The organism is Roseibium sp. AWQ4_290 (genome assembly GCF_056160985.1).
On record NZ_JBSWYG010000022.1, the window covers coordinates 57,672 to 101,905 of the forward strand.

Sequence of the window (44,234 nt, forward strand, 5' to 3'; positions counted from 1 at the left end):
CAAAGGCCACGACATGAGAGCCTTCCCCCGTGTTGCACGTCCTAGACGATGCCCCATATCGCCCTGTGGCATACTCCTTGCTGAACGCTCTCAAGTCACGGTCCAATAGGGTCTTATTTACTCAGGTTGGAATAAATCGCCCGAGTCTTAACCGCAATCTTGTCAATCTCCAGTGCTTATCGTGCAAACAGTCCTTCGCTTCACGGCAAGCGAAAACCTAAACGGGCGGAAAGTGTGAATTTGCGGCAGGCGCGAGCCGGTCAGCCTCTTGGGCAAAAAGCTGACATTCGTGAAGTGGTCCAAGAGGTGTTCATGCTGCGCCACCGCTTGGCGGTAGAGAGCCCAATCTGCATTTTTCTGCACTTGGCACGGACGTCCGAGCTTTAGGAACTGACCCCGTTTCGTTGGTCCCATCAGAAACATAAACGGCGCCCCAAAAAACTCACTAACCCACCATTCTGAGTACCAGATGCTACAGCGAACACGCCAGCGTTTGTCATGGAAAAGAGTTTTCATCCGACCAGCCCGGAGCAGGGGCCATCGTCAATTCTGTTGCGGCACTTGAATCAGGGTCCAAATAAACTGCCTTTCAACAGGAAAGCCGCTGACGACGTCGTCGTCCTTGAGCAATAGGTAATTTTCGAGTCCTGGAAGTCCGTCGGCGATATCCTCGGTTTTGAAGCCAGGCTTAATTCTCTTCGAGATTTCCCACAGCAAAGCCCACAATTGGTTTCGGTTTTGGCGGTCCCCACCCCGACTGATCTTTCCTAGAGCCCCCCTCGCGGACCTAAGCCAATTCCAAGCTGATGCGGGAACGCGTTGATCCCGACTGCGGAATTGAAGGATTAGGAACAGAAGCGCAGCGCCGGCGCGAGCCTGAACAATGGTGCGGATGTCCTTCCCGGTAAAATCGTTTATCCGGCGACCCCTTCGTGGGTCCGAGAAATCAAAGCACTTGCCAATTTCGACTATGATCTTGTCGCTTGTGCTTTCATCAATCCTTTTATTCGGCTCGCGAAACGCTTCAAATAGATAAGTCCACGCGATTTCGGCATGGGCAATAGACGCTTCAAGGTCGTATTCGAGGCGTTTAAGGTCGTCGGCGACGCGCCTCAGCGACACTCGCAACCTCTCGTCACTGACCGCCGATTGGGAAATCTCTTCATTCGTTGAGCTCATGACCAATGCCCGCTTGGCCAAGGCATAAATCAGGTTTGCACGGCAATGAATCAATGTTTCGGTTGGTCCAGGGTCTCGGCCCTTTTCATTGACCACCAGATCGGCCAATTCGATGGCGACATTCCAAAGGCCGCACTGCAAAGCAATGGCCGCGGACGCGAGGATTACCTGCTGTGGATCTTGGGGGTTCTTGGTCAGCTTGCTGAGTTGTTTGCCAATATCGCGTTCCTGGCCAGAGGCCAGGGCGCCTATTACCCTCTTGGCGATGGCATGCGGGCCGGATTGCTGGTTGCCGGTATCCAGCCGCACCCCTAGACCGAGTCTGGACCAGGTTCTGGCAGATTCGAGGTTGGAAAATATCTGATAACTCAATGTGATATAGATGTGAGCACAGGCCAGCTTTCCTGCGGCGTCAAGCTGTGTTTGCTCATAGTATTTGCCGACGGAGCGTTGCCTGTCCAGGCTCACCTTTTGCAGGATGTCCTGCACACCTTCCATCCAGAGCTGATAATGGTCGAGAATCAGGTTCTTGTTCAGGTTGACCGAGTTTTCGATCAGCTGCGTCCAGACTGAGCGGATCCGGTCCATCGTGGTCTCCGTGTCCGGCAAGTCGAAATAGTACTTAAGCAACACTCTGTTCCGGCGTTGGAATTCAGGATCGACGTCCTTTTCGCGGAATCGTTTGGCAAGAGCGGTCGCGATTTCATGCAGCCAATCCAGTCGCCTGTCACGGTCGCGAGGGTGGACTTCTTCCAAGGCAAAATGTGAATCGATGGCCTGCTCGATGGCATCAGTTCCGCGCGTCGTGCCAATGAAATTGTCCATGTCGTGAATATTGCCAAGCGGGATGTATTGCCGCGCCGAGCGGACGATTGGTCCTTGAGGGCCATCAGGGTCGTCCGGTTGCCTGCGTCTCGCGGCACGCAGGATTTTGGTGTCGGTGGTCAAAAGCACGTAGCGTGCGCTCGTGCCATGATCCCTGAGATAATTATTGATGGTTTCGATCCGCGCAAGGCAAACGGCATCGGTCATCAGGTTGCGGGATTTATGCAGATCCGGTCCGACCTCGTTCTCAAGAGCCTTTGACCAAACTTCCACAAGCGCGGGATCGGGGTTGCTGACATCCAGTCCGCGGAAATACGGGCCAAGCGGCAGAGGATACATTTGATCACGCTTGTAGATGAGATCATGCAACAGGCGGTAAGCCCCCAGACCTTCGATACCGTAGGTCTCGAATATCTTTCGAAACCAAGTATCGGCTGTTTTTGCCAGCTTGCGATCGTCCAATTTGGCTAGACTTATGGCTCGATCGAACCTGACGAGATCCTTCCTCAGCCTAGTCGCGGTTTCCTTGGATAGTGCTGCCGACCCTTCGTGCAACTCGTCGCGTGCGCGCTGAATCTGCGCAGTGAACTCTTCAATATGTCCGGCGTCCATGAAAGTTTTGATCCTGCCTCTCCCGGGCAATGCGCCTTCAAAAATGAAATGCGCCGAGATAATGGCAATGAAATTGTCGACCGAGGATTTGAGCGACTTTGGCAATGCGCGGGTGGATGCGACCTCCTTGGTCGGCTGGAAATAAAGGTGTGCGACGTTGGAATCGAGCACGTAAAGCAGCCTGCGCGACGGGTGTGCGGGGTCTTCGACCCATTCGCAGTCCAACCGACTTTGCCGGATCGCACTTCGAAATTCGATCAGCTCGATAAAATAATCGAGTTCCCGGACCCTGGAGGTATCTTGGGAAGTTATGGTCACCGTGCAAAGACCGCGATATCGGGCAACGGAAGTTTTCTCACCAATGCCTTCAAGGGCGCGCGGAAAGCCTCTTCCATCGCGCGATCACGGCTTTCCGGTATCCGCGCCCGGGGCATGTTTTCCAAGGCGGCGATGTCCTCAATGACCGCCTCTGGCACCGGACCTTCGGAATCCCGTGACGCAATCCCGTCATGCGAGAAGTCCACTAAATCCGGGTTATCCTCAGCCGCACGGTCTTCAATTGCTTTTTGCATCTGAAGCAATTCAGGCAAATCGCGTATCGGCGTACAGCGATCTGCCCCCTCCCACAGTCGATCGACGATACCCGTCCAATTGGAATCGATCTTTTCCAGCTCCAAAGACTCTTTCAGCACATGAACAAATCCGGTGCGCAGCCGCCCTCCCGGCAAGAATTCCGGCATACTAGGTTTAAGATAGTCGTCAATGGCGTTGCAAAGTTTGTGTTTCATGCGCGCGCTCAGCATACCACCGAAGCCGCTGACAGATCGATCTGGGATTTCGGCAAAGTAGTAGGCCATACGGGCTGGGCCTTCTCCCTCATTTTTCTTGGCATACCAAAAGGCTCGATCTTCCTTTTCATTGATCTGCTCTGGCTTGCTCGCGATCTGCGTCAAAACGGATTTCATCAGCATCTCGGCGCTTACCTTCTGGCCAATGAGATTTTGTTTCAGTGTATTGCTAACATGGAAGCCTAGCTCTTCCGAGCTGCGACCAGCTATTGTCGACTCGACCCTATTCAGGCGCTCGAGCGCCCGCGTTGCAGTGTGAAACATCTCTGATAAATCAAGCTCTCTGCCGCTCATCGCGCGCAAAAGGGAGGCTTCGGCTGACTTGATATCAGGCAGGCTGTCGCGTTTGGGGAACTCCGGACACTGATGGTGTATTTTTTCCAACGCGCGTTCGACATCGTCGCGCAGGCGCGGGTTCAGCTGGAACAGCCGTGGGTTTCGTCCAGGCCCGTCTTCGGTAACCGTCCCGCATTGTTCCAACAGGGTCAGGCCAAGGGATTCCCACCGATGAAACTGAACGCGCAGTGATGCGGCAGACCTGCGAGTCTGCCGTGCAAGATCTTCGTAACCGAATTTGTCCGCAACAAGTAAGGCGTTCAAGAGGTCTCGATTCCTTAGTTGAGCGAGCTTTTCAAAATGGGTGTTTGTGAGGGGCATCGGCTCTGCCTTTCGATACCTATTTTATATTACGTTACAACTTAAGGTAATGTAATATAATTGTCAAGAGTCTTGCAACCTCGAGACTTTTCTAGAAATGCAAAGATGAAAAGGGCCGCGAGTTTGTAAGACAGTCCCGAATGCAAGCTGCGGCATCGTCGAGTGTCTCGGCCACCCGCATTTCGTCGAGAAATTCGGCCAACTCGCGCTGTTGGCGCACCCTCATCTGTTGACCAGCTTCATCATTGGTCACATCAAAGATGATCTGGAGGCCGGATATAAATTTCGCGCGCTCCTCCTTTACTAAATCCAGCAGATTAAGTTTCAGCGCGACGCGTCGGGCCCAGATCTTGGATTCAAGCCCACCTCGGTCCTGAACATTCAAGTTATCGGCAAGCTCTATGAGATGCTCCCAGCAACGGAATCCACGAGGCACTTCATCACGCCAGAGGACCTTGCGCTCAGAGCTCATGTCGCTGGGAAGATCCTGCGACAGGCGGGCATCAGTGCGAAGCTGAGCCCCTTTGGCGATATCAGCTCCCACAAGGTTGGGCACATCCTTGGCGTTCCGCGAGCTGTCCTTAATAACATCCAAAATAGCGGCATCCATGAAACCTTCGGAAAAGGCCAGATAATCTCCATCATTCAGGGGACCTTTCTCGTTGGCCAGTTGCGAAAACAAATGCACCCCGATTTCGTGGGCAATAACCCATTCGTAGGCAAAGGCCGTCGCTCGATCACAGGGGTAAGGAATCTCTACGATGATCCTGCGCGAACGTTGAAAATCCCCATAGGGAGAGGGGTTGAATTCGGGGTGCTCCCTCTTTTCGGACGTCACTTTGCCCTTGACCCGCGGCATAGACGCAAAGTCGTACCCCATCTGACTGGGCGCGTTGGAGGCGATGGTTTCAATCTCGATGTTCGCATGCACGCGCGGAAACTCGCCGACGACGTCCTCGTAGACATGCTCCAGAACCCGCACCACCCCTTTAGATTCTTCAACGAAAGTTCTCAAGACCGGCCCGGGTTCCGCCCGCTCACCACCATCACTATACCATTCATCGTGTTTGAGGCGCTCGGAACGCCCAAACAAGTAGTAATTATCCACGATGCCAAAGATTTCCTTCCAGACCAGAACGAACTTGAGCCATTCGACCCCGGGTCCAGCATTCTTCTTGGAAACTTCATGGGCTTCGCGCAGCTTTTCCATGAAAGCCAATCGAGTTTCATTCGGTTTGGGTTTCTTCGCGTTCTTTGCGTAGAATTCCATCTGGGCAGCCAGGGATTTGAGATATCGCCTGGTGTCGGGGTGAAGATGTGGGGCATTCACATCAACGATGTGGTCTCGCCAGATGGCACGCGCAATACCAAGACACAGCCGCGCAATAGCCAGCCCGTCGGGATCGCATCGTCTGAAATAAGTCGTCAGTCCCATGGAGTGAAGGAGTTCTGAGCCGTAAGGGTGGGTACAGATTCACGAATGATCGTCATCTTTGACGTCAATTCGCGCGGTACGGGAATTGCGCAATCTACAGGCCACAAGCTCCCAGATTGCGTCCACGGTCTTCTTGCCGAAATGGGCGCCACCGGCCGTCGCCGCGCTTGTCAGGAAAATAATTAAAAGCGTTTCGGCGCCTGTGGGGTGCTCTTCCCTTAGTTCAAAATCCTTGGCGCTGGGGACAGCTTCCCCAGGCTCTGGTTCATATTCTTCCAACGCCGCTTCGACAGCAATTTTCAGTTCCTGTTCAGCGTCCGGTTTTTCGGCATCCGCTGACTTTGCCCTCAAGGTAAAACTGCCAAGCTTAATTTCTTTGGTCATGGAAATATCCTCCCCCGGAAAGCAAAAGATTGTAGTGAATTTCGGACGCAATTCAACCTTTTGGAGAAAAAATCACGTTTTAAGGGCATTGACAGAGATTTGCTAAAGAGGGGTAGCGGCTTTTTTTGAGAGGCCGTTTCTTCTGGTGCACGTTGCCGAGGCGTACGCTTCGCCGACGACCCATGCGTTGGACTGTTCTACCCCGACGTTCCATGAATTCCTGATCCGGCAAGCTACTCATTGTTAAGCGAGCCCTTCCTGGCACCCTAGAACGTCGTCATGCTCAATTGGTTTTTCCCGGATTTGTGCCGCATTTTGGCGGTCTTCAGCAAACTAGACCTAGGGTTGAAGGAAACTAAAGTCCGCTTTGTCCGCTGAGCTGATTTTGGATCGGTTCAGCACCGAGTAAATGCGGCGAACGTCCTAATTCGATAGGTGCGTCGCGGCATCCAGCTCGTTCGTCAAGGTCGCCTTTGGGCCGGAAGCGACGGCGAGCCTGCCAGGCGCGAATGGCAGTTTCGCGAAATGCCGGAGCCTAAACATGCATGGCAACAAATAGCTGCCCTGGATCAATGCTCTCGCTTTTTCTAAAGGCACGTGAGCCGATCTGCTTGTGACCAGATTCAGGGTATGGGCCCGGCCGTTTGGCCGGGCTTTCTGTTTTTAAAAAAAATGCTTCAGCGTTGCGGCAGGTGTTGCAGCGGATCGACGGGCTTGTTGCCCTTGCGCAGCTCGAAATGCACTTGCGGCTGGCTCACGGATCCGGTCGCCCCAGCCAGACTGATCACATCCCCACGGCGGATCTTGTCGCCGCGCTTGACCTTCAGCTCGCTGTTATGGGCATAGGCGGACACCCAGCCATCGCTGTGGCGCAGCAGAACCAGATTGCCATAGCCCTTCAGCTCGTTGCCGGAATAGATAACCGTGCCATCTCCGGCCGCCTTCACCGGCGTCCCCTCTGGCACCGCCAGGTTTACGCCTTCGTTCTTGCCACCGCCCGGCTTCGTGCCGAAATCCGAAATGATGCGCCCGCGCACCGGCCAGCGGAACATCTCGGTCGACACATCCGCATCCCGTTGGATGCTGGCCACAACCGGTGTCTTGATCGGCTCGGTCGGTTTGGCTTCCTTGGTCACAGCAGGGGCCGGCAGGGCTGCCTTTTTCACCGGCTGAGACGGAGCTGCAACGGGCGCACTGGACTTAGCGGATGTCTTGGCCGGGGTCACAGTCGCGATCGACGCAGTGGTCACAGGCCGGGTATCATAGGCAGGTTTGCGCTTGGGAAGGGCACTCACCTTCAGAACCGCAGGCTCAGCGGCAACCGTCTTTGTTGTGCTGATCTGTGCAAAGGTTGGCTGACGTGCAGGTTTACGCTCCGGATGGGGAGCGATCCCGGTCGTTTTCGTGATGGTTCCCGTGACAACCTGCTCATTGCGGGCAACAGCAGGAAGTTTCACCTTGCCGGTTTCGCCTTCCGTCGTGCTGGCGAGCCCGTTCCGGTCCGAATAGACATAGGTCGGGACGACGAGCGATTGCCCTGCCCGAACCTGACTCGGATCGCTGATACCATTTACGGATGCGAGCGCCTGGACAGGAACACCATAGCGGCGGGCAATAGAATTCAGATTATCGCCCTGGCGGGCCTGGACCCGCGTCCCTCCAGTGGCCGTCCAGCCTTTCCAGTCTTTCCCAGGTGCGGTGGCAGCCACTTCAGGTGCAGGCTGTGCGGCAACGGGCGCTGCGGCAGGTGTTGACTTGGCGATCACAGGCGCTGGCAGAGGCGCTGACTGGATACTCGCGGAGGAGCTGGAGATGGAGCCCGTCGTTACCGGCCCCGACCCGGCCGGTGGCAACCCGGCACTGGTTCCACCGGGCCCGTTGGCGATATCCTGGTAACTCGGCTGATCGGGTGCCTTGCCGGCCAATATTTCGCGCTGATTGTCCGTATTGCCCGTATAGAAGGGCGGCTCACCGAACCGCTCAACGGAGCCGGAGCATCCTGCAAGAAAGGCCGCAACCAGAGAAACTGTTGCCGCTTTACCAAGTAGATCCCCGCGGAGGGTACGCATCCGCTTCATCATCGCCTTACTCATACCGCTAACAATGGCTGTTATGGTTAAGAGTAAACGCCAGTAAGGTTTATAAAGACTGAAGAGCGGACATGTTTGCCGCAAAAACCTGCCTGATTTCAGTCCTTTTCACCTCAAGCAACCGGAAAAAGGCTGGCTTCATAGTAAACAAGGCCGCAAATGGCCGGAGCGCGATTCATTTTTTTGGTCTCGATTCGCCCACCGGTAGTCTCTTGAAAAGAAGACCCGTCACAGGGTCTTGGCAAGTCCGCTCTGGAGCATGACCGTCCGCAACGGAAGCAGGGTTTCCGCTGTCATGACATTTTCGGATTTTGTGAACCGGATCAAGGATTGCAGCTGGTTTTTCTTGCCCACGGGCGCAACAAGCAAACCGCCGGGTTTGAGCTGCTGCACCCAGGTATCAGGAATGCTGTCTACCGCAGCCGTTACCACGATCCGGTCAAAAGGGCCTTTCTGTTTCAGGCCTTCGAACCCGTCCGCCTGAAGCGGCGTAACATTGCCCAGCTTCAAGGCAGCGAAACGGCGTTTTGCCAGGTCGCTCAAGGTGCCATAGCGGTCGATCGTGTACACCTGCCCGGCCAGATGCGCCATCACGGCAGCCTGATAGCCGGAGCCTGTCCCGATTTCGAGCACGGTTTGGCCGGGGTCAATCTTCAGCGCCTGCACGGTCTGGGCCACCATGGAGGGAGATGCCATGGTCTGACCGCATTCAATCGGCAACGCCGCATCCTCATAGGCAAGGCTGTGATGGCGGGCGGACAGGAACAGGCGTCTTGGCACCCGTTCAATGGCGGCAAGCACGTTGCGGGCCCCAATGCCCCGCCGCCGCAAGGCCAGAACCAGGGCGGCGCGGGTCTCCGCCTCATCCGGCAAAGCGTTTGAGAGCGGTGTCCGGTGCGTGCCGGGCGGAAGGCCGGCCATATGGAACTCTCCTGTCCTAGGACTGGGTCAACGCATCCGTAAGGTTCGTGACCAGATCATGTGCCGTCAAATCTATGCGTAACGGCGAAACGGAGACATATCCATCCGCAATTGCCTGAAGGTCAGAATTATCAAACACAGATTTGCCGCGCTCCCGGAAGCGCAGCCAGTAGTAAGGATAGCCGCGTCCGTCATGGCGCTCGTCCAGCAACAGGCCGCTTTGTTCGTAGTGGCCTTGAACGGTCACTTTCACACCTTTGACCGCCTTCGGCGCGCAGGCAGGAAAGTTGACATTCAGAAGGCTGTAAGGCGGCAAATCAAACTCAACGAGCTTTCTGAACAGGTCCGGCGCATGGGTCTCGGCCACTGCGAAATTCGGTTCCGCCTTCACGTCCCAGTCATAGGACTGGGAGACGGCAATTGAGCGGATGCCGAGAATCGCCCCTTCCATTGCTCCGGCCACCGTGCCTGAGTAAGTTACGTCTTCAGCCAGGTTCTGCCCACGGTTGATGCCGGACAGAACCAGATCCGGGCGCCCGGGCAAAACCTTGTGCAGCCCCATGATCACACAGTCCGTCGGTGTGCCCTTGACTGCAAAATGCCGGTCATCAAGGGACCTGAGCCGAAGGGGATCACCAAGGGTCAGAGAATGGGCCACCCCGCTCTGGTCGGTTTCAGGCGCCACAACCCAGACATCGTCGGACAGGGTCCGGGCGATCCTTTCCAGCGCGTCGAGACCGGGGGAATGGATACCGTCATCATTCGTAATCAGAATACGCATGGCTGTGCTGTCCTGGAAGCTGAACACACTGCGCCCAACCGGCGCAGCAGAAAGAGTTCGAAAAGCGGCGGGCATACACCCGCCGCCTCGGAAGTCGCCCGGACGGGCTTAGCCGATCCTGTCCAGCCCGCCCATATAGGGCCGTAGAACGTCGGGAACCGTAACCGACCCGTCGCCATTCTGGTAATTCTCCAGAACCGCGATCAGGGCCCGGCCAACGGCAATCCCGGACCCGTTGAGTGTGTGCACATGCACCGTCTGCTTGCTGCCGGCGGGCCGGTAGCGGGCATTCATGCGACGGGCCTGGAAGTCCCCACAGACCGAACACGAGGAGATCTCCCGGTAGGTGTCCTGCCCCGGCAGCCAGACCTCAATGTCATAGGTCTTGCGCGCGCCAAAGCCCATGTCTCCGGTGCAAAGCGTCATAACCCGGTAATGCAGACCGAGTTTTTGAAGCACGGTCTCCGCACATCCGAGCATACGCTCCAGTTCGCTCAAAGAATCCTCCGGCCGTGTGACCGAGACCAGCTCGCATTTCTGGAACTGGTGCTGGCGCAGCATGCCCCGCGTGTCTCTGCCGGCAGACCCGGCTTCGGAGCGGAAACAATAGGTCAGCGCGCTCACGCGGAGCGGCAAGGCCTCTTCGGCAAGGATTTCTCCGGCCACCAGATTGGTCAGCGGCACTTCGGCGGTCGGAATCAGATAGTGATCCGTCGTAGCCTTGAAGAGGTCTTCCTCGAATTTCGGCAGCTGGCCGGTGCCAAAAAGCGGGTCGGCATGCACCAGCAGCGGCGGCGAAACTTCCGTATAGCCGTTTTCCTGGGTGTGCAGGTCGATCATGAACTGGCCAAGCGCCCGTTCCAGCCGGGCGATCTGCCCTTTCAGAACGACAAAGCGCGATCCGGAGAGTTTGGCCGCCGTCGCAAAATCCATGGCTCCAAGCGACTCGCCAAGCTCGAAATGCTCCTTCGGCTTTTCGTTGAACGTGAAGACGGGCTTTTCCCCATGGGTCTTCAAAAGCACGTTGCCCGCTTCATCCGCCCCCTCCGGCACATCGTCATGGGGAAGATTGGGGATCACGGCCATGGCCGCCTCCAAGGCGGCATTGAGCGCGCGCTCCTCCTCCTCGCCTTCCTGGATGAACGCCTTGATCTTGGCGACTTCGTCGATCAGTTCCTGGGCACGGGAATCGTCGCCAGTCCCTTTCGCCTTGCCGATTTCTTTCGAAGCGGCGTTGCGGCGCTCTTGCGCATCCTGGAGCTTGGTGATGTGTGACCGGCGGGAATCGTCCAGAGCAATCAGTTTGGCGGCAGAAGCTTCATAGCCCCGTTTTGCCAAGGCTTCGTCAAATGCGTCTGGGTTTTCCCGAATCCATCTAATATCAAACATCTTCGCTTTCCGAACGACGGTCGTTGTCAACACATCCGTCCGCCCGGCTGGCGTTCCCGCATGAGATGCAGCCTATTGGGATCAGGCGGCTGCGTCTTCCGCCTCACGCTCTGCTTCCCGCTGCGCGCGCTGGCGCTCCACAAACCTGACGGACAGGATGGAGACTTCGTAGAGAAGCAGTGTCGGGAGTGCAAGGCCGATCTGAGAGATCGGGTCCGGAGGTGTCAGAATTGCGGCGGCGGCAAAAGCGCCGACAATGGCATATTTGCGCTTCTTCTTCAGATCTTCTGACGACACCAGCCCCGCGCGTCCCAGAAGCGTGAGAACCACCGGCAGTTGAAATACAAGACCAAAAGCAAAGATCAGCAGCATGATCAGGCCAAGATATTCGCTGACCTTGGCCAGATGCTGAATGGCGACCTGTCCATCCGTTGCCAGCTGTTCCTGAGACAGAAAAAAGCCCATTGCCATGGGCATGACCAGAAAATAGACGAGGCTGGCACCAATCAGGAAGAGGATCGGCGTTGCGACCAGAAACGGCAGAAAAGCGCCTCTCTCATGCTTGTAGAGCCCGGGAGCCACAAACATGTAGATCTGGCTGGCGATCACTGGGAAAGCCAGAAACAGCGCGCCAAACAGCGCCAGTTTGAGCTGGGTGAAAAACCATTCCTGGGGGGCGGTGAAGATCATTTCCACCGGATGCCCTTCCCCGACAGCGCGCAGATAGGGAAGTGTCAGAATGTTGTAGATGTCTGTGGCGAAATAGAAGCAGATGACGAACATCACCAAAATCGCCGCAATGGACCAGATCAGCCGCTGGCGCAGTTCGATCAGATGTTCGATCAGGGGCGCCTTTGAGGCGTCGATGTCATCCTGGCTCATGCCTTAACGTCTTCCGTCACCGGCGGCTGGGCCGGACTGTCCATTGATGCAGGGGGCGGCGCTGGCTCCGGCGATGTTGCGGCCACCTGAACAGGGCCATCAGCTGCCGCATCTGAGCCGTCTGCTGCAGGAGAAGCGGCGCTCCCGCCGACAGTCGGATTGCCGGTTGCGGACGCCGGTTTGCTTGTCATTGGCCGGGAAGCCTTTTGCGCGGCGTCTCCCTCAATGGATTTCTTCAGATCTCCCAGAGGATTGAAATTCGCGGCATCCTCGACCTGTTTTTTCATGTCGGCAATGTCGGCCTGCTGCTCCGCCTCGCGCAAGGCATCATTGAACGTGGACTGGAACTCCCGCGACATGCGCCGCATCTTTCCAACCGTCTGTCCAAGAGTGCGCAACATGCGCGGCAGGTCTTTCGGACCTACGACGATGATCGCCACACAGGCAATCACCATGAGTTCGGTCCAGCCGATATCAAACATGAGAACCTTCGTCCCTTAGGGAGACGCGATGCAGATCAGGATCAGCTCGCTTTGGTCTGATCTTCCGCTTTCGCAGACGGAGCTGTGTCAGCGGCCTGATGATCGATTGTCTTCGGCGCTTCAGCAGTGTCGTCTTCGGCCATTCCTTTTTTGAAGCTTTTGATTCCCTTCGCGACATCGCCCATCAATTCGGAAATCTTGCCACGTCCAAACAGCAAAACCACCACAACCGCGATGATCAAGATCTGCCAGATACTAATGCCCATACGCCAAACTCCTGATAATTGGCTTTAAAGCCCTTCGGCCCTTGTACAAAAACGGATGAGACCGCGCAACATACACTCGAACAACATTTTTCGCCGTCAGACGAAGTGATGATGGTCCCGGCAATCCGTTTGCCAGCCTTGCGTGCAATCACCTTACCACACAACACTCAGTACCTGTTTCGACACCGGTCATCTGTCCGGGGTCTGGCCCGGGCCAGGCCGTGCCGCGTGGACTAGACTTGGGGCTCCTGACGGGAAAAAACAAGCACGTCCTTGGGGTCGGCCTCAACAGAAACATCCATTCCTGGCTCCCAGGGACAGCCTGCCTTGACCCGCGCCTTGAGGGATTGATCCAGCCCTTCAACAGCAACAGACAAAAGGTCCACCTCACCAACGAAACGTTTTGAGGTGATGCGGCCTCTCGTTCCCGGCTGCGTGGCCCCGCTCAGGCACAGGCCCTGCGGCCGGATGCAAACGTCAACAGCCACTCCCGGGTCAAGATCCTTCGCAGGCATCACCCCCAGCACTGTTTCGACACCTTCTGAGGTTGCCCGGCCCTCAATCTGGTTCAATTCGGAAAAGAACCGCGCCGCGAAAAGATCCACCGGGTTGTTATAGAGTTCAGCGGCGGAGCCATGCTGCACAAGGCGCCCTCGGCGCATCAGGGCAATCCTGTCGCCCATACGCATTGCCTCTTCCGGATCATGTGTCACGATGATGCAGGTGGCCCGGGTTTCGCGGATCACGGTCAGAGTTTCTTCGCGCACACTGTCACGCAGGCGTTTGTCCAGACCGGAAAAAGGCTCGTCCATGAGCAGTATCCCGGGCCGGGGAGCCAACGCACGGGCAAGCGCCACACGCTGCTGTTCGCCACCAGACAACGCATGGGGATAATCGGGTGCATAGTCCGCCAGCCCGACCCGGCCAAGGGCTGCCAGCGCCGCTGCGCGTGCCTCCTGTTTCGGCAGCTTCGAAAGCCCAAATGTGACATTGTCCAGGATGCTCATATGGGGAAACAGGGCATAATCCTGAAACATCAGGCCGACGCCGCGTCTTTCCGGCGGCAGAAACACCGTTTCCCCGGCGATCTCCCGGCCATTGATGATCACCTTGCCCCGGGTTTGACGCTCAACCCCAGCCGCAATCCGCATCAAGGTGGTCTTGCCGCAGCCTGAATGGCCTAATAGGCACAGAATCTCCCCCGGCGCGACCGACAGGCTTACCTCGTGGATCGAAGGAATGCCGTCATAATCATGAGAAATCGCGTCAAAGACCAGCCCTGCCGCGATGGTAGCGCCCGCGGTTCCAGGCGCGCCCCAACTCAGTGTATGTCCATTGCCATTGGAATATGGCGCCTTGTTTTCCTGTGGCATCAGGCCCCGGCAGTTTCATCCGCTGTCTCGTCAAACAGAGATCCGTCTTCTAATGGATCTTCGTCTTCCGTCAAAGTGACTTCGTCACTTGGCGAGGGCACGACGAAGGAGGCCGGCACGGCGCTGTCCAGCAGCCCCGCGCCTTTGAGTTCTTCCAGACCCGGCAGATCCTTGACAGTTTCCAGCCCGAAGTGGACCAGAAACTGCTCCGTCGTGCCATAGGTGACCGGCCGGCCGGGTGTCCGCCGCCGTCCACGCATGCGGATCCAGGTGGTTTCCAGCAGCACGTCGAGCGTGCCTTTGGAGGTCGAGACGCCCCGGATTTCTTCGATTTCGGCGCGGGTGACCGGCTGGTGATAAGCGATAATGGCCAATGTCTCCAGCGCCGCGCGTGACAGTTTCCGCTGTTCTTCGACATTGCGGTGCATCAGATAGGCCAGATCTTCGGCCGTGCGGAAACACCATTTTCCGGCGACCTTGACCAGATTGACCCCGCGCGGAGCGTAAAGTTTCTGCAGCTTGCCAAGAAGGCCGAGTACATCCGTTCCTTCCGGAACGCGCAAAGTCAGTTCTTCAAGCGACAAAGGTTCATTGGAGGCAAAAAGCAGCGCCTCGATCATCCGCTGGCCGCTCAGGTCGGCTTTAGAGGAGACCTTGCTGCCTTTTTCCGAGGCCAGGTCGAGTTCCCGGTTGTCAGCCATCCGTCTCCGCCTCCCCGTTGATGGAGCGGATATAGACAGGTGAAAACGGCTCTCCCTGGCGGATTTCTACCTGGCCTTCCCTCACCATTTCCAGGCTGGCGGAAAAGGTGCTGGCAACAATCGTGGCCCAGTCCTTGTTGTCGTAAAGATAGTCGCGGAGATAGGCATTCAGGGGAGCCCATTCGCTGACCCGTCCGACCAGTTTGGTCAGAAGATCCCGCGCTTCCTGAAGCGACCAGACGTTTCTTTTGAGCACCCGTACAGAGGTGACCGATTGTCTTTGCCTCTGGGTCGCATAGGCCGACAGAAGATCGTAGATCGACGCATCCCAGATGCTCTTGTGCTGAACGGACATGGTCTCCGGGGCGCCGCGGTGAAAAACATCCCGCCCCTGCCGGCTGCGGTTCATGAGCTTTTCCGACGTCTCGCGCATCGCTTCCAGGCGGCGCAGACGGAAGGCAAGGGCCGCGGCCAGTTCTTCGCCGGTTGGCTCGTCCTCATCCTTTTGCTCCGGAAGCAACAATTTCGATTTCAAAAACGCCAGCCAGGCGGCCATCACCAGGTAATCGGCGGCGAGTTCCAGACGCATCCGGCGGGCCTCGGTGACAAAGTCCAAATATTGTTCCACAAGCTGCAGGATCGAGATCCGGGCCAGATCCACCTTCTGGGTCCGGGCTAGCCCCAGCAAAAGATCAAGCGGACCTTCAAATCCGTCCACATCGACCACAAGCTGCGGATCGGACAGGGCCCGGTCCTCCGCCGCGCTGACATTGGTCAGCAAATCGAAGGAACCGTCTTCCGGCAAAGAGGTCTGGGTATCCGCGTCGGCCATTCAAGCTCCGGTTAAGCGCCCTGCCACCCGGTCAGGGCGGTAAACGCGTCCCGGGCTGCATTCCTGTCAAATCCGGCGGCCGGTTCCCTCCAGCCTGCCAGGGCTTCGCGGCAGCGCCGTTCGGAAGCCCCTTCAAGAGCCGGCACTGCATCGGCCACGGCGGCCATCTCGCTCATATCACCGTTGCAATGCAGCACAATGTCACAACCCGCTGCGATGATTTTTTGCGACCGGTCGAACAGATTTCCGCCCAGAGCTTTCATCGAAATATCATCGCTCATCAAACAGCCCTCAAAACCGATGTGGGAGCGGATGATCTCCTGAACAATCCTGCTGCTTTGCGTGCCCGCTATTCCCGGATCTATCTCTTCATAGACAATATGGGCTGTCATGCCCAAAGACACGCTGGAAAGTGCCTTGAACGGTACGAAATCCACGGCTTTCAGCGTATCAGAATCCGCTGACACCCTTGGCAGCTCCAGATGGCTGTCGACGGTGGCCCGCCCGTGCCCCGGAATGTGCTTGATCACCGGCAATACGCCTCCGGCAAGCGCCCCTTCCACCATGGCTGCTCCAAGGGTGGCCACGACGTCCGGGTCATCCGACAAGGACCGGTCGCCGATGGCATCAACGGTCTGCGGAAAACGCACATCCAAGCAGGGCAGGCAATCAACTGTGATGCCGATGTCATAAAGATCTCTGGCGATCAGCTGCGCTCCCAGGCGGGCGGCTTGCAGGCCCCGCGCCTTGTCCTGGGCATAAAGATCCCCATAAAGTTTGGGGGCCGGATATCTCATCCAGTGCGGCGCTTTGAGACGCTGCACCCTGCCGCCTTCCTGGTCCACCAGAACCGGAGCGTCTTTGCGGCCCACGGCCTGCCTGAAGTCAGCGGTCAGTGCCGCCACCTGGGCAGGGGTCTCGATATTGCGGGCAAACAGAATCAGGCCCCACGGGTCGGCTTGCCGGAAGAAGGCGGTTTCAGTTTCGGAAAGCGACGTTCCGGCGCAGCCGGAAATAAAGGCTTTGGTCATGCTTCTTCGATTACCCGGCTGCCCCTGCCCCGTCAAGAAACCGGGCGGCAGCCCTTGCGCCGATGCGCTGATCTTGCAATCTAAAGCGCCGCCCGTGGTCAAGTTCAGTCCGTTTTCCTTTTGCGTTGACACTTCTCAGGTCAAACAGCGACAGGCCCCTCCGACGGAATGCGATTTGCCCGAAAGGCACACTCGCACCCCCTATGAATGGAGCCTTCCATGCGCGCCCGCCTCGACATCCCCTCCGGAACGCTGCACCGCTTCTCCCACCGCTCGGAGATCCTTGGCCAAAACCGTCTGGGGGATACGGCCACAAGGGAAATCGTTGTCTATACGCCCCATGGCCATGACGGTAGCGGCCTGCCGCTTCTGGTGGATCTCGTCGGTTTCACCGCCGGTGGCCCGGCCCATGTGAATTGGAAGAATTTTGGCGAGAATGTTCCCGAGCGGCTCGATCGGCTGATTCATGACGGCGCGCTGCCGCCGGTCACGGTTGCCTTTCCAGATTGTTTCACCCGCCTGGGCGGCAACCAATATATCGACAGCCTGTCCATTGGTCCCTGGGCAACCTGGCTGACAACGGAAATGCTGGAAGATGTTGAAGGTCGCTTCAGATGCGGCGGCCCCGGAAGACGCGGGCTGTTCGGAAAGTCCTCTGGCGGCTACGGCTCCCTCCTTCATGCAATGAAACATGCAGACGTCTGGTCCGCTGCGGCCTGCCATTCCGGAGATATGGCGTTTGACCTGTGCTATCTGCCGGAAATGCCGAATGTGCTGCGCACCCTGGCCAAGGCAGGCTCGATTGAGGCGTTTGTCACCGAGTTTGAAAAAGGGCCCAAATATGCAGGCAGCGCCATGCATGATCTGATGACCCTGGCCATGGCAGCCACCTATGACCCTGATCCGGATCCGGAGGTTTTTTGCGGCATTCGCCTGCCTGTGGATCTGGAAACGTGTGAACTGATAAAGGACCGCTGGCAGGCTTGGCTGGCCTGGGATCCGGTCGAGATCGCCGGCCAGCATATCAACGCGCTCAAATCCCTAAAAGGGTTCTGGATCGATTGCGGCTCTGTCGATCAGTACAATCTCGTCTATGGCGCCCGCCGCTTGAACAGGAAGCTGGAGGCCGCCGGGGTTCGTCATGTCTATCAGGAGTTCGACGACAATCACTCCTCGATCGACTACCGGCTTGATGAAAGTCTGCCCTTTCTGACTAAGGCGCTTCTCGATGGCTGATGGCGGCATTTCTGCGCCAGACTGTCTGCCGCAGCCCGCTACCGGCCCTCAGGACGCTGTGGACTGCTTTTTCGCCGCAAAGGGCAAGGTCAGGACCAGTCCGCCAAGGATGATCAGACCGGCGCCTGCTGCGGCCAGCGGAGCCGGTACCTCACCCCAGACGGCAAATGCGAACAGGGCCGACAGGACCACAGTCCCGTAATAGACTGGAGCCAGCGTGGCAGCACCGGCCCTGCGGTAAGCGGAAACATTGAGCGACTGGCCTAAGATCGCAACAGGCCCGAGCCAAACAAAGGCCAGAAGACTTGTCGAGGATATCTGCTGCGTCACGATAAGCCACACGGCGGGGCCAGTCAGAAGGAGGCTTGCGAACACGTTCACATAGGCAAGGATCGTAACCGTGTCTTCCCGCTGGGCCAGATAGCGCATGATCAAGGCTTCACTAGCCATGAACACCGCCGCCATCAGCGCTGCAACCACCCCGTCAAAGGCAAAAGCGCTCATACCGTTCCCCTGACTGGTGGACCGGACTACAAGATAGGCGCCAAGCGCGCAAAGTCCGGCGGCGATCCAGTGGCGGCCCGTAATCACTTCCTTCAGGATGATCCCGGCAAGCACGATCGCAATGATGCCCTTGGTGAGACTGATCGCAGTCGCATCGGCCAGCGGCAGCACACTGGCCGCATAGATCGAGCACCCCAAGCCACCGACCCCGCAGACGGACCGCAGCAAATGCAGTTTCCAGAGCGGGCTGACCGACATGGCCAAAGGAACGCGCAGCACCGTCCCGACCGAAAGAATCGTGACAGCGCCTCCCAGAAACCGGAGCCAGACCAGAACAGCCACCGGCAAAAGCCCATCGGCAATCTTTCCGGCCGCAAAAACAGGTGTGAAGGCCGCCATGCCTGCGACCGCCAGCAGAACCGCAAGACCCGTATTTTCCTGTCGCAAATAGTCGCTATTGGGCGCCATGGCCGTCTCCATTGGGTGAGTCCGGCATCTCTACCGGGTCAAACGGTAGGTTGGAACTCCTCAATTGCCCATGCCAGCCATGCATATTCACATGCTATTGCCCGAATTTTTGCACTTCTGTATAGATGTCTTATGAATTGGGATGATCTGAAACTCATTGATGCAGCCGCCCGCATGCGCTCCCTGTCCAGCGCCGCAAAGGCGCTGGATCTCAGCCAGCCGCAGCTGAGCCGGCGCCTGAAAGCCTTCGAAGACCGTATCGGCGCCCGTCTCTTCGACAGGACCCCAACGGGCCTCAAGCCGACGGAAGCCGGAGTGCGCCTGATCCCCCTTGCCGCCCAGATGCGCAAGAGCGCAGAAGCTGCCTCCCGTGTGCTGCCGGACCTGTCCGGAGCCTCCTTGAAGGTTGTGCGCGTTGCGGTGGACGAAGTCCGTGCTAGGGTGCTCACGGATCGTTTCGCAGCATTGTCAGCCCTTCTTGACGGGATCGAACTTGAACTGATCTCCAGCCACCGGAATGTTGACCATCAGACCCGAAGCATCGAATTGCAAATCCGCCACTGCCTTCCCGAAACAGATACGCTGAGTGCCCGGAAGGTCGGCGATCTGGCCTATGGCATTTTTGGCGCACGATCCTATGTGGCCTCACATCCCGAAGCCTTGACCGATGACAGGTTCGCCGCCTGCGACTGGCTTGGATTTGCGCCTGATGACCTTTGGTATCCAGCCCATATGCGCTGGATGGAAGACCACAAGGTCCTCCGCCCGCGTCTGCGAACGAACACGATCACCACACTCTTGAACATGACCGTATCCGGCGCTGGACTTTCCCTGCTACCCGTTTTCATGGGCAATGCCCATCCGGATCTCGTTCCGCTTTCTGGGCCCCTGGCGGAGCTGACCTATCCGGAACACATTATAGTTCACCGGGATGTGCGCCGGGAACCGGCCGTCCGCAAGGCCATGGATGCCATCGCGAAAGTCTACCGGGATCTGTCCGCCGATCTCACAGGAAGGCTGACCGAAACCCGAATAGAAGCTGCCGAATAAAAATCCGGACGACCAGCCTTTTGATGGGAGCAGGCCGCGTTCAGCCAGCATCAGATTTATGTCCGCCAAGTCGCGTGGTTTTGGTTCAACCAGACCTGTCAGGGCTGACGGCGCACAAAACAGTCCCCGCCCGCCCCTTTCAGGCTTTCACACAGCGTAACCGCCTCTTCGCGGGAACTCTTCGGTATCCGGGCCCGGTAGAACACACCCCGATCGCCCAGATCAGCCGCAACAATGACAGCCTCCTGGTTTCCAAGAACGCCCGGGAAGCGCCGCTGAAGCGCTGTGTAGGCACCGCTGGCCGCATCTGCAGTGCGTTGTGAGGTCACCTGAACGATATAGGTGCCGGGCGGGATCGTCCCGACTTGCCCAGACGCACTCACCGCACCGGCAGCCGGGGCCTGGCTCGGCGCCGCATTTGCGAGGTTAAGCGGGCCGCTGCTCTGCGCCGTAGCAGCAGGTGCGGTTTGCCCACCGGAAAAGCCTTGCGGAACAGCCGGCTTTTTCCGGGGCAGAACGGAAGGAGCAGGTCCAGACGCCCCATTTTCTTCGCTCTCAACAGCCGCAGCGGAGGCAACAATGGCAGGCGTACTGGGCACCGGAGACGGTGCTGAGACCGCAGGAACCTGCTCGCTTGGCAGACCTGTGCCAATTGCGGGCGCCTCACTCGTGACCCCGCGCACAGGCGCAGTCGGTGTGACCGGTGCAGAGGCAGCTGGCACTTGAGGTGGCGCGGTGGCAGCCGATGCTGAAGCGCCATCGTCACCGGAAATGATCGTCCCGTCCGGACGGAACGTCAAAGTCCGTACCTGTTTCGGGGCGCCGGGCGCGAGATCCGCTCCATTTTCAGAAGGCCCGGGGGCCGGAGGCAGGTTGGCCGGTTCGGTTGTTTCAGGAAGAACCAGCCGTGACGGTGCTGTTGCCTCAGCTTCGTTCACCCTGTCATAGATCAGCTTGGACGCCTGCCCGTTGGGTTCCGGCTGGCTTTGATCCGGCATGATTTTCAAAGGCTTTTCGAGCCCCGCAATCACCGGGGGCGGCCCATCGGGCACCTGGACGCTGTCGCCATCCATCATCATGAACGCACCGCCGCCAAGCGCCGCGATCCCGACAATGCCGAGAATGACATAAAGGCCTTTGCGCGACCTCTCCTCAACGCCGGGCACTGCGGCAGCTTCTATCGCCGGGTGTGGTGGCAAGACACCGGCTCCGCTCAGGCTCGGGTCGCTTTCCTGCATGGCCCGGGCCACCGCATCGAGATCGTAGCCTCCCGGTGGCGGAGGGGTTTCGTCCTCCTCGGCCTGAGGCACAGCCTGAGCCGCAGCAGGCCAAGCCATATCGTCAATACTGTCGGCAGCATCGGCAGCATCGGCACTGGCCAAGGCCGCTTTCAAAGACGGTTCTGAGGCGGCCTCCGGCAAGCGTGCCTCCAAAGCAGGCTCTTTGGTCTTGCGGTCCACGGGATCTGGAAAATCAAGATCCGCAAACAGTGCATCAATCCCGGCCGGACTGTCATCCAGATCGGACTTCACAGGAGGCGAAACCGGTGCGGGCGGACGCTCTGCCGGGCTCAGGGCTGCCAGGAAGTCGCTCTCGTTAATCGCCGGACGGCGCGCTTCAGGAGCTCTTGCACCGGACGTGACCGGTTGAGCGGATTTTTTTTCAGGTTCAACGGATTTTTCAGGCTCCGTGGTCTGCTGCGGCGCTAGCATGGAAAGATCGGGCTCAAATTTCCGGGTCTGGGACGAGCCCGGTTCCGGACGGGCATGACCGGCGGTGACTTGGGAGGCCAGATAGTCGGGCGTGGTGTTCGCCCCGCCAACACGCGGAGAGACCTCCCGCGCGGCCCGACCCGGATCAGCGGGCTGAAGAGATGTAATCCTGTCTCGTGCACCCGAGTCAGGGTGCGGAGCTACGGTCACCGGTTCGGTGAGGTCCTGAAACGGATCCGAATACCCGCCAGATGTGCCGGAAAGATGAGAAGCGCCAGGAAAGGCAGACGGGCCAGGCGTGACAGATTGTGCAGCCGGTTCGTCCCCAACCGATTGCCGCAAGGCGCCAATCAGTTCGTCTTCAAGCTCAGCGGACAAATTCTGCTCAAGATCGATGGACACTGTGGACGGACGCCCCGTTTCCTGCGCTTGCGTCTCGACCGGCGAAGAGCGTCTCTGGAACGGTGAAGCGGTCGCGCGTCCGATCTGATACCCCTGGGGCTGGGCGGGCTGAATGCTTGGCTCGGTCGCCGGCGGCACAGGATCTGGCTCGGCAGGCGGTGAAGAGAGCGGACTATAAAGGCGTGGCTCGTCTAAAGGTGGCTCCGGCGCCAAGACCGGTTCCTGAGAAGGAACCTCCGGCATTTCAACCTGCTCTTTTTCCCGCCCGTCTTCGGCAATCGGTGCTTGTGGCCAAAGCGGTGAAACCGGTCCACGGGATTCGGACGCAGGCGGCACCGGATCATGTGTGCCAGGCATCCGCACTGTTCCGCCCGGTGCAAGGGAGGCCGGGGGAATGGGGCTCGCAGTGTTATCGAGGTTCTGCCGGGCGAAGAACTGTTCCCGCAACTGTCCAACGAGAGGCGCCACGGGCTCCTGGGCGCCCGGAGTGTGCGGGGGCTGGGTTGTCTCCGGAGCTTTGGCGACCGGGGGCGGCGGTGCCGGGGATTCCGCAACGGGCTGCGACGGAACCGGGGAGACAGGCATATCTATCTGCGGCTGCGGGTCGGGCGCTTTGTCATCGGCATCAGATGTAAAGTCATCCAAACCTGCGAAATAGTCCGTATTGCCTACCCGGCCGCCACTCACATTTGCCCCCAATTGCGTATTCTTCTGGACGATCCGCGCCAATTCAAGAAGCGGGTCGTCGACGGCTGGCTTGTCCGTGCCAGCCTCACCGGCGGGGCGGTTCAGATCGTCTTTGTTATTTTCGTAATCATTTGCCATGAGCTATACGAAAACCGGTCCCGTTTCACCATTGCACCCAGATGTCGACGCGCTGGTTGATAGTCTACTCTTTAACGCATTTCTTCAGGTGCATTCACGCCGAGAATCGAAAGACCTGATGCCAGCACCAAAGATATAGCACGAACCAGAGCAAGACGTGCTAGGGTTAATTTCGGGTTACCAGCGTCAATAAAACGTAATTGCGGCATTTCCTTGCCTCTATTCCAGTGGCCATGGAGAGAACTCGCCAGTTCATGTAGATAAAAGGCGATTCTATGCGGCTCATGTGTTTCGGCCGCCGCATTCACCACTTTCGGCCATTCGGCCATCTTGGCGATCAACTCCAGCTCGCCCTTGTCATCGAGTTGTGAGAAGTCCGCCTGCCTCAGGTCAATGTCGCCCTTGGCCAGATGCGGCAGCTCTTCAGCCGCCTGCCGCAGGACCGAGCAGCACCGGGCGTGACCATACTGCACGTAAAAGACCGGATTGTCTTTCGATTGTTCCGTGACCTTCTTGAAGTCGAAATCGAGTGGTGCATCATTCTTGCGGAACAGCATCATGAAACGCACCGGATCAGGCCCAACCTCGTCGACGACCTCCCGTAGGGTGATGAAGTCGCCGGAGCGCTTCGACATTTTCACAGGCTCGCCGTCTCGCATCAGCTTGACCAGCTGGCAGAACCTGACAATCACATCCGTCTCACCACCCGAAACAGCCTTGCCGACCGCCTGAAGCCGTTTGGCATAACCACCGTGATCCGCCCCGAGAACGTAGATGGTTTGCGCAAAGCCGCGCTCGAACTTGTCCTGGAAATAGGCGACATCGGCCGCAAAATAAGTATATGAACCGTCTGATTTTTTCAGCGCCCGGTCCGTATCATCGCCAAAATCAGTCGCCCGGAACAGGGTCTGCTCCCGGTCTTCCCAATCCTCCGGAACCTTGCCTTTGGGCGGGGGAAGCGTGCCTTCATAAACAAGGCCCTTATCCCGTAACCCGTCCAGCATCCGGTCGATCAGGGAGCCGTTGGTGCCGCTGCGCATATGCAACGTCTTTTCTGAGTAAAAGACCTCATGCTCCACACCGAGCGCCGCCAGATCTTCGCGAATCAGCTCCAGCATTGCGGAAATGGAGGTTTCCTTGACCAGCGGGAGCCACTCCTCTTCTGCTTTGTCCAGCAGCCCGGCGCCATAGGCCTGCTTGAGTGCTTCTCCCACCGGCTTCAGATAGTCTCCCGGGTAAAGACCGGACGGGATCTCGCCGATCTCCTCTCCAATGGCTTCGCGGTAACGCAGAAAAGCGCTTCGGCCCAGCGTTTCGATCTGGGAGCCTGCATCGTTGATATAATATTCCTTGACGACCGAATTGCCCGCAAAAGCCAGAAGATTGGCCAGAGCATCGCCAACCACCGCGCCGCGGATATGGCCCACATGCATTGGCCCTGTCGGATTGGCAGACACATATTCCACATTCACCTTCGGCGGATCGGCAAGCGTTATTGCCCCAAACCGCGCGCCCTCGTCGAGCACACTTGCCAGAACCCGCTGCCACACGTTGGAGGCAACGCGCAGATTGATGAAGCCGGGTCCGGCGATCGAGGTTTCCGTGATTTCAGGGTCGCCGGCCAGTTTAGCCACGAGTTTTTCGGCAAGATCGCGCGGTTTCATGCCGAGCTGCTTTGCCAGCACCATGGCGGCATTTGTCGCCAGATCCCCATGATCGGGATCGCGCGGAGATTCAACAACGACGCGCGCAAGATCCGGAGGTGAGTCGTTTGCACCTTTTAAATCAAGATCTTGTAGCGCGTTTTTAACACGCAGCGTGAAGTCTTCAAAGATATTCATCGAACACCGGTCTTGTCTGGATCTTCCATACCTGGAACCCCGCACGCAACAACGATCCGTAATGCCGGTGCGACAGGGCCCAAAGAGTTGATCGAGCGCCTACCCCAATTCCGGAGTGTCGTCAAACAATCTGCGGTGTTCTTCAATAGCATACCGGTCTGTCATGCCGGCGATATAGTCACAGATGCGGCGCGCAATTTCTGTTTCGCTCAAACCTTCAAGATCCCGGTTCCAGGGAGACGGCATCAAGACAGGGTCCGACTGGAACTTCGAAAACAGGTCCTTGACAACCCGGGCCACCAACTTGCGCACGGCGAGCACGTCCTCATGCCGGTAAACCCGGGCAAAAAGAAAGCGTTTCACCTCTTTTTCCGCGCGCACCATTTCGGGGGAAAACCCGATCATCATTTTTCCGGCCAGACGGATATCTTCCGCGCTTTGCGGCTTGAGCGCTTCTATGTTGCGCAAGCCCTCTCCGATGACGTCTTCCACCATACGGGTGATGGATCTGCGCACGATCTCATGAATACGCCGCCCCTCTTCCAGGCCGGGATATTTTGCATCCACTTCACGCAGAATATCAGCGAGAAACGGAACATCGCGCATATCTTCGATCGCAAAGAGACCGGCCCGCAAGCCGTCATCCAGGTCATGGGCGTCATAGGCGATGTCATCGGCGATGGCAGCGGCTTGCGCCTCTCCGCCCGGCCAGGTGTCCAGGCGAAGATCCTGTTTCAGCGCATATTCGCGGATCGCAAACGGGAGGTCGCTGTCCTTGAACTTGCCAAGGGGCAACCCGTCCGGGCCGACCAGCGGGCCGTTGTGTTTCACCAGCCCTTCCAGGGTTTCCCAGGCAAGGTTGAGTCCATCGAATTCCGCGTAACGCTGTTCCAAATGGGTTACAACGCGCAGGGACTGAGCATTGTGGTCGAATCCGCCAAACGGGGCCATACAGTCGTGCATGACATCCTCGCCTTCATGGCCGAATGGAGTGTGGCCAAGGTCATGGGACAGGGCCAGGCATTCCGCCAGATCCTCATCCAAACGCAAGGCCCGGGCCAGGGACCGGGCAATTTGCGACACTTCAATCGTATGGGTCAGCCGTGTGCGGAAGTGATCGCCCTCGTGATAGACAAAGACCTGTGTCTTGTGCTTCAGCCGCCGGAAGGCGGAGGAATGAATGATCCTGTCCCGGTCGCGCTGAAAGGGTGTTCTGGTCGGACTTTCCGGTTCCGGGCACAAACGGCCCTGGCTTTTCAGAGGATTTTCCGCAAAGGCCGCCCGGGATTGTGCGCCGAACCCAATATCCGTTTTCATATCTGGCCTGTCATCTTTCACAAAAACTTCCCGGGTCCTGCCGGACGGCGCCGATTGACGCGGGCGGCTTCAAACCATACTTATCTCTAAACATCTGGTTTCACACTCTTGCGGACAGCAAGAGCCTAGCGAGTCGGTAAACCATGACCGAAACACTTGAAAATCGAGTAACAGTCAGCGAGCGCGCTGCCAAGCGCATTGCCCGGATATTGTCGAAAGAACCGGCCGGCAGCATGCTGCGGGTCAGTGTGGAAGGCGGCGGCTGCTCCGGGCTGCAGTATAAATATGACGTTGTTGCCACAACGGAAGACGACGATCTCGTGATCGAAAACCCCGGCGCCACCGTGCTGATCGATGCCGTCTCCCTGCAATATATGGGCGGATCCGAGATCGATTTTGTTGACGATCTGATCGGACAATCGTTTCAGATCAATAATCCCAACGCGACCGCCGGCTGCGGCTGCGGGACCAGTTTCACGATTTGACGCCCCAAAACACGGACCTGGCCGGAGCTCCGGCTCTCGCGGTCAAGGAACTCCCCGGCCAATGAAGATTGCCACCTGGAACATCAATGGCGTGAAGGCACGCATCGACACTGTTCTGGAATGGCTGAAAGAAGCCACCCCAGAGATCGCCTGCCTGCAGGAGATCAAATCGGTTGATGAAAATTTTCCACGCCAGCCCTTTGAGGATCTGGGATATCACGTTGAAACCGTCGGCCAGAAAGGGTTCAACGGTGTGGCCCTCTTCTCCAGACGCCCGCTGGAAAACGTGATGCGCCGTCTTCCCGGGGATGACAGTGACGAGCAGGCCCGCTTCATTGAAGGTTCAGTATCAACCGACAAGGGGCCTGTGCGGCTCGGATGCCTCTATCTGCCCAATGGCAATCCGCTCGGAACCGAGAAATTTCCCTATAAACTTGCCTGGATGGACCGGCTGATATCCCATGCGGAAAAGCGCCTTCAGGAAGAAGGCGCCTATCTGCTTCTCGGCGACTATAATGTGATTCCGGACCCGATTGACGCCAGGACCCCGGAAAACTGGCTGGGAGATGCGCTGTTTCAGCCTGAAAGCCGCCAGAGGTTCCGGGAACTTGTCAATCTTGGCTTCACAGAGGCGGTCCGCGCCTGCACGGATGCAAGCGAAACTTATACATTCTGGGATTATCAGGCAGGCGCCTGGCAGAAGAACAACGGTATCCGGATTGATCACATCCTGATGTCGCCCCAGGCCTGCGACCGTATGACGGGCTGCGGGATCGACAAACATGTCCGGGGCTGGGAAAAGCCCTCTGACCATGTTCCGGTCTGGGTCGATTTGGCGGCTTGACCTTTCGGAGACATCGCGTTTTACATATGGTCCTTTCGCCGTGTGAAGTCTGAGACTTTCAGGCAAAAGACAAAGCGGTTTCAATCCAAATGACCGCAGCGCGCGAAAGAGAGCTTCCCCGCCCTCTCCCGGGACCGTGCCCCGTTAGGAGAGGCCTGACTAAGGCTAAACTTGCAGCGTTCCGCCTTTCTGGTACTCTTTTGCCATGATGGGATGACCGAACGCCACTTTCCGTCCGCTCCGGCACCACGCGGACAAACTTTTTTCCCGGTTACAGGCACCGGCGCCGGTCTTTTCGGCCATTGTCTCAGATCCAATCCACTCAAAGGTTTGAGACCAGGCCTTTGTCTCGTCCTGTTTCTTGTCGGAAGCGCGGCCAGTGCGCAGTCTGTGTCCTGCACGTGCCGCTACAATGGCGAGGACTACGGTCTCGGAGAGTCGATCTGCCTGAAAAGTCCCGATGGCATGCGTATGGCGACCTGCTCCATGGTGCTCAACAACACATCCTGGACAATGAGCAATGCCCCCTGCCCGTTCTCAGCCCTTGCCCCCGGCCTGCGCCCGGAGCTGACTGCGCCGCCCGGGACGGGCCCCCTCCTTGACCAGCAAGAGGCTCTTCCCAGCAAGCGAGGCTGACACATTGAGCCAGCAGGACGGCAGTGCTTGAGGAGCGGCAGGCGATGACTTGACTTGAAGCGCTAGCGAATCCGCGTCCGGCTGGAAGTCTGCCGGACGGAAGGACGTATGCGGTGCTTTACTGAGCGCCAATCTGCTGAGCGGCAACCATGTCCGGGCGGTTCTGGGCGATCCAGGCATCTGCAAGTTTCCGGGCCCGCTGGCGCACAGCCTCGGACGAGACAGCGAAATACTGCTCATGCAGGGCGTTGATCCAGCTGGCATCCGTGCCACTGGCCTGTTCGCGGGCAACAGTCATCCACATCAGGCCGCGGACCTTTTTCTTGTCCGAAGACCCCGTAGCATAAAGTGTTTCGCCAAGCCGCGCCTGTGCACCCACATGCCCCTTCAGGGCCGCCAGATTGTACCAGCGCACGGCCATGCGGGCATTGCTGTCCTGATAGATCCGGCCCAGCTCATACTGCGCTTCCGCATCTCCGAAATAGGAGGCCGCGTGGGTAAAAATCTGACGGGCCTGATTTTCGCTTTTGGGAACGCTGCCCTCAATCCCGTTCAGATAATAGGTCCCAAGGGCCACAAGGGCGCTGGCTACAAACGGAGCATCGGGCGAGTTCGGACCGTCATCCCCGTGATCGCGGATGATCTGGCTGTAATACTGAAAGGCCTTGAGATCGTCTTCTACAACACCGTCGCCCTTGGCATACATTTCGCCAAGCTTCCACGCCGCCATGGATTGCCCGTTTTCAGCAGCATATTGCAGTGAATTGAGTGCCCCGGCCTTGTCTCCGGAATAATACTGCCGGGCACCAGCACGCAGCGCTTCGCGCGGCGACAGGTCTTCCGGTCCGATCGTATCCAGCTGGGTCGGCTGACCGTCAAAGGCGGCCGTCTGGCTGCCAAGCGTCAGGAATGTCAGGGCGACGAGCACAGCAAACCGGCGCCCCCTGCCGGGCTGCAGCGCCTCAGCATTCAGATGGCCTGTCACAAGATGAGCCAGCGACCGCGCAATATCGCTGAGCCGGCCATCTCTAACGGCCCTTATTTTTGTTCGCGCCTCGCGCATTTTTTTTCTCTTCTGACCGCCTGTCTGCCATCCGGCGGTTCTTTTTCCTGCAAGAGCCAAGCTGGCCTATCAATTCGGCTTAAGTTGGACCATTCTGCGTCCAACCACGGCCTTTTGCGGGATTTACGTCCCTGTCTTCAGCAGACTGCACAGTTTGTCCAAGCCGCTTAGCAACCCGAACTTAGCGCAAGGGTTGTCTGCTAAACATGGCTGAACAGCGGCAATTCACCCAATCCTGCGCCTCAGGACCAACTCTGTTGCCGAGTGTTGCCGAATTGGCACATTTCGGCCACCTGCCCTGCCCATTCCCTTTGCATGCCCATTAGATCACAGTCTGGTTGATGATCTGTTTCCCACCGGGAATGAAGGGCCTGCCTGTTGAAAACGGGCGCATTCCGGCAATTTCCTTTGCCGTTCTTCATTTGTCCTTCAAACTTGTCCGTGATTCGGTGTAGGTAACGGCGCTGGACCCTGGCAACCACAGCTTCGAACCTTTCAGGCAATATGGAATGAGCGCAAAAAACGATCTCTTTGCTGGCAATGCGGCGGTCTCGTCTTCTGAACGAGACGAGGCTGTAAAGCCTGCTCCAAAAAAAGCTCCCCCGCCGCCACACGTGCCTGTGCCGGACGACTACTCGGCGGCAGATATTGAGGTTCTTGAAGGGCTCGAGCCGGTCCGGCGGCGTCCGGGCATGTATATTGGCGGCACCGATGAAAAGGCGCTGCATCACCTGTTTGCCGAAGTGATCGACAACTCCATGGACGAGGCGGTCGCCGGACACGCAACATGGATTGATGTGTCGCTTGCCGAGGACGGCTCCCTGGCCATTGTCGACAATGGCCGAGGCATTCCCGTCGATCCGCACCCCAAATTCAAGGACAAGTCCGCGCTGGAAGTGATCATGACCACCCTGCATGCGGGCGGCAAATTCGACAGCAAGGTTTATGAAACCTCCGGAGGCTTGCACGGGGTCGGGGTCTCTGTGGTCAATGCCCTGTCGTCTGAACTTGTTGTTGAAGTGGCGCGCAGCCGCAAACTGTACCGCCAGACCTTCCACAGGGGACACCCGCAAGGCCCGCTTGAGATGGTTGGCGATACCCAGAACCGGCGGGGTACTCTGGTCCGTTTCACGCCGGATGAGCAGATTTTCGGCAAAGGGGCCAAATTCCAGCCCGCCCGGCTACTCAAAATGGCGCGGTCCAAGGCCTATCTGTTCGGCGGCGTCGAGATTAGGTGGCATTGTGCACCGGACCTTCTGTCCGAGAAGGACCCGACCCCGGCGGAGGCTGTGTTCCATTTCCCCGGCGGGCTGAAGGACTTTCTCAGCGAACGGCTTGAAAAGGAACGCCGGGTCGTTGACGAGATTTTCGCAGGCCGCACCGACAAAACCGGCAAGCATGGCTCTGTCGAATGGGCCGTGAACTGGTTTGCCGGCGACGGCTTCGTCAATTCCTACTGCAACACGGTGCCCACCCCGGAGGGCGGCACACACGAGGCCGGGTTCCGCTACGCTCTGATGCGTGGTCTGAAAGCCTATGGGGAACTGACAAACAACAAGAAAGCCAGCATCATCAGCGGTGACGACGTGATGACTTCGGCCGGGGGCATGCTGTCTGTGTTCATCCGGGAGCCGGAATTTGTCGGCCAGACCAAAGACAAGCTCGCCACCAACGAAGCCACCCGGATTACGGAAATGGCCGTGCGCGATGCGTTCGACCATTGGCTCACCGCCTCTCCGAATCAGGCCAACAAGCTGCTGGAATGGGTCATCGACCGGGCTGAGGAGCGTTTGCGCCGTCGGCAAGAAAAGGATGTAGCCCGCAAGACAGCTGTCCGCAAACTGCGCCTGCCCGGCAAGCTAGCCGACTGTTCTGCCAATCAGGCCGACGGCACCGAGCTTTTCATCGTGGAGGGAGATTCCGCTGGCGGCTCCGCCAAACAGGCCCGTAACCGGTCCAACCAGGCCGTACTGCCTCTGCGCGGCAAGATCCTTAACGTTGCCAATGCGGGGCGCGACAAGCTTGTTGCGAACCAGCAACTGGCCGATCTTATTCAGGCTCTAGGCTGCGGCACACGCTCCCAGTACCGGGACAGCGACCTGCGCTACGAAAAAATCGTGATCATGACCGATGCGGACGTGGATGGTGCCCATATTGCCTCCCTCCTGATCACTTTCTTCTACCGGGAGATGCCGGAGCTTATCCGCAGCGGTCATCTCTATCTGGCCGTCCCCCCCCTTTACCGCCTCAGTCAGGGTGGCAAGACCCTCTATGCCCGCGACGATTCCCACAAGGATGAGTTGCTCGAAACGGCCTTCAAGGGAAAATCAAAAGTCGAAATCGGCCGGTTTAAGGGGCTCGGTGAGATGCTGCCGGCCCAGCTCAAGGAAACCACCATGGATCCTGCCAAACGATCCATGTTGAAGGTGGATGTGGTGGAAGCCGATATCGGCACGACCAATGACACGGTTGAACGCCTGATGGGCAACAAGCCCGAAGCACGGTTCCGCTTTATTCAGGAAAATGCCGAATTTGCCGACGATCTCGACATCTGAGTCCGGCCAAGGTCGGGGCACAGGGCAATTGTTGCGCCCCTCAAGCGCAGCAGGGTGTCCGGTAAGACAAACGGAATACCTTTTGTTTGCTTGGCGCTGCCAGCAGCAACTTTACGGGATCTGTTTCGGTCAGCATGCCAGGCACCGGGACGCAGTATTCGTGCGCTGGATATGTTTCATTTGGCCGACTGTTTCCGGACTGACACGGTTTCACGGTCCTAAAGCCACGCTTCCATAAGCGATAACCCTGAACCTTTGCGGCAAAATGACCTGTTCTTTAGAGTCGATACTGCTGCGCGCATCGACTTGAAAAGAAAATTTTAGATGGCAATTGAGCGACACTATTAACTGAGTTGGCAAATCATGCCCGCAAATGCTCGATTTTCTTGGTATTTCGCCACCCAGGCGCATTGACACTGCAGCGCATGACTGTAGTGTGTGCGCACGATGGCACAAACGGTCTCCTAAGTGCCATTTTCCTACAATCACAACATCCGGGCAAAACGCTCCATGTCATTTGATACTCTCGGTCTTAGCGAGAAGGTGCTCGCTGCAGTCGATGCAGCCGGTTATAAGGACCCTACCGCCATTCAGGCTGGCGCGATCCCTCAAGTCCTTGAGCGGCGCGACATTCTCGGCATCGCCCAGACCGGGACAGGAAAGACGGCAAGTTTCACCTTGCCCATGCTGACGCTTCTGGAAAAGGGCCGCGCCCGCGCAAGAATGCCGCGCACGCTTATTCTGGAACCGACACGCGAACTTGCCGCCCAGGTTGAAGAGAACTTCGAAAAATACGGCGCCAATCACAAGCTCAATGTTGCGCTTTTGATCGGCGGCGTTTCTTTTGCCGAGCAGGACCGCAAACTGGACCGTGGCACCGACGTTCTGATCGCAACCCCGGGCCGCCTGCTGGATCATTTCGAGCGCGGCAAACTTCTGTTGCAAGGCGTTGAAATCCTTGTGATTGACGAGGCCGACCGGATGCTCGACATGGGCTTCATTCCCGATATTGAACGTATCTGCAAACTGATCCCGTTCACCCGGCAGACCCTGTTCTTCTCGGCCACCATGCCACCGGAAATCCAACGACTGACCGACTCCTTTCTTCAGAACCCGGCCAAGATTGAGGTGGCTCCCACCTCATCTACATCTGACAATGTTACGCAGCGCCTGAAGTCCTCGCCGTCGAAGGAATATGAGAAGCGCGCCGCTTTGAGGGAACTGCTCGAAGAGGCTGAAGACCTGAAAAACGCGATCGTGTTCTGCAACCGCAAGCGCGATGTGTCGACCCTGTTCCGGTCACTGGAACGTCATGAATATAATGTTGGCGCGCTCCACGGTGACATGGACCAGCGCACGCGTATGATGATGCTGGACAATTTCCGTAAAGGAAATATCAAGTTGCTGGTGGCCAGTGATGTCGCCGCCCGGGGCCTCGATATTCCCGAAGTCAGCCACGTGTTTAACTATGATGTGCCGAGCAACGCGGAAGACTATGTTCACCGCATCGGACGCACGGGCCGGGCCGGCCGCAGCGGAGCCGCCTTTACACTGGTGACGGGCGAAGACAAGAAGTATCTCGACGCCATTGAAAGCCTGATCAAACAGTCCATTGAATGGCTTGGAGATCCGATGGACTTTGAAGCTGCTGCCAAGGAACGCAAAGCCCGGCGCAAAGGTGGCAAGGCCAGTAGCAAGGCCGCCGCTGAATCCAGCAATGACAACGAGGCTCAAGCAAAGCCCACAGGCCGCCGCCGCAAGCAGCGGGAGCCGGAAGTGGTGACTGAAGCCGAGGCACCTGAAGCGGGTCAGAGTGCGACCGTGTCTCCCCTGCCCCGCAAACCTGCCGGAAAGAAACCTAAGTCCGGCAAGCAGGAACCGGCCTTCAGCGCAGGTGTGCATATCCCTGCTTTCCTTTTGCGGGAGCCACGGCCCAAAAAAGCATCCTAACGTCACTTTTAATGTTGGTTCGGCCTTAAGCTTAACCGGTCCTTAAACCTTCCGGCAGAATTTGGACATAGCTCTTGCGCCCGTGTGGGGCGGATGCGCAGGACTAAGTCGAGAGAACCTTTATGTCGGAAGAAGACGACCACAAGCGGACGATCACTTATGGTGAGTCTGCAATAGATTATATCAAGAAAAACACGCTGCCTGCCTATCCGCGTTCTTATGAGCTCTGGTACACGTATTCTGCCGGATACAATCAGGGCCTGAACAGGGCTGTCAACGAGACGATTCAAAAAGAAGGCCGTATCAACTCGGACGAGATGCTTGATCTCTATGCGCGGTTTCTGTCGCCAATGCGCCTTGGCGACCGGCTTGACGAAGTTGGCACAAAAGTTTCCAGAGAAGTTGAAGATCTGATCGATTCGCTGAAACTCAGCGCGGACGTGACCTCTGATTATGGCGCGGCTCTTGAACAGGCCGGGCGCAAGATCCAGGAGCTCACCGACCCGGAAAAGCTGCAGATCTATGTCACCCATCTGGTCAAGTCGACCCAGAATGCGGTGGTCTCCAACCGGAAGCTGGAAAGCCAGCTGCTTGAATCCAAAAAACATATCGAGACCCTTCAGTCATCCCTCGAAGCGATCCGCTACGAGTCGCTGACAGATGAGCTGACGACCCTCAACAACAGAAAACACTTCGAAGTCTCCATCGAGAAGATCATCGAGCACGCCAAAGAAAGCGGGCGAAGCTTTGCGCTTCTGATGACGGATATCGATCACTTCAAGCAGTTCAACGATACCTATGGCCACCAGACCGGTGATCAGGTGCTGCGTCTTGTGGCGCTGGCCGTGAAGCAGAATGTCAAAAGCCAGGACGTTGCCTGCCGCTATGGCGGCGAGGAATTCGCGATCCTTCTTCCGCAGTCCGAACTGGACCATGCTGCGGAGATTGGCGAGAGCATCCGGGCCGCCGTTCAATCCAAGGAGCTCGTCAAACGTTCCACTGGCGAGAACCTGGGCCGGGTGACCATTTCGGTCGGCATCGCCATCTTTGATGCGATGGATACAGCGCATTCGATTGTGGCCCGGGCCGATGAAGCCCTCTATGCGGCCAAAAATGCGGGCCGGAACATGGTGAAGACAGAACACGATTTGAGCGCGCACAAATTCGCTGGTTTTGGTGCCTGAGCCTGAAGATGCCGACAGGCTCGAGAGATCGAGCGCACATCACGTTTCATCGGAGGGTGCCAAATCCAAATGAACGTGACACGCATGAAACTGGCGGTCAGATCAGGGCCTTCCCTGATCTGACGCTGATCAAGATGATGTGTTGAGCCCCATCTGCCAGAAGTCACTTTCCAGACGGCACGCTTTTTCGAAAGTCGACAGGGTCCGGGGATAACGGCCTTCGGTCAAACTCGTTTGGGCGTTCGCCTCAAACCAGTCTTCGAATCCCTTGGCCAGAGCCTGATAGTCGGCGCCAGCATATTCTGCGATCCAACGGTGATAGGGATTGTCGGGGTGGCTGCAGCCGCTCTCGTGAAGACGTTTCCCAATCTCCGCATACCCCATCACACAGGGGGCCAGGGCTGCCTGCAGGTCCAGCAGATCGCCGGCCATGCCTGCATCCAGAACAAAGCGCGTATACGCCATTGTGGGCGTGTCTTCAGGCGCTTTTTCAATGTCGTCCCGTTGCATGCCCCAACCGGCGCAAAGCTCCAGATGCAGCTCCAGCTCTACATCCAAAATCGCCTTCACCCCTTCCAGGGACTGGCGCATATCTTCCACGCTATGGCTTTTATAGACCCCAAGCGCATAAGCGCGCGCAAACTGGATCAGGAAGAGATAGTCCTGCACCAGATAGTGTCTGAAGCACTCCAGAGGCAGGGTTCCGTTGCCAAGCTGCTGCACAAAGGCATGATCGGTGTAATCCGCCCATTGCCGGACGGCGTCGGTCTTCAGACGCTCAAACAGTCTCATGAAAGTCTCTTATCAGAAAAGCCGGGCCGGTCCGGCCCTGTTTCCCCGGCTCAACGGGCCAGAGTGGTCATGTCGGCGGCCTGTAGCGACACCGATTCGCCGCACCCGCAGGCCGACACTTCATTCGGGTTCTTGAACACAAAGCCCGCGCGGAACTTGGTCACTTCGAAGTCCATTTCCGTACCGAGCAGAAACAGAACGGCAGACGGATCGACAAACAGACGGGCGCCCTTGTCTTCGATCTGATCATCCCCGGGCTTGGCCTCTTCCACCAGTTCCATGGTGTATTCCATACCGGCACAGCCGCCCTTCTTGATCCCGACCCGCAGGCCGACAACCTCCTTGTCGGAGGCTTCGACAAGTTCCTTCACCCGGTCAGCGGCGGCGTCAGTCAGGCTCATGACCTTGAATTTTCCGGCGGCAGCCATTGTGTCCTCATTCTTCCTTGAAAGGAGCAGGTCTTCATATGGGAAGCCAGCTTAGCGAAAAAAAGGGCCTGACTTCAATACCAGTTGAGCGCGACCTTGGCTTCGTCCGACATCCGATCGGGTGTCCAGGGCGGATCGAAGACCATGTCCACATTCACGGGACCTACCCCTGGCACTGAAGACACCGCATTTTCCACCCAGCCAGGCATTTCCCCAGCGACCGGACAGCCCGGAGCCGTGAGGGTCATATCGATATTGATCGACCGGTCATCTTCGATATCAACCTTGTAGATCAGGCCCAGCTCGTAAATATCGCAAGGAATTTCCGGGTCGTAGACCGTCTTCAAGGCCCCGACAATGTCCGTGGTCAAGCGGTCAAGCTCTTCCATCGGAATGGCGCTGTTGCTTGTCACGTCCGCCTGAAGTTCTTCGCCATTTGCGGCTGTGTCTAGGGTCGTTGCATCTTCCATACTGGCTCGTCCTTACCCGAAAAAGCTCTGAGCCTTGAGCAGGGATTCATACAAGGCATCCACTTCGGCCCGCGTGTTATAGAGGCCAAAGCTTGCCCGACATGTAGAGGTTACACCATATCTTGCCAAGAGCGGCTGGGCACAATGGGTCCCGGCTCTGACCGCCACCCCAGCCCGATCAATGATGGTTGCCACATCATGGGCATGGGCACCGGCCATTTCAAAGGAAATGATCGCACCTTTGCCCGGCGCCTCGCCAAAAATGCGCAAGGAATTGATTTCCTTGAGCCGCTGATGGGCATAGTCCTTCAGATCAGCTTCGTGGCGGGCGATGTTTTCCCGGCCAAGCGTGTCCATATAGTCCAGTGCCGCGCCCAGACCGATGGCCTGAACAATCGGCGGCGTCCCGGCTTCAAACCGGTGCGGCGGATCGTTATAGGTCACCTTGTCTTCGGTGACGTCGAGGATCATTTCCCCGCCGCCGTTGAACGGACGCAGCGCCTTCAGGCGCTCAGATTTGCCCCACAAAACACCAATGCCGGACGGGCCGTAAACCTTGTGGCCGGTGAAGACATAATAATCGCAGTCAATGTCCTGAACGTCGACCGGCATATGAACCGCAGCCTGGCTGCCATCCACCAGTACGGGGATACCGCGTTCATGGGCGATCCGGCAGATCTCCTTGACCGGCACCACCGTGCCCAGAACGTTGGACATCTGAGTCACCGCCACAAGCTTGGTGCGCTCGCTCAACGCATCGCAGAAGGCGTCCAGGTCAAAAGAACCGTCTTCGCGGACATAGACCCATTTCAGGGCCGCCCCGTGGCGCTCCCGGTGGAAGTGCCAAGGAACGATATTGGAATGGTGCTCCATGATCGACAGAACGATCTCATCGCCCGGCCCGAAATACTCCGGTCCCAGGCCATAGGAAACCAGATTGATTGCTTCGGTCGTGGAGCGGGTGAACACCACCTCCTCCACGGAGCCGGCATTCAGGAACGCGCGCACCTTGTCCCGCGCCGCCTCGTAATTGTCCGTGGCCGTGTTGGAGAGGAAATGCAGGCCGCGGTGCACATTGGCATATTCTTCCGAATAGGCCTTGGACACAGCGTCAATTACTGTTGCCGGTTTCTGGGCCGACGCGCCATTGTCGAGATAGACCAATGGTTTGCCATAAACCTCGCGGGAGAGGATCGGGAAGTCCCTGCGGACGGCCTCAACATCATATCCCGTGGCCTCATCGGCCCTGTGTGCGGTCGCGACCGTCATGCGGCGCTGCTCCTTGTTCTCACAATGCCAGACGCGGTCTGGAGCTGAAAAAGCAGCCCAGCCATTCCGGTTGAAGTTCGGTCCCTCCAGAGCATTTCCCTGTCACAAGGGACAATGAAATGCTCCGAAGTGTCTTGGTACACGCCCAAGCTCAAAAGTCGGCGGCTCCTTGCCGGACTTGCTTTAGTGGCTGGCAAGCCAGTTACGCACCCGGTTTTCCAGAACGCCGGTCACGTCGTCTTCCTCATATTCTTCAATAGCTTCGGACAGAAATGCAAGCACCAGCAGCGTTCTGGCTTCGGCTTCCGGAATACCCCTGGCCTGCAAATAGAACAGAAGATCCTCATCAATCTGACCGCTGGTTGCCCCATGGGCGCAAATGACGTCGTCCGCGAAGATTTCCAGTTCCGGCTTGTTCGCCATTTCCGCGTCTTCAGACAGCAGCAAGGCCTGGGTCATCATCTCGCCATCGGTCTTCTGAGCATGCTGGGCCACGTTGATGCGGCCTTGATAAACACCCTTGGCCCTGCCGTCGAGAACAGACTTGAAGAACTCGCGGCTGTTGCAATGGGGAACCGCATGATCAACGATCAAGGTCTGGTCCGCCAGATCGTCTCCGCCAGCCATGGTGACCCCATAGATTTTGGCTTCCGAATACTCGCCGGTAAACTCCACGAACTGCTGATTGCGCACAAAACGCGGCCCGGCCAGGAAGCCAAGGGTCTTCAGCTCCGCTTCCGCGCCCAGCGATGCGATCGTCGTGAAGAGATGTGCGGCCTCGCAGACACCAACGACCAGACGTGTGCTGGCCAGGAACGCCTTGTCGGCGACCTCATATTCAAAGACCGCGTTGCGTTCGCCAGAACCAGTTTGCCCAATGAATGTTTCCAGAAGACGCAGCTTGGCCCCCTGTGCCACGCTCACCTTGATGCGAGTGACCTGTGCGCCTTCAGACGTCGCCACATGCACCAGTTCCACAGGTTTGGAAATATCGGCCCCGTCTGCAACTGAAATGACCACCCCACCTTGAACAAAGGCGGTGTTCAGCGTCAGAACGCCATCGCCTGCGGCCGATTTCGGCTCGCTCAGGAGCTGCGCGCCTTCCTCTCCCGCAAGGGCGTCTGCAAGGCATGTCACAGTAACCTTTTCAGCGGCAAGGCCCACGTGATCGGAAAGCTCCGGCTGATACGTGCCATTGGCAATCACAATCCGGTACCGCTCCAGATCACCGTAAGCGTCCTCAGAGGACAGCAGCTTTTCCGCGGAGGCCTTGTCCGCAGGACCTGCCAGCGGCGATGCCGTTTTCAAAAAGGCGCGCAGGTCGGAATATTTATATTCCTCGACCCGGCGGTGCGGCAGCCCCTTGTCCCGGATCCGGCTGATCGCCCCTTCTCTCAAGGCGCTGACGGCAACAGACCCGGCCAGGGCGGTCCTGCCGGTCTCAAACCGGTCAAACAGCTCGCTTTCGGCCTGGGTATGTTTGATGGGCAGAGTTGCGTTCATGTCGCGTTGCTCCCTCAGGCGGCCGTTTCGATGTAGTCGGCATATCCGTTTTTCTCCAGCTCAAGCGCCAGATCCTTGTCACCGGTCTTGACGATCCGGCCCTTGGACAGGACATGCACCACATCCGGCACGATGTGATCAAGAAGACGCTGATAGTGAGTGATCACCACCATTGCGCGCTCCGGAGACCGCAGCTTGTTGACCCCGTCGGAGACGATCCGCAGCGCGTCGATATCAAGTCCGGAATCGGTTTCATCGAGCACACAGAGCGTCGGCTCCAGCAAAGACATCTGCAGGATTTCGGCGCGCTTTTTTTCACCGCCGGAAAAGCCCACATTGAGCGGCCGTTTCAGCATGTCCATGGACACGTTTAAGTGGCTGGCGGCTTCCTTGACCCGCTTCATGAAATCCGGGATCGACAGCGTGTCTTCCCCGCGCGCCTTGCGCTGCGCATTCATGGCGGTTTTCAGGAATTCCATGGTGGCAACACCCGGAATTTCAATCGGATACTGGAAGGCCAGGAACATGCCGGCGGCGGCACGTTCATCCGGTTCCATCTCCAGCATATTCTCGCCGTTGAACAGAATTTCGCCCTCGGTAACCTCGTAGTCGTCCTTGCCGGCGAGAATGTAGGACAGGGTCGATTTTCCGGAACCGTTCGGGCCCATGATCGCATGGACCTCACCCGGTTTCACGGTCAGATCGATGCCGCGCAGGATTTCGGTTTCGTCTTCCGCGATGCGGGCGTGAAGGTTTTTGATCTCAAGCATGAGACTATCCTTGCTTCTGTAGCGGGCGTGTCGCCCAAGTCATTTTCGTCTAGCAGGCCGGCAATCAGCCCACGGATCCTTCCAGGCTGATCGAGATCAGCTTTTGTGCCTCAACCGCAAATTCCATCGGCAGCTGCTGAATTACGTCCTTCACGAAGCCGTTGACGATCAGCGCCACCGCTTCTTCCTCAGAAAGACCCCGCGCCAGGCAATAGAACATCTGATCGTCCGAGATCTTCGAGGTGGTCGCCTCGTGCTCGAACTGCGCCGATGCATTCTTGCTTTCGATATAGGGCACCGTATGGGCGCCGCAGTCCTGACCGATCAGGAGCGAGTCGCACTGGGTGAAATTGCGCGCATTCGAGGCCTTGCGATGGGCGGAGACCAGTCCGCGATAGGTGTTCTGGGATTTACCTGCGGAAATGCCCTTGGAAATGATCCGGCTGGAGGAGTTTTTGCCCAGATGGATCATCTTGGTGCCGCTGTCGATCTGCTGATAGCCGTTCGACACCGCGATGGAGTAGAACTCGCCCCGGGAATTTTCACCGCGCAGGATGCAGGACGGGTATTTCCAGGTGATTGCTGACCCGGTCTCAACCTGAGTCCAGGAAATTTTGGAATTCTTGCCGCGGCAGTCGCCGCGCTTGGTGACGAAATTATAGATCCCGCCTTTGCCGTCCTTGTCGCCCGGGAACCAGTTCTGGACCGTGGAATATTTGATTTCCGCGTCATCCAGAGCCACCAGTTCCACGACCGCCGCATGCAGCTGGTTCTCATCGCGCTGAGGTGCCGTGCACCCCTCCAGATAGGACACATATGCGCCCTTGTCAGCAATGATCAGAGTGCGCTCAAACTGGCCTGTGTTCTGCTCATTGATGCGGAAGTAGGTCGACAGTTCCATCGGGCAGCGCACACCTTCCGGCACATAGACGAAGGAGCCGTCGGAGAAGACCGCCGAATTCAGGGTGGCGTAGTAATTGTCCGTCACCGGAACAACCGAACCGAGATATTTTTTCACCAGATCCGGATACTCGCGCAGAGCTTCGGAAATGGAACAGAAAATAACGCCGGCTTTTTTCAGTTCTTCCTTGAAGGTGGTGACGACGGACACTGAATCGAACACCGCATCCACGGCCACCCGGTTTTTGGGCTCTACGCCCGCCAGGATTTCCTGTTCGGCAAGCGGAATGCCGAGCTTTTCATAGGTCGCCAGAAGCTCCGGATCGACCTCGTCCAAGCTCTTCGGCCCTTCAACGGATTTCGGCGCCGCCCAGTAATAAAGGTCGTCAAAATCGATCTTCGGATAGGAGACACGCGCCCAATCCGGCTCATCCATCTGCTGGAACCGGCGCAAGGCGTCGAGGCGCCATTCGGTCATCCATTCCGGCTCGTTCTTCTTGGCGGACAGAAAACGAATGGTCTCTTCAGAGAGACCCTTGGCCCCTTTTTCCGACTCAATGTCGGTGACGAAGCCGTATTTATACTGGTCGACATCGATAGCTTTCACCTGATCGATGGTTTCCTGTACAGCTGGCATCCCTTGCCTCCATTAGACGGGCCTGCGGCCCGCTCTTTGACGATTGCTGCGCAGGAGCGTTCCGGTCCTGCACGATTATCTGGCGGTGTTCCGCCGGTTTTCTACCCTTAAGCAGCCCTGTGCCGGGCTCGCGGGTTGAGCCGGTCCACAATGGCCGGCCAGAGTTCAAGCACCGCGCTGATATCCGCATGGGTAGTGTTCCACCCCATGCTCACCCGCAATGCACAGCGCGCCACGTCTTCGTCCACTCCCATGGCGGTCAGCACGTGGGAGACGGACACTTTGCCGGACGAGCAGGCGGATCCGGACGAAACGGATACGCGCTCGAGATCAAAAGCGATCAATGCGGTTTCTGCGGAAATACCGGGCACGGCGAAACAGCTTGTATTTGCAAGGCGGTCAGTGCCCTCGCCGAAGATGACGGTCGAGGGGCAAATGGTCCGAAGGCCTGTTTCGAGCTGGGTCTTCAATGCACTCACATGGCCCATGCCGCGCGTTTCTTCAAGGGCCTCCAGGGCCGCGACACCGAAGCCGCTGATCGCAGCTACATTTTCCGTCCCGCCCCGGCGCCAGTTTTCCTGACCTCCGCCAACCATCAGCGGCGACGGCACCCGAGCGGTGGAGCGGACAACCACAGCGCCGATCCCCTGAGGCCCGCCGAACTTGTGCGCGGACAAGGTCACCGCATCGGCTTGCCAGCTGTCCAGATCTACCGGTATCCGCCCGGCTGCCTGCACCGCATCCACATGAAAAAAATGGCCATGGGCCTGCGCGATCCGGCCAATGTCGCCAAGCGGCTGAATCACGCCGGTCTCATTGTTCGCGGCCATGACCGAAACAAGGCTCGGTCCGGCCTGAGACACAGCTTCTTCGAACCGGTCCAGCTTGAGACGGCCGTTCGAATCAACCTCCAGCACCACCTGATCCGAGACAGCGAACCGGCCGCCGGCCGCAACAGAGGGATGTTCGACCGCGCTGCGGAACAGCTTGTCAAGATAGACCGGAGCGCCCTGGTCCTGCCAGGACGCAGACAAGGCCGTCTGATTTGCCTCCGTTCCGCCGGAGGTAAAAGTCACCGCTCGGGTCTTCGCGCCACACAGACGCGCTACGTCTTCGCGCGCCGTCTCGATCCTGCCCCGGGCGCGGCGGCCATCCGCATGGACCGAAGACGCATTGCCCGTGTCGTTCAACACTTCGATCATACGCTCACGCGCACCGGCCCGCAGAGGCGCTCCGGCATTGTGATCGAGATAGATCGGGTCAGAACGTCGTGGCATGACACTCCAGTCGATGATTTCACAGGTTAAACGCCATCGAAAATTTGCTTAATCGCCAAGCACATGTTCGAAAAACTTGAAATTTTTCTCTGTGATGACGATAACAGCCCCAACCGGTCGAACCGAGTGTTGCCGCCGCAAGGGGGTTATGCAAACTTTCGAACAATTCTAAACAGGGTTCTAGAAACTTGGAGGCTAAGAGTCAAGTTTAGACTTACGGGAAACCACGTAGTTCAGAACCCCACTTCCCGCGCCCTGCCTTTTTCCGGCGCAACAAGACGACAAGGACATAGCGCTTCATGCCTGAGGTGATCTTCAACGGTCCCGCGGGCCGGCTCGAGGGCCGGTTCCATCCCGCCAAAAAACGCAACGCACCGATCGCACTGGTTCTGCATCTGCACCCGCAATTTGGCGGCACGATGAACAATCAGATCGTCTATCAGATGTATTACATGTTCGCCCGGCGCGGTTTTGCGGTTCTTCGGTTCAATTTCCGTGGCGTCGGCCGCTCGCAGGGTGCCTTTGACCACGGTCAGGGTGAATTGTCCGACGCGGCTGCAGCGCTTGACTGGGTCCAGACCGTGCACCCGGACGCGCGGGCATGCTGGATTGGCGGCTTCTCCTTCGGCGCCTGGATCGGCATGCAGCTTCTGATGCGCCGTCCGGAAGTGGAAGGTTTCATCTCAGTCGCCCCTCCTGCAAACCTGCACGACTTCTCTTTCCTGGCGCCCTGCCCCTCTTCCGGCCTGATTATCCACGGCGATCAGGACAAGGTGGTGCCCCAGAAAGACGTTCAGACCCTTGTGGACAAGCTGAAGACCCAAAAGGGCATCGTGATCGATCACGAAACCATTCCGGGCGCCAACCATTTCTTTGAAAACGATATGGATGAACTTCTGGAGCGCTGCGGCACCTATGTGGACGGCCGCCTCGGCCTGACCCCGGAAGACTATGTCGAAATCGACTGAGGCAAGCCTTCTCAGGGACGATCAAAGCCCGCCCTTTGGCGGGCTTTTTTCGTTTTTGCAAGAAACTACTTCGCTGCGGCGGGATATGATCCGGAGTCAGTGGGAAATGCTTGTCTTATGGTTTTTCCGGCTCATTAGGACAGAATGAGCCAGTGCAGACCACTCCAAATGGCCAGCACTGGCGGCAGCGGGATCGACCCGGGCTTGGTCGTTTCGGACCGTTCTAGAATCTGTGGACATATATGACTCACAGATCGTATTTTTTGTGATACATATGTGGACGCCCCCTATAGCAAGAGCTGTTTTGTCTTGTTGCAGTGATCGGTTGCTTTGATATGTCCGGCCTGTCTGTCAATCGGCATCCAAACGTGACCCCTTATCGGCGCCCAATTTTGCCCCCCTTGGTGATGAGCTGGCCCGTCGCTGCGTAGTCCCCATTTAACGCAGCGGCGGCGGGCCA

36 protein-coding genes are annotated in these 44,234 nt (G+C 57.8%); 8 read left to right on the plus strand and 28 right to left on the minus strand.

Annotation, left to right across the window (positions count from 1 at the left end):
* Positions 1-543 precede the first annotated feature (543 nt).
* The 15 genes from ACXAH0_RS20510 to nagZ form a co-directional block, all read right to left on the minus strand.
* Complete coding sequence (locus ACXAH0_RS20510) at positions 544-2,934, minus strand: hypothetical protein (RefSeq protein ID WP_475194701.1); 2,391 nt, start codon at positions 2,932-2,934, stop codon at positions 544-546.
* The gene (locus tag ACXAH0_RS20515; RefSeq protein ID WP_475194704.1) at positions 2,931-4,121 is read right to left on the minus strand and encodes a hypothetical protein; all 1,191 of its coding nucleotides are present in this window, start codon (positions 4,119-4,121) and stop codon (positions 2,931-2,933) included. The genes ACXAH0_RS20510 and ACXAH0_RS20515 overlap by 4 nt, the downstream gene beginning before the upstream one ends.
* A gap of 91 nt (positions 4,122-4,212) precedes the next feature.
* Positions 4,213-5,556, minus strand: a complete 1,344-nt coding sequence (locus tag ACXAH0_RS20520; RefSeq protein ID WP_475194707.1) for a hypothetical protein — start codon at positions 5,554-5,556, stop codon at positions 4,213-4,215.
* Between the two features lie 39 nt (positions 5,557-5,595).
* Positions 5,596-5,991 (minus strand): hypothetical protein, encoded by a 396-nt coding sequence (locus ACXAH0_RS20525; RefSeq protein ID WP_475194708.1) that lies wholly within the window; start codon positions 5,989-5,991, stop codon positions 5,596-5,598.
* A gap of 626 nt (positions 5,992-6,617) precedes the next feature.
* Positions 6,618-8,009, minus strand: coding sequence for a peptidoglycan DD-metalloendopeptidase family protein (locus ACXAH0_RS20530; RefSeq protein ID WP_475194712.1), 1,392 nt, complete (start codon positions 8,007-8,009; stop codon positions 6,618-6,620).
* Between the two features lie 249 nt (positions 8,010-8,258).
* Positions 8,259-8,951: a protein-L-isoaspartate(D-aspartate) O-methyltransferase gene (locus ACXAH0_RS20535; protein ID WP_475194716.1), complete on the minus strand. Its 693-nt coding sequence runs from the start codon at positions 8,949-8,951 to the stop codon at positions 8,259-8,261.
* A 16-nt stretch (positions 8,952-8,967) separates the two neighbouring features.
* Positions 8,968-9,732, minus strand: coding sequence for a 5'/3'-nucleotidase SurE (gene surE / locus ACXAH0_RS20540; RefSeq protein ID WP_475194718.1), 765 nt, complete (start codon positions 9,730-9,732; stop codon positions 8,968-8,970).
* Between the two features lie 108 nt (positions 9,733-9,840).
* Positions 9,841-11,121 carry a serine--tRNA ligase gene (gene serS, locus ACXAH0_RS20545; RefSeq protein WP_475194721.1) on the minus strand — a complete coding sequence of 427 codons (1,281 nt, stop codon included), beginning with the start codon at positions 11,119-11,121 and terminating at the stop codon, positions 9,841-9,843.
* Positions 11,122-11,202: 81 nt separating this feature from the next.
* The gene (gene tatC, locus ACXAH0_RS20550; RefSeq protein WP_475173109.1) at positions 11,203-12,003 is read right to left on the minus strand and encodes a twin-arginine translocase subunit TatC; all 801 of its coding nucleotides are present in this window, start codon (positions 12,001-12,003) and stop codon (positions 11,203-11,205) included.
* Complete coding sequence (gene tatB, locus ACXAH0_RS20555) at positions 12,000-12,485, minus strand: Sec-independent protein translocase protein TatB (protein ID WP_475173111.1); 486 nt, start codon at positions 12,483-12,485, stop codon at positions 12,000-12,002. The genes tatC and tatB overlap by 4 nt, the downstream gene beginning before the upstream one ends.
* Positions 12,486-12,526: 41 nt before the next feature.
* The gene (locus tag ACXAH0_RS20560; protein ID WP_475173114.1) at positions 12,527-12,751 is read right to left on the minus strand and encodes a twin-arginine translocase TatA/TatE family subunit; all 225 of its coding nucleotides are present in this window, start codon (positions 12,749-12,751) and stop codon (positions 12,527-12,529) included.
* Positions 12,752-12,984: 233 nt separating this feature from the next.
* Positions 12,985-14,124 (minus strand): ABC transporter ATP-binding protein, encoded by a 1,140-nt coding sequence (locus ACXAH0_RS20565; RefSeq protein WP_475194723.1) that lies wholly within the window; start codon positions 14,122-14,124, stop codon positions 12,985-12,987.
* Entirely contained in the window at positions 14,124-14,825 is a 702-nt protein-coding gene (gene scpB / locus ACXAH0_RS20570) for an SMC-Scp complex subunit ScpB (protein ID WP_475173119.1), read from the minus strand. The genes ACXAH0_RS20565 and scpB overlap by 1 nt, the downstream gene beginning before the upstream one ends.
* Complete coding sequence (locus tag ACXAH0_RS20575; protein WP_475194726.1) at positions 14,818-15,657, minus strand: segregation and condensation protein A; 840 nt, start codon at positions 15,655-15,657, stop codon at positions 14,818-14,820. Before ACXAH0_RS20575 ends, scpB begins: the two co-directional genes overlap by 8 nt.
* Before the next feature lie 11 nt (positions 15,658-15,668).
* A complete protein-coding gene (gene nagZ, locus ACXAH0_RS20580; protein WP_475194728.1) occupies positions 15,669-16,688 on the minus strand; it encodes a beta-N-acetylhexosaminidase in 1,020 nt (339 codons plus the stop codon).
* A 219-nt stretch (positions 16,689-16,907) separates the two neighbouring features.
* On the opposite strand from nagZ, the gene ACXAH0_RS20585 reads away from it, so the two are divergent.
* Positions 16,908-17,924, plus strand: coding sequence for an alpha/beta hydrolase (locus ACXAH0_RS20585; protein ID WP_475194730.1), 1,017 nt, complete (start codon positions 16,908-16,910; stop codon positions 17,922-17,924).
* Positions 17,925-17,972: 48 nt separating this feature from the next.
* Here the strand turns inward: ACXAH0_RS20585 and ACXAH0_RS20590 are convergent, their stop codons facing one another.
* On the minus strand, positions 17,973-18,896 hold the full coding sequence (locus tag ACXAH0_RS20590; protein ID WP_475194732.1) for a DMT family transporter: 924 nt from the start codon (positions 18,894-18,896) through the stop codon (positions 17,973-17,975).
* Between the two features lie 132 nt (positions 18,897-19,028).
* On the opposite strand from ACXAH0_RS20590, the gene ACXAH0_RS20595 reads away from it, so the two are divergent.
* On the plus strand, positions 19,029-19,946 hold the full coding sequence (locus ACXAH0_RS20595) for a LysR family transcriptional regulator (RefSeq protein WP_475194734.1): 918 nt from the start codon (positions 19,029-19,031) through the stop codon (positions 19,944-19,946).
* 98 nt (positions 19,947-20,044) lie between these two features.
* On the opposite strand, the gene ACXAH0_RS20600 is transcribed toward ACXAH0_RS20595, so the two are convergent.
* The 3 genes from ACXAH0_RS20600 to ACXAH0_RS20610 all read right to left on the minus strand — a co-directional run bounded on the left by ACXAH0_RS20600 (position 20,045) and on the right by ACXAH0_RS20610 (position 26,043).
* Entirely contained in the window at positions 20,045-22,885 is a 2,841-nt protein-coding gene (locus ACXAH0_RS20600) for an SPOR domain-containing protein (RefSeq protein ID WP_475194735.1), read from the minus strand.
* Positions 22,886-22,956: 71 nt separating this feature from the next.
* Positions 22,957-24,726: an arginine--tRNA ligase gene (argS, locus tag ACXAH0_RS20605; RefSeq protein ID WP_475194737.1), complete on the minus strand. Its 1,770-nt coding sequence runs from the start codon at positions 24,724-24,726 to the stop codon at positions 22,957-22,959.
* Positions 24,727-24,825: 99 nt separating this feature from the next.
* The gene (locus ACXAH0_RS20610) at positions 24,826-26,043 is read right to left on the minus strand and encodes a deoxyguanosinetriphosphate triphosphohydrolase (RefSeq protein ID WP_475194738.1); all 1,218 of its coding nucleotides are present in this window, start codon (positions 26,041-26,043) and stop codon (positions 24,826-24,828) included.
* A 143-nt stretch (positions 26,044-26,186) separates the two neighbouring features.
* On the opposite strand from ACXAH0_RS20610, the gene erpA reads away from it, so the two are divergent.
* Positions 26,187-26,528, plus strand: a complete 342-nt coding sequence (gene erpA, locus ACXAH0_RS20615) for an iron-sulfur cluster insertion protein ErpA (protein WP_475173135.1) — start codon at positions 26,187-26,189, stop codon at positions 26,526-26,528.
* 61 nt (positions 26,529-26,589) lie between these two features.
* The gene (gene xth, locus ACXAH0_RS20620) at positions 26,590-27,372 is read left to right on the plus strand and encodes an exodeoxyribonuclease III (protein WP_475173137.1); all 783 of its coding nucleotides are present in this window, start codon (positions 26,590-26,592) and stop codon (positions 27,370-27,372) included.
* Between the two features lie 754 nt (positions 27,373-28,126).
* On the opposite strand, the gene ACXAH0_RS20625 is transcribed toward xth, so the two are convergent.
* Positions 28,127-29,071: a tetratricopeptide repeat protein gene (locus ACXAH0_RS20625; protein WP_475194740.1), complete on the minus strand. Its 945-nt coding sequence runs from the start codon at positions 29,069-29,071 to the stop codon at positions 28,127-28,129.
* Between the two features lie 509 nt (positions 29,072-29,580).
* Between ACXAH0_RS20625 and parE the strand changes: the two genes are divergently transcribed.
* From parE to ACXAH0_RS20640, 3 genes are all read left to right on the plus strand, one after another.
* Positions 29,581-31,626 (plus strand): DNA topoisomerase IV subunit B, encoded by a 2,046-nt coding sequence (gene parE, locus ACXAH0_RS20630; protein ID WP_475194742.1) that lies wholly within the window; start codon positions 29,581-29,583, stop codon positions 31,624-31,626.
* A 510-nt stretch (positions 31,627-32,136) separates the two neighbouring features.
* Complete coding sequence (locus ACXAH0_RS20635; protein ID WP_475194744.1) at positions 32,137-33,576, plus strand: DEAD/DEAH box helicase; 1,440 nt, start codon at positions 32,137-32,139, stop codon at positions 33,574-33,576.
* A 122-nt stretch (positions 33,577-33,698) separates the two neighbouring features.
* On the plus strand, positions 33,699-34,760 hold the full coding sequence (locus ACXAH0_RS20640) for a GGDEF domain-containing protein (protein WP_475194746.1): 1,062 nt from the start codon (positions 33,699-33,701) through the stop codon (positions 34,758-34,760).
* Positions 34,761-34,889: 129 nt separating this feature from the next.
* Here ACXAH0_RS20640 and tenA read toward each other — a convergent pair whose 3' ends face one another.
* The 8 genes from tenA to ACXAH0_RS20680 all read right to left on the minus strand — a co-directional run bounded on the left by tenA (position 34,890) and on the right by ACXAH0_RS20680 (position 42,806).
* Positions 34,890-35,552 carry a thiaminase II gene (gene tenA / locus ACXAH0_RS20645; protein WP_475194749.1) on the minus strand — a complete coding sequence of 221 codons (663 nt, stop codon included), beginning with the start codon at positions 35,550-35,552 and terminating at the stop codon, positions 34,890-34,892.
* 50 nt (positions 35,553-35,602) lie between these two features.
* A complete protein-coding gene (gene sufA / locus ACXAH0_RS20650; protein WP_475194751.1) occupies positions 35,603-35,953 on the minus strand; it encodes a Fe-S cluster assembly scaffold SufA in 351 nt (116 codons plus the stop codon).
* 101 nt (positions 35,954-36,054) lie between these two features.
* Positions 36,055-36,450, minus strand: a complete 396-nt coding sequence (locus ACXAH0_RS20655) for an SUF system Fe-S cluster assembly protein (protein WP_475173150.1) — start codon at positions 36,448-36,450, stop codon at positions 36,055-36,057.
* Between the two features lie 12 nt (positions 36,451-36,462).
* Entirely contained in the window at positions 36,463-37,719 is a 1,257-nt protein-coding gene (locus tag ACXAH0_RS20660; RefSeq protein WP_475194754.1) for a cysteine desulfurase, read from the minus strand.
* Positions 37,720-37,902: 183 nt separating this feature from the next.
* Positions 37,903-39,222: a Fe-S cluster assembly protein SufD gene (gene sufD / locus ACXAH0_RS20665; RefSeq protein WP_475194756.1), complete on the minus strand. Its 1,320-nt coding sequence runs from the start codon at positions 39,220-39,222 to the stop codon at positions 37,903-37,905.
* A gap of 14 nt (positions 39,223-39,236) precedes the next feature.
* Positions 39,237-39,992: a Fe-S cluster assembly ATPase SufC gene (gene sufC, locus ACXAH0_RS20670; protein WP_475173155.1), complete on the minus strand. Its 756-nt coding sequence runs from the start codon at positions 39,990-39,992 to the stop codon at positions 39,237-39,239.
* Positions 39,993-40,056: 64 nt separating this feature from the next.
* Positions 40,057-41,529 carry a Fe-S cluster assembly protein SufB gene (gene sufB, locus ACXAH0_RS20675; protein ID WP_475173156.1) on the minus strand — a complete coding sequence of 491 codons (1,473 nt, stop codon included), beginning with the start codon at positions 41,527-41,529 and terminating at the stop codon, positions 40,057-40,059.
* 107 nt (positions 41,530-41,636) lie between these two features.
* A complete protein-coding gene (locus ACXAH0_RS20680) occupies positions 41,637-42,806 on the minus strand; it encodes a cysteine desulfurase family protein (RefSeq protein ID WP_475194759.1) in 1,170 nt (389 codons plus the stop codon).
* A 299-nt stretch (positions 42,807-43,105) separates the two neighbouring features.
* On the opposite strand from ACXAH0_RS20680, the gene ACXAH0_RS20685 reads away from it, so the two are divergent.
* Complete coding sequence (locus ACXAH0_RS20685; protein WP_475173160.1) at positions 43,106-43,774, plus strand: alpha/beta hydrolase; 669 nt, start codon at positions 43,106-43,108, stop codon at positions 43,772-43,774.
* Positions 43,775-44,234: the final 460 nt, after the last annotated feature.

Bases quoted from the DNA above. Each gene is read 5' to 3' on its own strand.
- ACXAH0_RS20515 (WP_475194704.1), bottom strand. From the start codon at position 4,121: ATGCCCCTCACAAACACCCATTTTGAAAAGCTCGCTCAACTAAGGAAT.
- ACXAH0_RS20520 (WP_475194707.1), bottom strand. From the start codon at position 5,556: ATGGGACTGACGACTTATTTCAGACGATGCGATCCCGACGGGCTGGCT.
- ACXAH0_RS20530 (WP_475194712.1), bottom strand. From the start codon at position 8,009: ATGCGTACCCTCCGCGGGGATCTACTTGGTAAAGCGGCAACAGTTTCT.
- ACXAH0_RS20535 (WP_475194716.1), bottom strand. From the start codon at position 8,951: ATGGCCGGCCTTCCGCCCGGCACGCACCGGACACCGCTCTCAAACGCT.
- surE (WP_475194718.1), bottom strand. From the start codon at position 9,732: ATGCGTATTCTGATTACGAATGATGACGGTATCCATTCCCCCGGTCTC.
- serS (WP_475194721.1), bottom strand. From the start codon at position 11,121: ATGTTTGATATTAGATGGATTCGGGAAAACCCAGACGCATTTGACGAA.
- tatC (WP_475173109.1), bottom strand. From the start codon at position 12,003: ATGAGCCAGGATGACATCGACGCCTCAAAGGCGCCCCTGATCGAACAT.
- tatB (WP_475173111.1), bottom strand. From the start codon at position 12,485: ATGTTTGATATCGGCTGGACCGAACTCATGGTGATTGCCTGTGTGGCG.
- ACXAH0_RS20560 (WP_475173114.1), bottom strand. From the start codon at position 12,751: ATGGGCATTAGTATCTGGCAGATCTTGATCATCGCGGTTGTGGTGGTT.
- ACXAH0_RS20565 (WP_475194723.1), bottom strand. From the start codon at position 14,124: ATGCCACAGGAAAACAAGGCGCCATATTCCAATGGCAATGGACATACA.
- scpB (WP_475173119.1), bottom strand. From the start codon at position 14,825: ATGGCTGACAACCGGGAACTCGACCTGGCCTCGGAAAAAGGCAGCAAG.
- ACXAH0_RS20575 (WP_475194726.1), bottom strand. From the start codon at position 15,657: ATGGCCGACGCGGATACCCAGACCTCTTTGCCGGAAGACGGTTCCTTC.
- nagZ (WP_475194728.1), bottom strand. From the start codon at position 16,688: ATGACCAAAGCCTTTATTTCCGGCTGCGCCGGAACGTCGCTTTCCGAA.
- ACXAH0_RS20585 (WP_475194730.1), top strand. From the start codon at position 16,908: ATGCGCGCCCGCCTCGACATCCCCTCCGGAACGCTGCACCGCTTCTCC.
- ACXAH0_RS20590 (WP_475194732.1), bottom strand. From the start codon at position 18,896: ATGGCGCCCAATAGCGACTATTTGCGACAGGAAAATACGGGTCTTGCG.
- ACXAH0_RS20595 (WP_475194734.1), top strand. From the start codon at position 19,029: ATGAATTGGGATGATCTGAAACTCATTGATGCAGCCGCCCGCATGCGC.
- ACXAH0_RS20600 (WP_475194735.1), bottom strand. From the start codon at position 22,885: ATGGCAAATGATTACGAAAATAACAAAGACGATCTGAACCGCCCCGCC.
- argS (WP_475194737.1), bottom strand. From the start codon at position 24,726: ATGAATATCTTTGAAGACTTCACGCTGCGTGTTAAAAACGCGCTACAA.
- ACXAH0_RS20610 (WP_475194738.1), bottom strand. From the start codon at position 26,043: ATGAAAACGGATATTGGGTTCGGCGCACAATCCCGGGCGGCCTTTGCG.
- erpA (WP_475173135.1), top strand. From the start codon at position 26,187: ATGACCGAAACACTTGAAAATCGAGTAACAGTCAGCGAGCGCGCTGCC.
- xth (WP_475173137.1), top strand. From the start codon at position 26,590: ATGAAGATTGCCACCTGGAACATCAATGGCGTGAAGGCACGCATCGAC.
- ACXAH0_RS20625 (WP_475194740.1), bottom strand. From the start codon at position 29,071: ATGCGCGAGGCGCGAACAAAAATAAGGGCCGTTAGAGATGGCCGGCTC.
- parE (WP_475194742.1), top strand. From the start codon at position 29,581: ATGAGCGCAAAAAACGATCTCTTTGCTGGCAATGCGGCGGTCTCGTCT.
- ACXAH0_RS20635 (WP_475194744.1), top strand. From the start codon at position 32,137: ATGTCATTTGATACTCTCGGTCTTAGCGAGAAGGTGCTCGCTGCAGTC.
- ACXAH0_RS20640 (WP_475194746.1), top strand. From the start codon at position 33,699: ATGTCGGAAGAAGACGACCACAAGCGGACGATCACTTATGGTGAGTCT.
- tenA (WP_475194749.1), bottom strand. From the start codon at position 35,552: ATGAGACTGTTTGAGCGTCTGAAGACCGACGCCGTCCGGCAATGGGCG.
- sufA (WP_475194751.1), bottom strand. From the start codon at position 35,953: ATGAGCCTGACTGACGCCGCCGCTGACCGGGTGAAGGAACTTGTCGAA.
- ACXAH0_RS20655 (WP_475173150.1), bottom strand. From the start codon at position 36,450: ATGGAAGATGCAACGACCCTAGACACAGCCGCAAATGGCGAAGAACTT.
- ACXAH0_RS20660 (WP_475194754.1), bottom strand. From the start codon at position 37,719: ATGACGGTCGCGACCGCACACAGGGCCGATGAGGCCACGGGATATGAT.
- sufD (WP_475194756.1), bottom strand. From the start codon at position 39,222: ATGAACGCAACTCTGCCCATCAAACATACCCAGGCCGAAAGCGAGCTG.
- sufC (WP_475173155.1), bottom strand. From the start codon at position 39,992: ATGCTTGAGATCAAAAACCTTCACGCCCGCATCGCGGAAGACGAAACC.
- sufB (WP_475173156.1), bottom strand. From the start codon at position 41,529: ATGCCAGCTGTACAGGAAACCATCGATCAGGTGAAAGCTATCGATGTC.
- ACXAH0_RS20680 (WP_475194759.1), bottom strand. From the start codon at position 42,806: ATGCCACGACGTTCTGACCCGATCTATCTCGATCACAATGCCGGAGCG.
- ACXAH0_RS20685 (WP_475173160.1), top strand. From the start codon at position 43,106: ATGCCTGAGGTGATCTTCAACGGTCCCGCGGGCCGGCTCGAGGGCCGG.